We start from the raw sequence: 55,482 nt of genomic DNA on the forward strand, positions 1-55,482 counted from the left end.
AGCTCTGTGAGCGGCTGACGCTGCTCGACGAGCAGGTGTTCGAGCAGGTCTGGCGCAGCCTGGGCCTCTCGGTCGACTGGGCGATGACCTACCGGACGATCGGCGATCAGGCCCGGGCCGCCGCGCAGCGTGCCTTCCTGCGCAACCTGGCGCGCGGCGAGGCCTACCTGGCCCAGGCGCCGACCCTGTGGGACACCACCTTCCGCACCGCCGTCGCCCAGGCCGAGCTGACCGACCGCGAACGCCCGGGTGCCTTCCATCAGTTGCGCTTCACCCTGCCGGGCGGTGCCGAGGCCGGCGCGGTCGAGGTCGCCACCACCCGCCCCGAACTGCTGCCCGCCTGCGTCGCGTTGGTCGCCCACCCGGACGATCCGCGCTACCGGGCGCTGATCGGCAGCACCGCCCGCACCCCGCTCTTCGGCGTCGAGGTCCCGGTCCTGGCGCACCGGCTGGCCGACCCGCAGAAGGGCACCGGGATCGCCATGGTCTGCACCTTCGGCGACACCACCGACGTCCTGTGGTGGCGCGAACTCCAGCTGCCCACCCGCTCGGTGCTCGGTCGCGAGGGCCGCTTCGCGGCCGAGCCGCCGAGCTGGCTGGAGTCCGAGGCGGCCCGGGCGGCCTACGCCGCACTGGCCGGCGCCACCGTGCACACCGGGCGCGAGCGGATCGTCGCGATGCTCCGCGAGAGCGGTGAACTGCTCGGCGAGCCACGGCAGATCAGTCACTCGGTGAAGTTCTTCGAGCGGGGTGACAAGCCGCTGGAGATCGTCACCACCCGCCAGTGGTACCTGCGCAACGGTGGCCGGGACACCGCCCTGCGAGATGAACTCCTCGCCAGGGGAGGCGAGTTGACCTGGCATCCGGCCCACATGAAGGTTCGCTACGACGCCTGGGTGAGCGGTCTGAACGGTGACTGGCTGATCAGCCGGCAGCGGTTCTTCGGCGTCCCCTTCCCGGTCTGGTACCCGCTGGACGCCCAGGGGCAGCCGCGCTACGACCGCCCGCTCACCCCGCCCGAGTCGGCGCTGCCGATCGACCCGAGCAGTGAGGTCCCCGACGGCTACCGCGCCGAACAGCGCGACCAGCCCGGCGGGTTCACCGCCGATCCGGACGTGATGGACACCTGGGCGACCTCCTCGCTCACCCCGCAGATCGCCGCGGGCTGGGAGCGCGACCCGGACCTGTTCGCCCGGGTCTTCCCGATGGACCTGCGCCCGCAGGCCCACGAGATCATCCGCACCTGGCTCTTCTCGGCGGTGGTCCGCGCCCACAGCGAGCAGCAGGTGCTGCCCTGGCGGCACGCCGCGATCTCCGGCTGGATCCTGGACCCGGACCGCAAGAAGATGTCCAAGTCGGTGGGCAACGTGGTCACCCCGGCCGGGCTGCTGGCCGAGCACGGCTCGGACGCGGTCCGCTACTGGGCGGCCAGCGGGCGGCCCGGGACCGACACCGCCTTCGACACCGGCCAGATGAAGATCGGGCGCCGGCTGGCCGTCAAGCTGCTCAACGCGGGCCGGTTCGTGCTGGGGCTCGGCGCGCCCGGTCCCGGCGCCGCGGTCAGCGAGCCGCTGGACGCCGCGCTGCTGGCCGAGTTGGCGACGGTGGTCGAGTCCGCCACCGCGGCGCTCGACGCCTTCGACTACACCCAGGCGCTGGAGCTGACCGAGCGCTTCTTCTGGCGGTTCTGCGATGACTACCTGGAGCTGGTGAAGGACCGCGCCTACGGTGAGCGGGCCACCCCGGCGGCCGTCGACTCGGCCCGGGCCGCGCTCACCGGCGCGCTCTCGGTGCTGCTGCGGCTGCTCGCGCCGTTCCTGCCGTTCGCCGCGGAGGAGGTCTGGTCCTGGTGGCAGCCCGGCTCGGTGCACCGGGCCGGTTGGCCGGACGCCGCCGAACTGCGCGCCCGGCTGGGCGGTACCGACGCCGACCCGGCCGTGCTGGCCACCGCGGCTCAGGTGATCGCGGGCGTCCGCAAGGCCAAGTCGCAGGCCCAGCTGTCGATGCGGACCGAGCTGGCGCGGGTGCTGGTCAGCGGGCCACCGCAGGCGCTGGACCGGCTGGCGCTGGTCCGCGACGACGTCTGCGCGGCCGGGCGGATCACGCGGTTGGCGACGGCCGCCGCCGCGGAGCTGACGGTCGCCGTCGAGCGCTGAGCTGCGGCGAAGCGGGGCGCCGACCGTGGTCGGCGCCCCGCTTCGCTGTACTGCCTTGTGCGGTCTACCAGTTGGACCAGGGCACGTTCCAGCCGCCCAGGCCGTTGTCCGGCTGGACCTGCCCGCCGATCGAGTTCTTCACGATCACCACGTCGCCGATGATCGCGTCGGCGTAGAACTTGCCCGCCGGCGAGCTGTCGTCGCCGGCGTCCGTGTCCGGCAGGCCGATGCAGCCGTGGCTGATGTTCTCGTGCCCGGCGGCCTCGACGGCCTTGGGGTTGCCGTGCACGTAGGAGCCGGTGTCGGTGATCTTCAGCGCGTGCGGCTCGGTGACGTCGTAGCCCGGGCCCTTGATGTTGGTGGTGGACGAGACCATGTGCGCCATCCGGTCCTTCTCGAAGACCACCATGGTGCCGTTCCACGACGGGTTGTCGTTCGCGCCGGCGGTGATCGGGATGGTCTGCGGCGCCTGGCCGTCCTCGACCACGTTCATCATGTGGGTCGAGGCGTCCACCGTGCTGATCTTGGAGCGGCCGATGGTGAAGGACTCGTCCCGGTCGGAGTTGCCGTAGACGCCGGGGGAGATCTCCACGTTCGAGGTGCGGTAGTGGACCGTCACCTTGGTGCCGGGCTTCCAGAAGTTCTGCGGGCGCAGGTCCAGCCAGTGGTCCTCGTCCAGCCAGTGGCCCTTGACCTGGCTGCCGTCCGAGGCGTCCACGGTGATCGCCTGCTGGACCGCCGCCTTGTTGACGACCTGCTGCCCGAAGTCGACCCGGATGATCATGCCGACGCCATAGGTCGAGTTGCTGGTGATGTTGTCCATGGTGTGCGCCGTCTTGGCCGGCTTGAGCGTGGTGAAGCCGCTGGTGGTGCTGGTGGCGACCCCGTTCGCGTCCACCGCCTGCGCGTTGACCGTGTAGGCCGTCCCCACGGCCAGTCCGCCGGTCGGCGCCCAGCTCAGCCCGTCGGCCGCCAGCGTGCCGGCCACCGGCTTGCCGTCCGCCCCGGTGACGGCGACCTGGGTCAGCTTGCCGCTGGTCACCGAGACCTTCAACGCCCCGTTCGGCGCCACGTCCTGGCTGCCGTTCTTCGGCTCCACGTCGACCACGGCCGCCGAGGTCTTGGGCGCGGCCGAGGTGTTCCCGGCGGCCACCACGGGCGCCTTCCCCTGCGCGTTCCCCTGCGCGTGCGTGGCGCCGCCGCCACCCGTGCCGCCGTTCCCGCCACCGCAGGCGGTCGCCAGCAGCAGTACACCGCCCAGCAGCAGCGCGGTCCCGGCCCGCCGACCCGTGGCACGTATTCGAATCGACTGCATGGCGCGTCTCCCCCTGGTTGCTCAGCGCGTTGCCCGGTCCGGCCGATCGCCCGCTGGCCGGCGATCGTCTCAATTCCACCTCATCTGACGGCCGGAAACGCATAAGAGTCGCATCAGGACCGGGACTGTCACAGAATCAGGACGTTCCAGGGCCCGCCCGGGACCGGGTGTCCGCGCCGGCCCTGCTGATCCGGCGGTCCGTCACAGACGCTGGAGCCGCGCCACCGCTTCGGCGAGGACATCGTCCCGCTTGCAGAAGGTGAAGCGGACGAGCGAGCGGCCGGCGTCGGTGTCGTCGTAGAAGACGACGTTGGGGATCGCGACCACGCCGCAGCGCTCGGGCAGCGAGCGGCAGAACTCCAGGCCGTCCTTCTCGCCGAGCGGGGTGATGTCGGTGGTGATGAAGTACGTGCCCTCGGGGTTGAAGACCTGGAAGCCCGCGGCTGACAGGCCGTCGGCGAGCAGGTCGCGCTTGCGGCGCAGGTCGGTGCGGAGGTCCTCGAAGTAGCTGTCCGGCAGGCGCAGGGCCTCGGCGACGGCGTACTGGAAGGGGCCGGCGCTGACGTAGGTGAGGTACTGCTTGGCGGTGCGGACGGCGGCGACCAACTCCGGTGCGGCGGTGATCCAGCCGACCTTCCAACCGGTGAAGGAGAAGGTCTTGCCGGCCGAGGAGGTCGAGACGGTGCGCTCGCGCATCCCGGGCAGGGCGGCGATGGGGTGGTGGGTGCCGGTGAAGACGAGGTGCTCGTAGACCTCGTCGGTGATCACCAGCAGGTCGTGCTCGACGGCGAGTTCGGCGATGGCGCGCAGTTCGTCGGCATGCAGGACGGTGCCGGTGGGGTTGTGCGGGGTGTTGAGCAGCAGCAGGCGGGTGCGCGGGGTGATCAGCGCGCGCAGCTCGTCCAGGTCGGGCCGGAAGGTGGGCCGGCGCAGGGTCAGCGGGACGCGGGTGGCGCCGGCCATGGCGATGCAGGCGGCGTAGGAGTCGTAGAACGGCTCGAAGGCGATCACCTCGTCGCCGGGCTCCAGCAGCGCCAGCAGGGCGGCGGCGAGGGCCTCGGTGGCGCCGGCGGTGACCAGGACCTCGGTGTCGGGGTCGTAGCCGAGCCCGTAGCAGCGCTGCTGGTGTTCGGCGATCGCGGTGCGCAGTTCGGGGATGCCGGGCCCTGGCGGGTACTGGTTGCCCTTGCCGTTCAGCACCGCGTCGGCGGCGGCTCGCGCGATCGAGGCGGGCCCGTCGGTGTCCGGGAACCCCTGCCCCAGGTTGATCGAACCCGTCGCCGTGGCCAGGGCGGACATCTCGGCGAAGATCGTCGTACCCATCCCCGCCAGGCGGCGGTTCAACAGCGGCCTCGCACCCATGATGTGGCTCCTCACGCTCGGTGGTCGGGCTCATCCTCCGGGTTGCGGCGAGTGGGGACAAGTGGCCGAGCGGGGCGGGTACCGGTGGCCGGTCAGTAGTCCTCGTGCTCGAAGACGGTCAGGCCGGGACCCTCCAGGGCCAGGGCGGTGAGGTGGGTGTCGGTGCCCGAGGTGTGCTCCTCGCCGATGGACCACAGGACGGCGGTGCCCGCGCTGACCGGGACCCGTACGCCGTCCGGTCCGCTGATCCAGCCCTCGCCGCCGATCACCAGGAAGAGCTGCTCGACCGGGGCCGGGTGGGTGCCGATGGTGCCGCCGGCGCCGATGCTCAGGCAGGTCAGGTGGTAGGAGCCGACACCGGCGGCGAGTCGGGTGGCGTGGGCGCCGGTGCTGGCGTGGCGGGCGATCAGGTGCTCGGCGCGGTCGATGGGGAGCAGGCGCATGGGCGGGTCCTAGGGCGGAGACGGGGCCGGCCCGGCCTGCTGGGAGGGCGGGCCGGGCCGGAGACGGTGCTTGGTGCGGGGGGCGCGGGACTCAGTCCTCGTCACCCTCGGGGGTGTCGCCTTCGCCTTCGCCCTCGATCTCCTGCTGCAGGCCGAGCCGCTCGACGATCCACTGCTCGAAGCCCACGGCCGCCTGGGTCCAGTTGGCGGTGGTGGTGACGAAGTAGTCCAGGTTGACGCCGTTGGCGATGACCATCTGCGACTCGCCGATCAGCCGCACGATGCCGTCTTCGTGGGTGTGCGTGTAGACCTTGGGCCACAGGGTCTCGCGGTTCCACTCGTCGATCAGGTCGAGGATCTCGGCCTTCTGCTCCAGGGTGTAGGAGCGGTCGTAGAACGAGCGGACCGCGAAGAGCTCCTTGTTGTCGCCGCGGAACATGTAGTAGACGCGGAAGCCCTCCCAGGGAGCGGTGAGGTCACCCTCCTCGTCCACCACGTGCTTGAGCTGCATCTGGTCGAGCAGCTGCGTGACCAGCTCCTGGTTCGGGACCACGATCGGCGGCGGCCCGGCCGGCCGGTCGCCAGGCTCGCCGCCCGGCTGAGACGGCTGGGGCGTGCCGAAGAACGGGATCGACGACGGGTCAACACTCACGGGAGGTCCCTTTCACAAGTGCACGAGGGTGGCTGGTGATCCGGGGGCCGCCCTTCCATGTCTCCATCCTGCCTCATCCTGGGCCTCGGGCACAGGCCGTCCTCGGCGTGCGCCCGGGGCCCGGCTCCGGCCGCTCAGCCGGCGGCTGTCACGGTGAGCCGGTCGTTCGCCTCGTCGCGGTCCACCAGCACCTTCTCCCCGTCCCGCACCCGGCCGGCCAGGATCGCCTTGGCGAGCTGGTCGCCGATCGCCGACTGCACCAGACGGCGCAGCGGCCGGGCCCCGTACGCCGGGTCGTAGCCGGTCAGCGACAGCCAGTCCCGGGCCGCCGGGGTGACCTCCAGGGTGAGCTGCCGGTCGCGCAGCCGGGCGGCCAGCCGGGCCACCTGGAGGTCGACGATCCGGCTCAGCTCCGCGGAGCCCAGCGGGTCGAAGACCACGATGTCGTCCAGCCGGTTGAGGAACTCCGGTTTGAAGGCGGAGCGGACGGCGTCCAGCACCAGCTCCTTCTTGGCGGCCTCCGGCACGGTCGGGTCGACCAGGTACTGCGAGCCCAGGTTGGAGGTGAGGATCAGGATCGCGTTGCGGAAGTCGACCGTGCGGCCCTGCCCGTCGGTCAGCCGGCCGTCGTCCAGCACCTGGAGCAGCACGTCGAAGACCTCCGGGTGGGCCTTCTCCACCTCGTCGAGCAGCACCACGCTGTAGGGGCGCCGCCGCACCGCCTCGGTGAGCTGGCCGCCCTCCTCGTAGCCGACGTACCCGGGCGGGGCGCCGACCAGGCGGGAGACCGAGTGCTTCTCGCCGTACTCGCTCATGTCGATCCGGACCATGGCGTGCTCGTCGTCGAAGAGGAAGTCGGCCAGCGCCTTGGCGAGCTCGGTCTTGCCGACGCCGGTGGGGCCGAGGAAGAGGAAGGAGCCGGTGGGGCGGTCCGGGTCGGCGATGCCGGCGCGGGTGCGCCGCACCGCGTCCGAGACGGCCTGCACGGCGGTGTGCTGGCCGATCAGGCGCCGGCCCAGCTCATCCTCCATCCGCAGCAGCTTGGCGCTCTCGCCCTCCAGCAGGCGCCCGGCCGGGATGCCGGTCCAGGAGGCGACCACGTCGGCGACGTCGTCCGGGCCGACCTCCTCCTTGACCATCGAGGTGCTGGCGTCCTGGTCGGCGGCCTTCTCCTGGGCCTCGGCCAGCTCCTGCTCGGCGGCCGGGATCTCGGCGTACATCAGCTTGGAGGCCCGCTCGAACTCGCCGTCCCGCTGGGCCCGCTCCAGGGTGCTCTGCAGGCCGTCGAGGCGCTCCTTGAGCTCGCCGACCCGGTTCAGGCTCTTCTTCTCCTGCTCCCAGCGCGCGGTCAGGCCGCTGAGCTGCTCCTGCCGGTCGGCCAGGTCGCGGCGCAGCCGGGCCAGCCGCTCCACCGAGGCGGCGCCGGCGCCCTTGGCGGCGCCCGGTGCGTCGCCGGATCCGCGCTCCTTGCCGCGCCGCTCGACCTCGTTGTCGAGCGCCATCTCCTCCATCCGCAGCCGGTCCACCGAGCGCTGCAGCTCGTCGATCTCGACCGGCGAGGAGTCGATCTCCATCCGCAGCCGGGAGGCCGCCTCGTCGACCAGGTCGATCGCCTTGTCGGGCAGGAAGCGGGCGGTGATGTAGCGGTCGGACAGGGCGGCGGCGGCCACCAGCGCGGCGTCCGCGATCTGCACCTTGTGGTGCGCCTCGTAACGGCCCTTGAGACCGCGCAGGATCGCGATGGTGTCCTCCACGGTGGGCTCGCCGACCAGCACCTGCTGGAAGCGGCGCTCCAGCGCCGGGTCCTTCTCGATCCGCTCGCGGTACTCGTCCAGCGTGGTGGCGCCGACCATCCGCAGCTCGCCGCGGGCCAGCATCGGCTTGAGCATGTTGCCCGCGTCCATCGCCGAGTCGCCGCCGGCGCCCGCGCCGACCATGGTGTGCAGCTCGTCGATGAAGGTGATCACCTGGCCGTCGCTCTGCTTGATGTCGTTCAGCACGGCCTTCAGCCGCTCCTCGAACTCACCGCGGAACTTGGCGCCGGCCACCATCGCGCTCAGGTCCAGCGAGACCAGCCGCTTGCCGCGCAGCGACTCGGGGACGTCGCCGGCCACGATCCGCTGGGCCAGGCCCTCGACCACGGCCGTCTTGCCGACGCCGGGCTCGCCGATCAGCACCGGGTTGTTCTTGGTGCGCCGGGAGAGCACCTGGACCACCCGGCGGATCTCCTGGTCACGGCCGATCACCGGGTCGAGCTTGCCGTCCCGGGCCGCCTGGGTCAGGTCGGTGCCGTACTTCTCCAGCGCCTTGTAGGTGCTCTCGGGGTCCGGTGAGGTGACCTTGCCGGAGCCGCGCACCTCGGTGAAGGCGTCGAGCAGCGCCTTGGGAGTGGCGCCCTGGCGGGCCAGCAGCTCGGCGATCGCGCCGCCCTCGGCGGCCAGGCCGACCAGCAGGTGCTCGGTGGAGACGTAGGCGTCGTCCAGCTGCTCGGCCCGGCGGCCGGAGTCCTCCAGCACGGCCAGGGTGTCGCGGCCCAGCTGCGGGGCGGCCACCGTGGAGCCCTGGGCGCTGGGCAGCGCGCGCAGCTGCTGGCGGGCGCCGGCCAGCAGCTGGGCGGTGTCCGCGCCGACGGCCTCAAGCAGCGGGCGGGCGATGCCCTCGGGCTGCTCCAGCAGCGCGAGCAGGATGTGCACCGGCCTGACGTCCGGGTTTCCCGCGCCGCCGGCCTGCCGGATCGCGGCGGACAGGGCGTCCTGGGTCTTGGTGGTGAACTTGCTCGCGTCCATGGCCACTGGCCGTACTCCTCCTGCGCAGTTGCATCTGTTAAGTAAGCCGAGTCAGTTAAGTTGAGTCTAACGCGCTCAGCTTTTCCGCGTAAAGGTCAGCAGGTCCCGGGCCGGGCCGGTCGGGCGGGTGCCGGTCGGCCAGACGGCGCGCAGCGGGCGGTGTAGGTCGAGGTCGGCCATCGGGACCTCGACCAGCCGGTGGCTGGCCAGCTCGTCGGCCACCGCCAGCTCGCTCAGGCAGACCAGCCCCGCGCCGCTCATCGCGGCGGCCTTCAGCGCGGTGCTGGAGGCCAGTTCGAGCAGCGGGGTGGCGCTGACCCCGGCCGCGCCGAGCGCGCGGTCCAGCACCTCGCGGGTGCCGGAGCCCACCTCGCGCAGCACCAGGGGGGTGCCGGCCAGCTCGGCGGCGGTGACCGGGGTGCGGCGCCGGGCCCAGGGGTGGCTGGGGGCCACCACGAAGACCAGCCGGTCGGCGCCGACCACCGCTCCGGTCAGGCCGGCCGGGGTGTGGCTGCCCTCGACGAAGCCCAGATCGGCCTCGCCCGCCAGCAACTGCTCGGCCACCGCGGTGGAGTTGGCGGTGCGCAGGGTGACCGCGGTCGCCGGGCGGGCCGCGGCCAGCGCCAGCAGCCAGCCGGGCATCAGGTACTCGGCGACGGTCAGGCTGGCCACCACCCGCAGGCGGGCGTCGCGGCGTTCGCGCAGCGCGTCGATCCCCGCGTCCAGCGCCTCGGCGGCCTCCACCACCCGGCGGGCCCAGCCGACCACCAGCAGCCCGGCCGGGGTGGGCCGGGAGCCGCGCGGGGAGCGGTCGAGCAGGGCGACGCCGAGGTGCCGCTCCATGCCCTTGATCCGGGCACTGGCGGCCGGCTGGCTGATGCCCAGCTCGGCGGCGGCCCGCCCGACGCTGCCGTGCCGGTCCACCGCGAGCAGCAGTTCCAGCGCGCTCAGCTCGGGGACGCGGGGGGAGAGAGCCATAGGTCCAGGTTATGTCCTCATAGAGCGTGGACGGCTACCGGCGCACCCCGGCACGGTTCAGGGTTGAGGCATGGCCACTCTCACCGTCCCCCGCCCCCTCGGCTCAGCCGCCGCCGGCCCCCGCTGGGACCTCGGGCAGCTCGGCCCGAACTGGTACGCCGCCGTGATGGGCACCGCGATCGTGGCCAACGGCGCGGCCGCGCTGCCCTACCGGGTGCCGGGACAGCTGCTCTTCGCCGAGGCCGTCTGGGCGCTGGCGCTGGCGGCGCTGCTGGTCCTGGTGGCGGCCCGGCTGGTGCACCTGACCCGGCACCGGGCGGCGGCCCGCGAGCAGCTGCTGGAGAACCCGGCCACCGCCGTCTTCTACGGCTGCCCCCCGATGGCGCTGCTCGCGGTGGGCTTCGGAACGCTGGCGGTCGGCTCGCGCCTGATCGGCACCGGGCCCGCGGCGGCACTGGACCTGGTGCTCTGGACGGTCGGCACCCTCTACGCGGTGCTGGTGGCCGCCGGCATCCCCTACCTGATGGTCACCCGGCACGAGCTGTCCGCGCTGCGGGCCAACCCGACCTGGCTGCTGCCGGTGGTCGCCCCGATGGTGTCGGCCGCGCTCGGCCCGGCGCTGCTGCCGCACCTGCCGGCCGCGCTGCGCCCGGGGCTGTTCTACGGCTGCTACGCGCTCTTCGGCGCCAGCCTGCTGGCCACCCTGGTGCTGCTGCCGGTGGTCTTCGCCGGCCTGGTGCACAGCAAGCTGCCGATGGTGGTGCTGACCCCCTCGCTCTTCCTGGTGCTCGGCCCGCTCGGCCAGTCCACCACCGCGGTCGGCAACCTGGCCGACGCCGCGCACGGGGTGGCGCCGAAGCTGGCCGCCGCGGCGCTCGGCTTCGCGGTGCTCTACGGGGTCGCGATGATCGGCTTCGCGGTGCTCTGGCTGCTGATCGCCGGCGCCGCCAACCTGCGGGCGCTGCGCCGGGACCGGATGCCGTTCGCGATGACCTGGTGGGCCCTCACCTTCCCGGTGGGCACCTGTGTGACCGGCGCGGCCGGGCTGGCCCGGCACACCGGCTTCGCGGGCTTCGGCTGGCTGGCGGTGGGGCTGTACGCGCTGCTGCTGCTGACCTGGGCGGTGGCCGGGGTGCGGACGGCGGCGGCGCTGGCCGGCGGCCGGCTGCTGCGGGCGGCCTGACCGCGCGGCAGCTGCCCGGCGTTCGCGCCGGGCAGCTGCCGCTGCCCGTCCTCGGCCGTCCTCGCTTCCCCCGGTACCCGACTGGCACTATGGCAGCGGACAGTCAACCCGAGGTGACGCACGGACGCGTCAGGGGTGGCACGAGGGGGAGTGGTGCCATGTCATGGGCCGAGCCCGGCTGCCGGCCGGCCGACCTGGAGCTCGACCCCGCCGCCCGCGCCCTGTACCTCGCGGTGGTCGCGGAGGGCGGCTGGGTGAAGTCCGCCGAGGTGCGGCCCGCCGACGCCGCCGCGCTGGCCCGCCTGCTGGACCTGGGCCTGGTCCGCGGCCTGCCCGGCGGCGCGTTCTACTCCGCGGTGAGCCCGCGGGCCTTCCTCGGCCGGGCCGCCGGCCGGCTGCGCGACCGGGCGGTCGGCCTGCTGCGGCAGGCCGACGAACTGCCCACCCTGCTGGACGAGCTGGCCCACGCCTACGACAGCGCGCCGCGCCGGGTCGACCGCGGCGGCGCGGTGGAGACCGTCCAGGACCGGGACAGCATCCGGCACCGGATCGCCCAGCTGGTCGCCGACACCGAGAGCGAGATCCTCACCGCGCAGCCCGGCGGCGCCCGCCCGCCGGACCACCTGGCCTGGGCGATGGCGCAGGACGTGCCGTTCCTGCGCGGCGGCGGGGCGATGCGCACGCTCTACCAGCCGGTGGCCGGTGCCGATCCGGCGACCAGCGCCTACGCCGCCGCCGTCACGCCGTACGGGGCGCGGATCCGGCTGCTGGACGAGGACTTCCAGCGGCTGATGATCTTCGATCGCACGGTGGCGGTGATCCCGGCCTCGGCCGACATGGGCAGTGCCGCCTTCATCACCGACGCCACCACGGTCGAGCTGCTGGTGGAGCTCTTCGACCGGGACTGGCAGCGGGCCCAGCGGGTGCCCTGGGGTTCGGCGCACGCCGTCGCGGACAGCGGCGCGGTCGCCGACCGGATCGCCCGGCTGCTGGCCGGCGGCCTGAGCCGACGCGCCATCGCGGCCCGGCTGGGGCTGAGCGAGCGCACCGTCGCCGCGCACGTCGCCCGGCTCCGTGAGGAGTACGAGGCGCAGACGCTGTTCCAACTCGGCTGGCTGATGCGGGGTGTGGGCGAGGGATAGGGGGACCGCAGGCCGATCAGGACGGGGTGACGGGCGCAGCCGGGAGGCGGGGGAGGCGCGCGGGTCCGGATGGGCCGGTCGAGCCGCACGGGTGGGCTGCACGATCACGCAGCTGCGGAAATGCGCACCGGTCGGCGTCTTGTCGCCTGCCCGCACCCTGCGCCAGCCTGATGGTCGGACCAGTGGCTTGAATGCGGTGAAGTCATGGCCCGAAAAGCGGATCTGATGATCAATCAGGTACCTGCCGGGGTGGCACAGGGGGGACCCGTGCGGTGTGGCGCACGGGGCCGGCCTCCCCGCCGGGGCATGACGGGGGAGGGGTACGCGATGTCCGGACGCTCGCACGTACTGGTGGAGAGTCAGGCGGTCTGGGGTAAGCCCGGAGCCGGCTGCTTCCTGCGCGAGGCCGTCTCGCTGGCCGAGGCCGGCGACCGGGTGATCCTCTATCTGGTCGACGACGGCGTCTTCGCCGCTGTCTCGGACGGCATCCCGGAACTCGCCCGGCTGGTCGAGCTGGGCTCCGAGGTCTGGGCCGACGACTACTCCCTCACCCACCGCGCGCTGGTGGCCACCCGGCTGTCGCCGTACGTCAGAGTGAAGGGCGCCGACGCCCTGGACGGTGCGGTCCGCGGCTCCAACGGGCGGGTCAGGCTGCACTGAGCCCGGCCGGCCGATGCGCACGAGAGACCGAACGTTCTCTCATCGTCGCAGCTCAGCTGGTGTGTGGACGGACCTTTCCGGGTGCGATTCTGCACGTTCTTGCAGTTGCGGGAACTTGAAGGAGAAACAACCTTGTCCGCAGGAGCGCGCGCTGTGAGGCTATGAGTACGCCAAGCCGCCCGGGCAACCGCAGCCCGTCGGTGGTGACTCGTCCGTCCTCCTCGCGCAGGGGCAGAGGTATCTGTGTGGGGAACCGGCGGGCGCCGGGGGGTCAGCCATTTGTGGTGATGGCTACCAGACCCGGTACCAGCGAGGCGTTGCTGCTCCGCCTCGCTGGAAGCACCTCGGATTTGGCGTCATGGAAGTGGATCCGCCCGGAGCGCAGGAGACTGCGTGTCCCTGGCTCCGGGCCGGATCCGCTGCCCGAGACCACCCGAGGCCGCCCGGACTCCCCTGAACGGGCCGGGCAGCCCGGGATCACGGTCCTCGGGCGATTTCGGCTACCCGGGACCCTGCCGACCCGCTCCTGATGAGATGATGCGAACCGTGCGGTCGTTCGACCGCTGCCGGTCCAGCGTTCAGGGGGACGGGGTGGCCGACGCCACGGCGGAGCTGCGGGGCGCCGTGCCGGTGCCGAGCGCCGATGCCGCCTGCCTGGTCGACACCCTGCCCGCGCCCGTCGCCACGGCTGTCGAACCGGGAGAGCGGGCGGGATGACCGAGGCGGACGGATCGGCGGAAGGCATCAGCGGCGCGCTCGGTGGCCCGCCGCTGCCCAGCGAGGCGGCCCGCGCGCTCTATCTCGGGATTCTCGGCGAGGGCGGCCGGCTGGCGATGGCCGAGGCCGACTCCGCCGACCGGGCGGCGGTCCGGGAACTGCTCGACCTCGGCCTGCTCAACGCCGAGCCGGAGCAGGCCGGCTTCACCGCCGTCAACCCGCGCGCGGTCGGCGGCCGGCTCAGCGAGGAGCTGCGTTCGGCCGGTACCCGGCTGCTGGTCCAGGCCCAGGAGATGCCCGCGCTGCTGGAGGACCTCACCCGGGCCTACGACCTGACGCCCCGCAAGGTCGACCGCTCGGGCGAGGTGCGGCACGTGCACGGCGTCGAGGAGGTCCGGCTGCTGCTCGACCGGCTGGCCGCCGAGGGACGCGAGGAGGTGCTCTCCGCCCAGCCCGGCGGCCCGCTCCCGGCCAGGCTGGTGCGCGAGGCGATCAGGCGCTGCGATGTCTTCCTGGGCAATGGCGGCGGGATCCGCGCGCTCTACGAGCCCGCCGCCCGCACCGACGGCCCGACCACGGACTACGTGCTGGGCGCCACCGCGCGGGGCGTGCGGTTCCGGGTGCTCGGCGAGTCGTTCAAGCGGATGCTGATCTTCGATCGCAGCACCGCGGTGATCCCGGGCGGCCCGGACTACACCAGCGCCGCGGTGGTCGAGGACCCGGCGGTGGTCGCCTTCCTGGCCGGCATGTTCGAGCGCGACTGGCAGCGCGGCGAGCCGGTCCAGTGGAGCACCGCCGCCCCCGAGAGCGTGGGCCTGTCGGTCCACGCCCAGGTCGGCCGGCTGCTCTCGCAGGGCCTGACCCAGCGCATGATCGCCACCCGGCTGGGCCTGAGCGAGCGCACCGTGGCCGGCCACATCTCGCGGCTGCGCGAGCTGTACGACGCCGAGACGCTGTTCCAGCTCGGCTGGCTGATGCGTGCGGCGGCCGGGGAAGGACGGCAGGGGTGAGGCCGGTGGTCACCACCGGGGTGGTGACGGCGCGGAGCCCGGGGCCGCGGGAGCCGTGCGGCGTGCGGCCGCTGCTCCGGATGAGGGGCAGCCGCGGTGAGCGTTGAGTGGCGGGTGCCGGACGCCGAGGCGCGGGCGTTGTACCTGGTGCTGCTGCGGATGGGCGGCATGTTTCGCAGCGAGGAGCTGCGCCCGGATGAGCTGCCGCTGCTGGAGCAGTTGCGGGAGGCCGGGCTGGTGTCGGTGATCACCGGAATGCTCTGGACGGTGGTGAATCCGCGGGTGGCGGCCGAGCGGCTCCGGGACAACCTGCGGACCATCGGGCTGGACCTGTTCGAGCAGGCCCGGGTGCTGCCGGCGGCGCTGTCCGACCTGGCCGAGTCCTACGACCGCTCGCCCCCGCAGTCGGCCGACGGCAGCACCATCCAGCAGCTGGACGCGATCGTGCAGACCCAGGCGCGGGTGGAGCAGCTGCTGCAGGAGGCCCGCCAGGAGACCCTCACCATGCAGCCGGGCGGGGCGCGGCCGGCGGATGCCCTGCCGCTCATGCGCGAACACGCGCGGAAGGTCGCCGAGCGCGGTATCCAGCAGCGCACCATCTACCAGCCCGGAGCTCTGACGGACCCCGGTACGGCGGCCTACGCGGCGTACGCGACCCGGCTGGGGCACCGGATCCGGGTGCTGGACGAGGACTTCCGGCGGGTGATGGTCTTCGACCGCAGGGCGGCGGTGGTCGCCGGCTACCAGGACGCCAGGAGCGCGTCGTTCATCGAGGACCCGGTGCTCATCGACGTCGTGGTGGAGACCTTCGAGCGGGACTGGGCGCGGGCGGAGCGGGTGCGCTGGGCGGAGCCGGAGCCGGAGACCGACGCTCCGCTGGTGGAGCTGCTGGCGCGTGGTCTGACGCAGCGGGCGATCGCGACGAGGCTGGGGCTGAGCGAGCGGACGGTGGCGGCGCAGATCTCCCGGCTGCGGGAGCACCACGACGCGCGGACGCTGTTCCAGCTGGGGTGGCAGATGCGGGGTGCGGCGGATGAATGACCGGCCGCTGGAGCCGCTGGTGCCGGACCCCGAGGCCAGGGCCCTCTATGTCGCGCTCGCCGCCCAGGGCGGCCAGTTCCAGCCGGCGCTGCTGGCCGAGCGCGAGCGGCCCGCCCTGGAGCGTCTTCGGATCGCCGGGCTGGTCGTCCGTCACCAGCGCAGCCGGTACTGGACCGTGGTCAACCCGCGCACCGCCGCCGCCCGGCTCAGCGCGCGACTGCGCGCGGCCAGCGCCGAGCTGCTGGCCAAGGCGGATGCCCTGGAGCCCACGCTGGCCCAGCTGACCGACGCTTACGATCTGGCACCCCCGGCGGTGACAGGTCGTACCACGATCCAGCGGGTCGACCGGCTGGAGCAGGTCGAGCAGCGGCTGCTGCAGCTGGCGAACGACTGCGAGCGGGAGATCCTGGCGGCCCAGCCCGGCGGTGCGCGGGAGAACCTCTCCGAGGACCCCGCGCAGCCCAGGGAGCTCGCCCGTGACCTGGCCGAACGCGGGGTCGCGATGCGTGTCATCTACCAGCCAGGGGCCCGTATCGACCCGGCGACCAGGGCGTACGCGGCCTACGCGACGGGTCGGGGGACGCGGATCCGGATCCTCGACGAGCCCTATCTCCGGGCGCTGGTGTTCGACCGGGAAGTGGCCGTGATCGCGGGGGCGCACGACAACGACATCGCGTCGTTCATCGAGGATCCGGTGCTGGTGGGCCTGGTGGTGGACCAGTTCGAGCGGGACTGGGCGCGGGCGGAGTGGGTCCGCTGGGAGGAGCCGGTGCGGGACACCGACGGGCCGCTGGTGGAGCTGCTGGCGCGTGGTCTGACGCAGCGGGCGATCGCGACGAGGCTGGGCTTGAGCGAGCGGACGGTGGCGACGCAGATCGCCCGGCTGCGGCAGGTCCACGACGCCGAGACCCTCTTCCAGCTCGGCTGGCAGCTGCGTGCCGCCGAACCGCCCGGCCCCCGCTGATCGCTCAGCCGGTGGCCGCGCCGCTGCTCGGCCAGCTGCCGTAGGCGTTCCGCGAGGCGGGGACGGGCTTGAACTGCTCACCGGGCGCGGTCCAGAAGCCTTCGCGCAGCGAGAGTGCCATGCCGGCCCAGTCGAGGGCGGTCTCCACGATGTGCCGCAGGCTCTCCGGCGACCAGCTGTCGTCGAAGACCAGCGGCAGCACCGGGGCGACCTGCTCGATGGTGGCGATCAGCGGGTTGTGGGTGATCGCCTCGTCCACCAGCAGCACGATCGGCTTGCGCAGCGCCGAGCCCCAGCCGAGCTCCAGCGAGACGCCGGCCGACAGCGGCGAGCCGACGTAGGCGAAGACCAGGTCGGCGGTCTGCATCGCGCGGAAGTCGGACGGAACCCGCGGCTCCGGCGTCCGCCCCTCCACCGTCCAGGCATCACTGTGGTGCGCGCTGAAGACGGCCGCGCCGCTGTGCAGCAGCGAGCTGCGCAGGGCGGTCAGGCGGGTCCGGCTGGCGAGCGTGACGACACTGTCGGCCGGCCCGGTCAGCCGCATCAGCGGGGCGGCGAGGAAGACACGGGCCCGGCGGCCTTCGGGGGCCTGGGCTGCGTGCTGGCGCATGTACGGCTCACTCATGGCGGTGGCTCCGGGGAGTTGACGATCCTGCTGAGTGTGGTCTCAGCGGGTTAGCAGGGCACGGACGGAGCGGTTGCTGAAACCGCTTCGGAGTCGGGGGATGCTCCCAATCCGTCCGCTCACTGATCGTCACTGGTGGCGGCCCATGGCGTCCACAGAAGCGGTGTGTCATCTCCCTGACTGGCATTTGGATGACACCTGGACGGGAGGATGGCCACTGACGCATCGTCAAACAGGTGTCATTTTTATGCCAGGCAGCACGATGCCAGGCATCTACCGAGGCCTGGCCTTGCCTTGGAGTCGGAGTATGGCTTTGATAAATGCTTGTTTGCGTCTACACGCGAGGAGCGATGCGGACGCCGACACTGTCCGTTATATCAGGCACATGACAAGGAGGCACACATGCGTCGTGCACCTCGATCAATGATTCGTGCGCTCGTTGCTGGTGCCATTGCAGGTGCGGGCCTGGCGGCGGCCGTCGGTGCGCCGGCTCTGGCGACAGAGGTCTTCGCTTCCAGTGTCAGCCCGCTGGACATCCACTGGGGCGGGAACAATGCCGAGGTGTCGGCTGACGCCCAGTCGGTCGTTCCGGCAGGTGCCAGCTCGCAGCTTGCCGTCTCGAAGTCGGACGATATCTGGTGGGGCATCTAGGCCCCGCCGCTTTTTGGATGGCCGCCGCGGCTAGTTGTCGCCGGACGATTCAGCCCCGGGGTGAAGGGGCGAGAACATTGCTTCACCCCGGCCGTCCTCCTCGTCCGAGCCGTCGTAGCGGTGTCCTGGCGGGTTGAGCGCCATGCGCCAGCCGAGCTGGAAGAGCGTCTCCGAGCCGTACTCCTCGCGGAAATCCGCTATGTGCCTGGCCAGGGTGCGTTCGCTGATGCCGAGGTTTCGAGCGATCACCCGGTGGCCGATGCCTTGGGCCATCATGCGCAGGATGTTGCCCCGCATCCGGGAGATGACCTCCTGCGGCACTTCGGTGGCCCCCACGAACGGGCTGGCCCGCTCCCAGAGCCGCTCGAACGAGTCCAGCATGTAGGCGACGACGCCTGGGTCGCTGACGAACGCGGCCGTCTCGTGATCCCCCTGGACAGGGATCACCGCGACCGCGCGGTCGATGATGAAGAGGCGGGTGAACGGTTCCGCCAGAGTTCTGACAGCACCGCCGGCTTCGGTCACGGCCTCGACGTACTGCCTGGTCGGCGCCGAATAGCGAGCGCTCGGTTGGTAGATGATCCGACGCGCGATCCCACGTCGGATCCGCGTGACCTCGGCGTCGACGGTGCCCTTGAGCAGTATCAGGGACTCACGACGGCTTCCGCCGGGTTGTGCGGTCAGGACCTCGAACTCGGCGCCGTCGACCAGCAGGCTGACCCGTTGGTTGATCTCGGCCAGGCCGTGAACATGCTCGATCGGACCGCCCGGCTTGATCTGCTGATCCAGCGACTGGTAAGCGTGGTTCAGGTCCTGCATAGCCGTGGGTATGGACACCGCCTGCGACAACAGTGAAAGGGCCTGCTTCTGCCAGGCCGAACCAAGCCGGGTCGCCAGCCGGTTTGGATCTGTGGCCGTCACGATCGACGGTTTTCCTTGGTCGAGAACCAATAGACCGAGTTCCGCGAGTTCCTGGTACGGGCCGGTGAGATCGGCCTCGTCGACCTCCATGCTTCCGCCGGTGGCGATGACCTGGAGATACAGGGACTTGGCCGCGGCAGACACGAGGCCGACCTTTTCCTTCTCCCCTTCGGCCCCGCCCGTCGAACTCACTCCTGGTTCCCCCTCCCGGGAAACTCGCCACAATCCAACGGCAGCACTCTACGCAAGAGCGGGAGCGGTTGGCACCCCACCCAATAGGGGGGTTCAACCACTCCCGTTCTGAGCTGCTTCCGTTACCGCCGCGGCCGCCACACCACCAGCGCGCTCGACTGCTGGGCCGGCTGGTACGGCACCAGGTCCCGCCGGTACGAGGCGTGCACCGCCGCCTCCCTGGCCTGCAGCGCGGCCCCGGCGCCCTCCACCGCGGTGGCGAGTTCGGCCACTCGCGACTGCAGGGCGGCCACCTGGTTCTCCAGTTCGATGATCCGCTTGATCCCGGCCAGGTTGATGCCCTCGTCCTGGGAGAGCCGCTGGACCTCGCGCAACTGCTGGATGTCCCGGGCCGAGTAGCGCCGGCCGCCGCCGCCGGTGCGGTCGGGGCAGACCAGGCCGAGGCGGTCGTACTGGCGCAGGGTCTGCGGGTGCAGCCCGGAGAGTTCGGCGGCCACCGAGATCACGTAGACCGGGGTCTCCTCGGTGAGCACGTAGCTCGGGCCCGGGTGGGCCGCCCGCCGGGAGCGGGGGGCGGGGCCGCCGGGCAGGCCCTCGCCCAGGCCGACGCCGATCGAGTCAGGGCTCATGTCAGGTCACGCTCCCTCCGCCGCCTTGAAGAGGGCGGCTCGCGGGTCCTCGGATGCGGTCGCGTCGCGGTACTGCTCCAGTGCGCTCAGGGCCTCGCCGCTGGTCTGCTGGGGAACCGTCACCTCGACGGTGACCAGCAGGTCGCCCCGGGTGCCGTCCTTGCGGGTGGCGCCCTTGCCGCGGGCCCGCAGGGTCAGGCCGTTGGCACTGCCGGCCGGGAGCCGCAGTTTCACGGCGGGGCCGTTCAGGGTCGGTACCTCGATGGTGCCGCCCAGCGCGGCTTCGGGGAAGGAGACCGGGACGGTCACTGTGAGGTTGTCGCCCTTGCGGCCGAAGACCGGGTGGGAGCTGACGTGCACGGAGACGTAGAGGTCGCCGGGCTGGCCGCCCCGCTCACCCTGGGCGCCCTTGCCCTTGAGCCGGATCCGCTGGGCGTCCTGCACCCCGGCCGGGATCCGCACCTGCATGGTGCGGGCCGAACTGGCCCGCCCGCTGCCGTGGCAGTCCGGGCACGGGTCGTCGACGATCATGCCGCGGCCCTTGCAGTCGCGGCACGGGTCGGAGAGCGCGAACGCTCCCTGGCCCCGGCTGACCGTCCCGGCGCCGACGCAGGTCGGACAGACCCGGGGCGTGCTGCCGGCCTTCGCACCGGTGCCGGAGCAGGCCCGGCAGGCGGCCTGACTGGTCATCCGCAGCGGGACGGTGGCGCCGTCCACCGCCTCCTCGAAGCTGAGCGTGACCTCGGTCTCCACGTCCGCGCCGCGTCGCGGCTGGGCCTGCCGGCCGCCGCGGTTGAACAGGCCGCCGAAGACGTCGCCGATGCCGCCGCTCGACTGCGAACCGTTGAACAGGTCGCCGAAGTCGAAGCCGTAGCCGTTGGTGCCCGGCCCGCCCGAGCGCATCCCGCCGGCGCCGAAGAGGCTGCGGGCCTCGTCGTACTCCTTGCGGCGCTTCTCGTCCGACAGGACGTCATAGGCCTCGGAGATGTCCTTGAAACGGTCCTCCGCCTTGGTGTCGCCCTTGTTCGCGTCCGGGTGGAACTCGCGGGCGAGCTTGCGGTAGGTCTTCTTGATCTCCGCGGTGGTGGCGTCCTTGGGCACACCGAGGACCTTGTAGTAGTCCTTCTCCACGTAGTCCTTCGTGCTCATGGCTGCTGCCACCTCCCGGGATGGGTCGATACGGCGCTGCGGAGCCGCGCGTCACCGAAGGCGACGTGCGACCCCGCAGCGCACAGCGTGTCAGTTCTCGGCCGCACCGTCAGCCTCGGGGGCCGCATCCGAGCCTCCGGCGGACGGACCGCCGGCCTGGCCACCGGTGGACGGGGTCCCCGGCTGCGGCTCCGCGACGGCCACCATCGCCGGGCGGATGATCCGCTCGCCGATCCGGTAACCGGGCTGCAGGACCTGCACACAGGTGTCCTCGGTGACGTCCGAGGAGTAGCTGTGCATCAGCGCCTCGTGCAGGTTCGGGTCGAAGGGCTCGCCCTCCTTGCCGAACTGCTGGAGGCCCAGCTTGGCGACGACCGTCTCCAGGTTGTCGGAGACCGACTTGAAGCCGCCGGTCACCTCGCCGTGCTCGCGGGCCCGGCCGATGTCGTCCAGCACCGGAATCAGCGACTCCAGGATGTTGGAGACCGCGATCTCACGGACCGTCAGCCGGTCGCGCTCGACCCGCTTGCGGTAGTTCTGGTACTCGGCCTGCAGCCGCTGGAGGTCGCCGGTGCGCTCGGTCAGCTCACGCTTGGCGGCCGCCAGCTCGTCGCCCTCCGCCGCGGCGGAGGCGCCGTTGAGCGCCTCCTCCGCGGCCTGCACGACAGCCTCGTCGGCGTTGGAGTCGTCGCCGGGCTCCACGCCCCGCGCCTTCTCCGTCATGCCGCACCACCCTTGGGCTTCTCGTCGTCGATGATCTCGGCGTCGACCACGTCGTCCTCGGGCTTGGCACCGGACTCGGCGCCGTCCGCGGCACCCGCCGCACCGGAGGCGTCGGCGTTGGCGTAGAGCGCCTGGCCGAGCTTCTGGGCGGTGGTGGAGACCTTCTCGGTGGCCTCGCGGATGGCCGCGATGTCCTCGCCCTTCAGGGTCTCCTTGAGCTCGCCGATCGCGGTCTCGACCTCGCTCTTGACGTCGCCCGGGAGCTTGTCGGCGTTGTCCGCGATGAACTTCTCGGTCGAGTAGACGAGCTGCTCGGCCTGGTTGCGGGTGTCCACGGCCTCGCGGCGCTTGTGGTCCTCCTCCGCGTACTGCTCGGCCTCGCGCATCATGCGCTCGATGTCGTCCTTCGGCAGCGCCGAGCCGCCGGTGACGGTCATCCGCTGCTCCTTGCCGGTGCCGAGGTCCTTGGCGCCGACGTGCATGATGCCGTTCGCGTCGATGTCGAAGGTGACCTCGATCTGCGGCAGGCCGCGCGGGGCCGGCGGCAGGCCGGTCAGCTCGAACATGCCGAGCTTCTTGTTGTACGCCGCGATCTCGCGCTCGCCCTGGTAGACCTGGATCTGGACGGAGGGCTGGTTGTCCTCGGCGGTGGTGAAGATCTCCGAGCGCTTGGTCGGGATCGTGGTGTTGCGCTCGATCAGCTTGGTCATGATGCCGCCCTTGGTCTCGATACCCAGGGACAGCGGGGTGACGTCCAGCAGCAGGACGTCCTTGACCTCGCCCTTCAGCACACCGGCCTGGAGCGCGGCGCCGATCGCGACGACCTCGTCCGGGTTGACGCCCTTGTTGGCGTCCTTGCCGCCGGTCAGCTCCTTGACCAGCTCGGCGACGGCCGGCATACGGGTCGAGCCACCGACCAGGACGACGTGGTCGATCTCGGAGAGCGAGATGCCGGCGTCCTTGATCACGTTGTGGAACGGGTGCTTGCAGCGCTCCAGCAGGTCCGCGGTCAGCTGCTGGAACTGGGCCCGGGTGAGCTTCTCGTCCAGGTGCAGCGGGCCCTCGGCGGAGGCCGTGATGTAGGGCAGGTTGATCGAGGTCTCGGAGGACGAGGAGAGCTCGATCTTGGCCTTCTCGGCCGCCTCGCGCAGGCGCTGCAGCGCCATCTTGTCCTTGGAGAGGTCCACGCCGTGACCGGCCTGGAAGACCTTCACCAGGTGGTCGACGACCTTCTGGTCCCAGTCGTCACCACCGAGGTGGTTGTCACCGTTGGTGGCCTTCACCTCGACGACGCCGTCGCCGATCTCCAGCAGCGACACGTCGAAGGTGCCACCACCGAGGTCGAAGACCAGGATGGTCTGGTCGTCCTTGTCCAGGCCGTAGGCCAGCGCGGCGGCGGTCGGCTCGTTGACGATGCGCAGGACGTTGAGGCCCGCGATCTCACCGGCCTCCTTGGTGGCCTGGCGCTCGGAGTCGGAGAAGTAGGCCGGGACGGTGATGACGGCGTCGGTGACCGTCTCGCCCAGGTAGGCCTCCGCGTCGCGCTTCAGCTTCTGCAGGATGAAGGCGCTGATCTGCTGCGGGTTGAAGTCCTTGCCGTCCAGGTTGATCTTCCACCCGGTGCCCATGTGGCGCTTGACCGAGCGGATGGTCCGGTCCACGTTGGTGACCGCCTGGCGCTTGGCGACCTCGCCGACCAGCACCTCGCCGTTCTTGGCGAAGGCGACGACGGACGGCGTGGTCCGGGCGCCCTCGGCGTTGGTGATGACGGTGGGCTCACCGCCTTCGAGAACACTGACGACCGAGTTCGTCGTGCCGAGGTCGATACCGACCGCGCGTGCCATCGTAAATACCTCCACGGAAGAGTTGAGCTTTACGCACTCAAGCGTGCCGTACCGGAGCGCCGACGTCAACAGACGTGAGTCGTCCGGGCTCAACTTTCCAGCGCGGGGTCGGCGCGGGAGGTGCCGGTCGGCCGTGCGGGTCCTGGCCTCCGCCGATCCACGTGACCTCTGCCATACGCTTCTTCTCTGTAACCGGCCCGGCGATCCCGATAGCCTCCGGCGAGCCGGGGCCAGGGCGTGCCCGGGGCGCGATTATCGGGTGGTAGGCCGGAGAGAGACTGGTCACAGTCGGGCGCCAAGACTAAGTTACTCGCGGGTACACTCCCGGGTGGGAGCGTGCGTGCCCCATGGCCGCAACCAGGCGGCCGACCGGACGCGGCCCCGTGGGACCCTCACCCGAGAATTCGGAGCAGCCGATGCAACTCTTGGCGATCATCGTGTCGCTGGTCACCGCCTTGGTCGGCGTGGCGCTGTTCGCTCGTGCCATCGCGCAGATCTACGGTTTCGTCCGGCTCGGGCAGAAGGTCCCGGCCGGGGCACGTACCGACAACCCGGTGGCAAGAACGCTGACCGTGGCCAGGGAGTTCCTCGGCCACACCCGGATGAACAAGTGGGGCATCGTCGGTGTCGCCCACTGGTTCGTCGCCATCGGCTTCTACACGCTGATCCTGACCCTGGTCACCGCCTTCGGTCAGGTCTTCGACGCCGACTTCGTGCTCCCGATCATCGGCAAGTGGACGCCGTACCTGGTCTTCGAGGAACTGGTCGGCGTGCTGACCACGCTCGGCATCGCGACGCTGATCGTGATCCGCCAGCTGAGCCTGCCGAGCCGGGCGGGCCGCAAGTCCCGCTTCGCCGGCTCCAACATGGGCCAGGCGTACTTCGTCGAGTACGTCATCCTGATCATCGGCCTGGCGATCCTGACGCTGCGCGGCCTGGAGGGCGTGCTGCAGGGCGTGACCCACTACGAGGCCGGGTACCTGGTCTCCTACCCCCTGGTCAAGGCCTTCTCCGGGCTGAGCCTGAGCACCCTGCACAACCTGGTCTACCTGGTCGCGATGATCAAGATCGCCACCTCGTTCATCTGGATGATCACGGTCTCGCTGAAGACCGACATGGGTGTCGCCTGGCACCGCTTCCTGGGCTTCCCGAACATCTGGTTCAAGCGCAACGCGGACGGTGCCGTCACCCTGGGCGCGCTGCAGCCGATGACCAGTGCGGGCCAGCCGATCGACTTCGAGGACCCGGCCGAGGACGCGGTCTTCGGTGTCTCGCAGGTCGAGCACTTCTCCTGGAAGGGCATCCTCGACTTCTCCACCTGCACCGAGTGCGGGCGTTGCCAGTCGCAGTGCCCGGCCTGGAACACCGGCAAGCCGCTCTCGCCGAAGCTGCTGATCATGAGCCTGCGCGAGCACGCCTACGCCAAGGCGCCCTACCTGCTGGCCGGTGGCGGCAAGTCGATGGAGGGCGAGGAGCAGGCCAGTGCCGAGCAGCTGGCCGGGGTCCCGGCCGCCGCGCTGGCCGAGGCCGAGCGCCCGCTGATCGGCACCGCCGAGGAGAACGGCGTCATCGACCCGGACGTGCTGTGGTCCTGCACCACCTGCGGTGCCTGCGTCGAGCAGTGCCCGGTGGACATCGAGCACATCGACCACATCGTCGACATGCGCCGCTACCAGGTGATGATCGAGTCCTCGTTCCCCACCGAGGCCGGCACCATGCTCAAGAACCTGGAGAACAAGGGCAACCCGTGGGGCATGGCCACCAAGGCCCGCCTGGACTGGGTCAAGGAGCTGAAGAAGGAGACCGGCATCGAGGTCCCGGTGATCGGCCAGGACATCGAGCCCGCCGACGTCGAGTACCTCTACTGGGTCGGCTGCGCCGGAGCGCTGGAGGACCGGGCGAAGAAGACCACCAAGGCCTTCGCCGAACTCCTGCACACCGCCGGCGTCCAGTTCGCGATCCTCGGCAAGGAGGAGTCCTGCACCGGTGACTCCGCCCGCCGCCTGGGCAACGAGTTCCTCTTCCAGATGCTCGGCGCGCAGAACGTCGAGACGCTCAACGCCGCACTGGAGGACGCTCCGAAGAAGCGGATCGTGGCCACCTGCCCGCACTGCTTCAACACCATCGCCAACGAGTACCCGCAGCTCGGCGGCCACTTCGAGGTCATCCACCACACCCAGCTGCTCCAGCACCTGATCGACGAGGGCAAGCTCGTCCCCGTCAACCCGGTCGAGGGCCTGATCACCTACCACGACCCGTGCTACCTGGGCCGCCACAACAAGGTCTACAGCCCGCCGCGCGAGATCATGGACAAGGTCCCCGGCCTGCGCCAGCAGGAGATGCACCGCCACAAGGAGCGCGGCTTCTGCTGCGGCGCCGGTGGCGCGCGGATGTGGATGGAGGAGCGGATCGGCAAGCGGATCAACACCGAGCGGGTCGACGAGGCGCTGTCGCTCAACCCCGACATCATCTCCACCGCCTGCCCGTTCTGCCTCGTCATGCTCTCCGACTCGGTCAACGGCAAGAAGAACGACGGCGCGGCCAAGGAGCACCTCAAGGTCGTCGACGTCGCGCAGCTGCTGCTCGAGTCCGTCAAGGCGGTGCCGGCTCAGGCCCCCGAGCCCGCCGAGGTGTAGCTGAGCAGGTAGAAGGCCGAAACCGGCCTTTCTCGCACCGGAGTTCGGGCAAGGTGCGAAATGTGCTTGCGGCCCGATGCCTCCCATATAATGCCTGCCCCGGGTGCTAATCGCCCGGGGCAGGCTTCTTAGTTAATAAAGAACGCATATTCTCGACGAACTCGGGAGCGCGGCACGGGGGCTGCGCCCAATCGGTGCGGCGGTCCGACACGTATGTGCTCGGCAGGCCGGTCGGCGCCCCGACAAGCACCCAAGCACCCAAGCGACGGCGCTGGTAGTACTCCACGCCAGGTCGCTGACCGGAACCAAGGGGAGAAACGCACAGATGATCCAGGCGATCATGCTGGTCGGCGGTCAGGGCACGAGGTTGCGCCCGCTCACCACGCACACCCCGAAGCCCATGCTCCCCGTCGCCGGTGTGCCGTTCATCGCGCACCAGCTCGCCCGGGCCGCGGCCGCCGGTGTGACCCGTGTCGTGCTGGCCACCTCCTACCTGGCCGAGGTCTTCGAGGAGCACTTCGCCGACGGCTCGCCGTACGGCCTGGAGCTGGTCTACCTGACCGAGGTCGAGCCGCTCGGCACCGGCGGTGCGATCCGCAACGCCGCCGAGGGCCTGACCTGCGGCCCCGACGATCCGGTGCTCATCTTCAACGGGGACATCCTGTCGGGCCTGGACATCGCCGCGCTGCGCGACGGCCACGTCGCCGCCGGCGCCGACGTCACCCTGCACCTGACCCGGGTCGAGGACCCGCGCGCGTTCGGCCTGGTGCCGACCGACGAGAACGGCCGGGTGCTGGAGTTCCTGGAGAAGCCGGAGACGCCCGAGCAGATCGTCACCGACCAGATCAACGCCGGCTGCTACGTCTTCACCCGTTCGGTGATCGACCGCATCCCGGCCGGCCGGGTGGTCTCGGTCGAGCGCGAGACCTTCCCCGAGCTGCTGGCGACCGGCGCCCTGGTGCGCGGTGTGGTCGACAGCTCGTACTGGCTGGACCTGGGCACCCCCGCCGCCTTCGTGCGCGGCTCGGCCGACCTGGTGCTCGGCCGGGTCGACTCGCCGGCCGTCCCCGGTCCGACCGGCGACGCGCTGCTGCTCGACGGTGCCACCGTGGACCCGGCGGCCGTGCTCAGCTCGGGCACTGTGGTGGCGGCCGGTGCCGTGGTCGCGGCCGGCGCGATCGTGGAGGGCAGTGTCGTGCTGCCGGGCGCCGTGATCTGCGCTGACGCCTTCGTGAAGGACTCCATCGTGGGCGCGTACGCCACCATCGGTGAGCGCACCTCGCTGGACGGTGCGGTGATCGGCGACGGCGCGGTGGTCAAGTCCGACAACGAGCTGCCGAACGGCATCCGGGTCGCCTGCGGCACGCTGCTGCCGGTCGGCGCGGTGCGGACCAGCGCCGGCCCCGGCGGCTGCCCCGCCGGTGAGACCTCGGCGGCAGCGGTGCACGGCTCGGTGCTGCAGAAGTAGTCGCTGGTTGCCGGTCGGTGGGGCGGGGCAGGCGGGGCGGCGTGCGTCACAGCCCTGCTGCAATCCCCTTGGGCCCGCTGGAGGGTGACCCCGCCGAGCGCCTTTCCGGGTACCTTCGGAGGGTGGCTGGCAAAGGAAGTCTGAGCGGGAACGGTCGGGGCGGCGGCGAGCGCGAGCGCGCCGCCGGCGCTGCGGCGTACGAGCCGACCGAGCCCTACGGCGTGGACCCGTACCGGGCGGATCAGCCCGGGAACACCCGGGCGTTCACGGTGGACCCCGCGGGTTACGCCGGTGGATACCCCGGGGGTTCCGGCGCGGGTTCCGGCGCGGGGGACACCGGGGAGCCGTACTACTACGGCGGGGAGCCCGGTTACGGACCGGGCGCCGGGTACGACGACGGCTACGGGGCCGGCGCCACCCAGCCCGACGCGCCGTCCTATGCCCGCTCCCGGGACCAGGCCCGCTCCCAGGACCGGGTCGGTGGCCAGGACCGGGTCCGGGCCCAGGACCACGTCGCCACCTACCGGGCCGGCGGCCGTACCGCCCCGCGCGCCGGCGGGCCCCGGCTGCACTGGCGTGAGCTGCTGTTCGGCATCTACCGGGCGCCGGCCCGCACCTTCGACCAGATGCGCGACCACCAGGTCTGGCTGCCCGCGATCACGATCTCGCTGCTCTACGCGGTGCTCGCCGTGCTCGGCTTCGGTGACACGCATGACGAGGTGGTCAACTCCACCTTGGACATCGCCGCCTGGTCACTGCTCGGCGCCGCCATCGCGTTCACGGTGGCCGGCCTGATGCTGGGCTCGGTGACCTATGCGCTGGCCCGGCAGTTGGGCGGCGACGGCCCGTGGGCCTCCACGGTGGGCCTGTCCGTCCTGATCGGCTGGACCAGCGACGTGCCGCGACTGCTGCTCGCGCTCTTCCTGCCCTCCGACAACGTGGTGGTGCAGGCGGTCGGCTGGCTGACCTGGGTGTTCTGCGCCGTCCTGCTGACCACCCTGATCCGCCGGGTGCACGACCTGCCCTGGGGCAAGGCGGCCGGCGCCGCCTCGCTGCAACTGCTGGCGCTACTGGTGCTGATCAAGCTGCCGACGCTGGGCTGACCCGGCCCCTGACCGTTCTTACCCTCGCCCCTCGCCCCACTCCCCAACTGCACGGAGCAACCGAATGACCCTCCCCACCACCCGCGTCAGCTTTCCCGGCGGCGCGGTGACCGGTGAGTCCACCGTCCTGGCTGTCCACCCGCTCGGCGACGGCCGGTGGGGCGTCGTCACCGCCGATACGCCGTTCCACCCGCTCGACCACACCTGGCCCGACCAGCCTGCCGACACCGGCACGCTGACCGTGGCCGAGGGCGGTGTCGAGCTGGCGGTGGTGGACTGCCTGACCGGCGCGGTGGACCCGTCGAACGGTGAGCTGCTGGTGGGCGCCGACATCCCGGTGCGCCGTGGTGACGAGGCCTGGTCCTGGCTGGTGCTGCACGTGTTGGCCGAGCAGGCGGCGGGTTCGGCCGACTCGGCGCAGTCGCTGGTGGGTCGGCAGGTGACGCTGTCGGTGGATGCCGAGCGCCGCGCCGCGCTGTCCGCCGCGCACACCGGCTGCCACCTGCTCGCCCTGGCGCTGAACGCCGCGCTGGCCGCCCGTTGGCGCAAGGACCCGGGCCGTGCCGACGCTTTCGGCAACCCGGACTTCGACAGCCTGGCGATGGCCTCCTCGGTGATGGACACCGAGGCCAGCACCGACGTCTACCGGCTCGGCAAGTCGCTGCGGAAGAAGGGCTTCACGGCGGAGGCGGCCGACGACCTGCCCGCCCTGGCCGAGGCGCTGCCCGCGATCACCACCGACGTCAACGAGCGGCTCGCCGCCTGGGTCGCGGCCGACGCACCGGTGCGGATCGAGGTCCCCGGCCCCGAGCTGACCGCCCGGCGCCGCTGGCACTGCGAACTCCCGGCCGGCCCCGCAGACATCGCCTGCGGCGGCACCCACCTCCACCGGCTCGGCCAACTCGCGGCACTGGAAACCGAGTTGACCCTGTCGGCAGACGGTACCGAGCTGACCGCGGTGACCCGCCCCAAGCGGAGCTGACCGGATCCCGCCAGCGTCGGCCGGGTCTCGCTAGATCTTGCTGCGGTGGAAGTTCAGGTAGGAACGTGACGGCGTCGGCCCGCGCTGCCCCTGGTAGCGCGAGCCGTAGCGCTCGGAGCCGTACGGGTGCTCGGAGGGCGAGGAGAGCCGGAACAGGCAGAGCTGCCCGATCTTCATCCCCGGGTAGAGCTTGATCGGCAGCGTGGCGACGTTCGACAGCTCCAGCGTGACGTGCCCGCTGAACCCCGGGTCGATGAAGCCGGCCGTCGAGTGCGTCAGCAGCCCGAGCCGCCCCAGGCTCGACTTGCCCTCCAGCCGGGAGGCCACGTCGTCCGGCAGCGTGATCACCTCGTACGTCGAGGCGAGCACGAACTCCCCCGGGTGCAGGATGAACGCGTCATCGCCCTCCGGTTCGACCAGCCGGGTCAGGTCCGGCTGCTCCTCGGAGGGGTCGATGTGCGGGTATCGGTGGTTCTCGAACACCCGGAAGAACCGGTCCAGTCGGACGTCGATACTGGACGGCTGGACCATGGCCGGATCGAACGGGGCGACCACGACCCGGCCGTTGTCGATCTCGCTTCGGATGTCTTTGTCGGAGAGCAGCACGTCACGAGGTTACGTGCTCGTGCAGCGTCCTCCCAATCCATTCACCATCCGGCGGCCCTCCCGCACACCTGCCCGCTGCCCGGGAGGGCCCACATCCCTCGGGCCCCTCAGGCCAGGAACGCCCCGGCCTCCAGCCGCAGAGCCCGTGCCAACTCCGGCGGCGTCAGCGCGCTCACGTCCGCCGGCACCGAACTGCGCATCCGCCCGCACTGCGGACACCGGATCAACCGCCCCGGCCCCAGCCGCGCGGCTCCGAGCTGCTGCATCGGGAATGTGCTGGTACTGAACAGGTGCCCCTCGGCACAACGAACAACGGTCCGCCGCTCCATCGATCCCCTTCCCATGCTTCCCCAACACGGCCGAGCCCCCAGCAAGCCGAGGTCCTCCGCCGCACCACGACAGCGTCACATTAGGGGATTTTCCGGACACCCCCACCATGGCTCGCCGTCGCCTCCGCGGCACCACCGTATCCGCGGCAGGCGTTTCGGCGCAGGGCGTGGGATGGGGTAGCATGATGCATGATCGAGCCGTCGCTGACGGGTCATCAGGCGGGCGTAGTTTAATGGTAGAACATGAGCTTCCCAAGCTTATAGCGCGAGTTCGATTCTCGTCGCCCGCTCCAATGCTCAAGGCCCAGGTCAGGGACATGATCCCCGAGCTGGGCCTTTGCTGTTGGTGCGCTGCTGTCGGCTCATCTTCCCCTGGGGAAAGGTGACTTGTCGGCGGGCGACCCCCCCGGGGCGGCCGTCGCGCGGGTGTCGCCGTCGGCTCAGTGGGTGGGCGGGGTCCAGTCGGTGGGCAGGCCGGACTGGGTGAGGACGGAGTTGAGGCTGTAGTAGTCCTGGTCGGAGGCGATCCGGTGGTGCTCGCCGAGGTCGAGGAGGGTGGCCATCGGCACGGCGAACGGCTTGGGTGCGCCCTTGAGGTGGCCGGAGTAGACGGCTTCGACGGTGATGTGGGAACCGTCCTGGTGGGTGGCGTTCACCGTGACGTGGACGTCGTCGATGAGGGTGTCGGTGCGGGCCTTCCAGCCGGCGATCTCCTGGCGGCCGTGGAAGGTGACGCCCACGCCCTGGTCGGTGTAGGTGCTGTCCGCGGTGAACAGGTCGCCGAGCGGCTGGGGGTCGGCGCCGTTCCAGGCGGCGGCCCATGCGGTGACGGCCTTCGGCAGGTGCTGTGCGGCGGGCTGCGCGGCGGCGGCGGCGGTTGTGCCTAGTACGGCGCAGACGGCCGTGGCGCTGATCAGGGTGGTCAGAGTGCGGCGCGGGCTGGACTTCATGGTGGGGCTCCGTCGGGTGCTGGTGGGTCGAGAGGCGGGTCAGGGGGTCAGGACGACCTTGCCGGAGACGGTGCCGGACTCGGCCAGGCGCAGGGCCTCGGCGGCCTCGGCGAGCGGCAGTTGGGCGGCGATGCGGGCCGTGACCTCGCCGCGGCGGACGGCGTCGAAGACCTCGGTGAGGTCGGCGCGCAGCCGGGCCCGGAAGCGGTCCTTGTTCAGCGGGCGGCCGGCCCAGATGTTGTAGAAGTGGGCGCGGCGTCCGTTGGGCAGGGTGTTCCAGAGCCAGGTGCGGGCGAGGATCTTCAGGACGGGCCACTGCTTGGAGCCGGTGTCGTCGCGGGTGGAGGCACTGCCGTAGGAGATGAGGGTGCCGCCGGGGGCGAGCAGGTGCCAGGAGTCGACGACGCTCCGGCCGCCGACGTGGTCGAAGACGGCGTCCACCCCGCCGGGTGCCAGTTCGCGGACCTGGGTGGGGACGTCGCCGGCGCGGTAGTCGACCGGGAGGACGCCCAGTGCCCGCAGGGCGTCGTGGTGCCGGGCGGAGGCCGTGCCGATCACCTTCACGCCCGCCGCGCGGGCGAGTTGGACCAGGACCGAGCCGACGCCGCCGCCGGCGCCGTGCACCAGGACGGTCTGTCCGGTGCGCACCCGGGCCTTGCGGTGCAGCATCTGCCAGGCCGTGATGCCGTTGACCACGACGGTCTCGGCCTCCGCCGCCGTGAGGCCCTCCGGGACTCGGACCGCGTCGTCGGCGTCGACCACGACGTGGCTGGCCCACCCGCCGACCTTCACCAGTGCGGCCACCCGCTGCCCGGCCAGCGCCGGGTCGACACCCGCGCCGGTGGCCAGCACCCGGCCGACCAGGTCGTAGCCGGGCACGAACGGGAAGGCCGGCTGGTCGTAGTACCGCCCGCGGCGCATCTGCTGCTCGGCGAACGAGACGCCGGTCGCCTCCATGGCGACCACGATCTGCCCGCGGCCCGCCTCCGGAACGGCGCTCTCGCGGATCTGCAGGCCCTCCGGCGCCACGATGCCCGGCAGGACGACCTCGATGCGACGTTCGGTGCTCATGACCGCCTCTTTCTCGTAGATGCTTTCGCGTTCGTTAGAAGTTATAGCGCTCTCTGGATGTGAGAGTCAAGAGCGATGGTGATAGCCTCTAACTAACAGCGGCTGGGGAGAGGACGGCGGGTCATGGGCGAATCGGGTACGAGGACACCGAGGGAGCGCTACCGGGCGCAGGTGCAGGAGGAGATCAAGCGGCACGCCTGGGGGCAGATCGCCACCGCCGGGGCCTCCGCGCTGTCCCTCAACGCCATCGCCAAGCAGATGGGCATGAGCGGGCCGGCCCTCTACCGGTACTTCGCCAACCGCGACGAGCTGATCACCGAGCTGGTCAGGGACGCCTACCGCAGCCTGGCCGACACCTTCGCCGCCCGCGCCGAGGCCGGCACCGACCTCGGCGGCCTGGCGGACGCGCTGCGCCGGTGGGCGCTGGACGATCCCCAGCGGTACTTCCTCGTCTACGGCACCCCCGTACCCGGGTACCGAGCACCTGAGGACACCGCGCGGATCGCCGCCGAGATCATGGCGCACCTGCTCGACGCCTGCGCCGCCGAACACCCGGCCCCGTCATCGGCGCTCGGCCGGGCCCTCGCCTTCTGGACCCGCCTGCACGGCGTCCTCTCGCTCGAACTCGCCGGACACTTCACCGGCATGGGATTCGACCCCGCCGTGCTCTACGCCGACGAGGTGCGAGCACTCGGGGGCCAGTGGGGCTGACGCCGCGCCACCGGCTGTGCCGGAGGCCCCTTGCCGCAGCCGTACCCGGCAGCTGCGGTAGGCCCGGCGGGTGGTAGGTATGAGGGGTGCGCTTCGACCTCGTGCCCATGCCGCTGACCGTCCAGGACCGACAGCGGGACGACCGCGGGTATCCGGTGCCTGCCATCACTCCGTGGCAGGACGGACAGCCGCAGTTCGCGCTGACCGACTACGGACGCAGCGCCGAGTGCGCGCGGGAGCGGTTGTGTTCGGTGTGCAACGTGCTGATGCCGCGCGGGCCGGTGTGGCGGGTGGTCGGGGGCAGCGAGAGTGCGGCGATCGGTGCGGCGCTGGCGGCGGGGCGGCCGTACCGCAACCTGGCGCCGACGCTGGAGGGGCCGGGGCACCGCGCGTGCATGCTGTACGCGTCGATGGTCTGCCCTTATCTGGCCAGGCCCAACGCGCGTCGGGGCCTGGCGGCCGAGCAGCCGGACGAGTTGACTGGGCACGTTGTCCGGGGCGCGGTCCGGGGTGCGCTCGGCGCGGTGGTGGGGTTCGGCGACTACGAGTTCGCGGTGACCGGGACGAAGGTGATGTTCCGCTTCTTCGACGTGGTCGAGTACCTGCCGCACGACAACGCGGACGCGCACCTGGCCGAGCTGCGGGCCGAGTTGGCCGGGAACCGCCACCGGCCCGTCCAGCCGGGTGGCTGAACGGGCCGGTGGGTGAGGGGGGTTGGGCCTCAGCTGTGACGGTAGGCGGGCAGGCCCTGGTAGCCGGAGACCAGGGTCGGCGCGGCGGAGCCGTTCGCGGGGAGGGTGACGATGCCGCTCGCGGTCCGGGCGGCGATGGTGGTGCCGCTGGGGGACCAGGCCGGCTCGGTGTAGTCGGTGGTGGCGTGCGGGGTGAGGTCCTTGGCGTCGGCGCCGCGGTCGGCGCTCTCGAAGAGGTGGTCGTGCCCGTCCACCGAGCGGACGAAGACGATCTCGTCGCCGTCCGGCGACAGCGCTGGCTCCGAACCCGTGGTCACCGAGCCGCCCTGCTGGCGCAGGGACTCGTCTCGGATGAAGACCTCCCCGGTGCCGCTGTTCGCGTAGACCGAGCTGCCGTAGGTGCCGCCGCCGGCCGGCCACAGGTTGCCGGTCTGCGGGTTCGGCTGGGTGTTCTCGCCCGCGTAGCCGGCGAGGGACAGCTGCTGCGGCGTGCCGTCGACCGCGGTGGCGGGCACCGTCTCCAGCCGGGAGACCCCGTTCGTGACCGCGGCGAAGAACAGGTTGTCCTTGGCCGGGTAGTAGCCCTGCGGCGAGGCCGCCGAGACCTGCCAGGCGGGGTGCGACCAGGTCTGGCCGGCCGGGCGCTTGGCGACGGTCACCCGCCCGCTGCCGTCCGGGTTGGCGACGGCCAGGTCGCCCGCGCCGTCGACGAACGCGGCCTTGCGGCCGTCCGGGGACCAGACCAGGTCGCGGACCGCGGTGCCGAAGTCGACCGTGGTGCCGTTCATCACGACGTACCGGGTGCCGTTGCTGATGGTCAGGCCGTTGTGGAAGGTGCCGTTCAGCGGCTTCGGCGCGCTCGACGGCGCGGCGGGCGCCGGACGGCTCGGCAGCGGGGCGGCCGACCGGGTCGGCGAGCCGGTGGCGGCCGCGCTGGGTGCGGTGGGCGCGGCGCTCGGTGCACCGGAGGCAGCGGCCGAGGCGGCGGTGGAGGCCGGGGCGGACGGGGACGGCGTCGCGGTGGGAGACGAAATCGCCTTCGGAGAAGTCGAGTTGGAGGCGGCCGTCGGGGTGGTCGACGGGCCGCAGGAGGTCAGCAGCAGGGCCGTACCCGTGGTGACTGCGATGGTGAGGCTGACGGCGGCGGCGCGGCGGCGGGCGCGAGCGGACATGACGGTTCCCCCGGAACAGTGCGATGAGGTCTGTGGGTTTCGCCGGAGCACTGCTCCCCCCGTGGCGTCTGCGCCTGTTCGGTAGCTCGCTGCTCTGTGCGACGTGAGAAGTCTGTCGTATGAGGGGTTCGGGAACCGTCCGTCTCCTGTCACAGGCGTGCAACATGGTTGGTGGCCGACCGAATTGCTCGTGATCCGCGAACGACACCGGCCCCGGCCCGCACGCGAGGGTGCGGACCGGGGCCGACGACGGGCTGGGACTGTCAGTAGGACTGGTAGCCGAAGAAGTCCACCACCAGCTGAATGCCGGCGCCGGAGGCGTTGTAGAACGAGATCTTGCCGTCCTTGACCGGGACGACGACCTGGTTCGGAATCGTCTCGCCGGCGGTCCAGTTGAGGTTGGACGCGTCCGGTGCGGCGGTCCCGTGCGGGTAGACCGTCAGGTGGCCGTTGTTGCCCGGTTCGGTCACGGTGACGTTCAGGGTGACCGACGTCGTGGTGGGCGGCAGATCCCCCATCGAGATGTCGAGCGTGCCCCAGGCCGGTACGGCGCCGGCCGGCCGGCTCGTTCCGTCCTCGAAGTACGTGGTCTGCCGGGTGTCCATCACACGCGACGGCCCGGTGGCCCGGTAGGTGTTGGTACCCGTCGTGCTGTAGTAGCCGGCGAGGTCGGCGATCAGGTCCACGCTGCCGCCGGAGGCGTTGTAGAACGAGACCTTGCCGTCCTTGACCGGGACGGTCACCAGGTTCGGGATCGTCTCGCCGGCGGTCCAGTTGAGGTTGGACGCGTCCGGTGCGGCGTTCCCGTGGGGGTAGACCGTCAGGTGGCCGGCGTTGGCCGGTGCGGTCACGGTGACGTTCATGGTCACCGCGGTGACCCCGCTCGCCGGGACGCCGGCGATGCCGGTGACCGGGAGGTCGATGGTGCCCCAGGCGGGGACGGCGGTGGCGGTCGGGGTGCCGATCGGGACCCGGGTGTCCAGCAGCCGGGTCGGGCCGGCCGAAGTGAACATGCTGCCCGTCGTGCTGTAGTAGCCGGCGAGGTCGGCGATCAGCTGCACGCTGCCGCCGGAGGCGTTGTAGAACGAGACCTTGCCGTCCTGCACCGGGACGGTCACCAGGTTGGCGATCGTCTCGCCGGCGGTCCAGTTGAGGCTCGACGCCTGCGGAAGGGTGCCACCGTGGGGGTAGACCGTCAGATGGCCGTCGTTGGCCGGTGCGGTCACGGTGACGTTCATGGTCACCGCGGTGACCCCGCTCGCCGGGACGCCGGCGATGCCGGTGACCGGGAGGTCGATGGTGCCCCAGGCGGGGACGGCGGTGGCGGTCGGGGTGCCGATCGGGACCCGGGTGTCCAGCAGCCGGGTCGGGCCGGCCGGGGTGAACGCGCTGCCGAAGTCCTGGAACTCCTGCGCGCCACGGTCACGGTAGCCGCTACCGGTGCCCGTGTTGGGCACCGCCGGGTCGTCCACCGGCGGCCACTCCCAGGCGTCGGTGCTCATCATGCCGGGGGCGTTCTCGTCGGCGGAGTCGACGATCGGCGAGAGCGAGTCGTTCGGACCGCGCTGCCACACCTTGTTCGGGTCGGACACGTAGTCGTGCGCACCCTGGCCGGTCGCCGCGGTGAAGTCCTGCTGGGTGGTGTACGCCGTGCCGCCCCAGTTGTAGGCCGGGCCGCCGCTCATCGGCGAGACGGTGTTGTAGTCCTCCTTGCTGCCCGTGACGGAGTCCGCGGCGACCGAGATCCCGGTGTCCGAGGAACCGGCCGGGCAGGGCTTCCCGCTGCTGGCCGAGGTGTCGACCACGTTGTTCTCGATGACCGCGCCCGTTGAGCCGCTGTTCAGGACGATGCCCGCCGAGCAGCCGGTGAGGAGGGTGTTGCTGACGACCACGGTGCCCGGTGCGTCGGACACCAGGATGCCGGTCTGGTCGGTGGTGCTGTTCGGCTGCACCATGTTCGTGGAGACGACCGTCCCGGTCGAGCCGCCGTCGACCTGGATCAGCGGACCGCCGGCATAGGCGAACTGCCCCTGGCCGAAGAGGACACCGCTGGAGTTGTCGGTGATGTGGACGCCGCCGCCCCACGCCTGTACGCCGGTGATCGAGACGTCCTGCGCGTTGTCCACCACCACGGACTGCTTCTGGTTGGAGTGGACGGCGAGGTTCTGGATCCGCAGGTGCTGGGCACCCTTGATGACCAGGCCGAAGTCCGGGGAGTTCGGCGCGCCACCGGTGAACGAGGCACGCGCCGCCTGCAGGCCGGGGCCAGGGTCCGGGCCCCGGAAGGTGATCGGAGCCGTCGCCGTGCCGGAACGGGTGAGGGTCAGCGCGGTGTCGTTGTAGTCGCCCGCGGCGATCTGGACCGTCTGACCCGGCATCACCACCGCGGCGGCAGCGGCGATCCGGCAGAAGGGCACCGCCTGGGTACCGGTGCCCGAGTCCGAGCAGTTGGACCCGGTCGCGTTGTTGACGTAGAGCGTGGTCGCGTCGGCGAGGGCGCCGGTCGACGTGACGGCCGGGAGAACGGCCATCCCGAGCAGTGCGGTACCGAACAGCGCCGCTATGCGGTTCTTGATGATGCCCCCATGGAGAACGAAGTTGGAGCCGCTCGGAGCGGCTGGCCCGCGCCGGTTGGAGTCCGGGATCGGCGAGGAGCGAACGGATTCTCGCACAGTCGTTCGTACGCCGCGAGGCACATTCGGCGGCGTACCCGGCCCGGCAGCGTGGCGTCAGGTGGATCCCCGTTGCCCGCCCCCGCCGCCCGCTTCGGCGCGGAGCCATCGGCCGATGGTCCGTGTGCCTTCCGACCGCCGGTGCTGGGAGACTCGGGGCATGCCGATTGTCGAAGTCTCACCTGGAATGTCCATCGCGTACGAGGCGTTCGGCGATCCCGCCGACGCACCGGTGCTGCTCGTGATGGGTCTCGGCGGTCAGCTGATCGCCTGGCACGAGGATTTCTGCCGTGCGCTCGCCGATCGCGGCCGCTACGTGATCCGGTACGACAACCGCGACTGCGGGCTGTCCACCAAGTTCGACGATCACCCGGTCGACATGGGCCGGCTCATCGGCGCTCTGGGCTCGGGGGACTTTCCGTCCGCCCGTGCGCTGGTGCCCTACACGCTCCAGGACCTGGCCGACGACGGCCTCGACCTGCTCACCGCGCTCGGCATCGAACGGGCTCACGTGGTCGGATCCTCGATGGGCGGGATGATCGCCCAGACGATGGCCATCACCCGGCCGGCGCGGGTGCTGACCCTGACGTCGATGATGTCCTCGACCGGCGAACCCGAATACGGTCGGTCCACGCCCGAGGCCCAGGCGGTCGTCTCCGCTCCGAAGCCGGCCGACCGCGAGGGATACGTCGCGGCGGCGGAGCGGGAGTTGGTGTGGGCGTCCAAGCGCTACGGCGACCCGGCGGTCCTTCGTGAGCTGGCCGCCCACAGCTACGACCGCGCGTACTACCCGGCCGGGGCCGCACGGCAGCTCGGAGCGGTGGTCCTCGGCGGCTCACGGGCGGACGCGCTAAGGGAGCTTCAGGTGCCGACGCTGGTGATCCACGGTCTGGATGACACGCTGATCAACCCCGACGGTGGGCAACGCACGGCAGAGCTGGTGCCCGGCGCGAAGCTCCTGCTGATCCCCGACATGGGGCACGACCGGCCGCGCGAGCTCTGGCCCGAGATCGTCGACGCCATCGGGGCGCACACCGGCCTCGTCGCCTGATTCGCAAACGCCGAGGAGTGGGGCAACGGTTCGACACCTCGCTGGGCTCTGTCCGGGTGAGGAGGTTGCTCAATGGGAGAACCGAAGTCGGGCCGCGACAGCGAGTTCCAGGCGTTCATCGCCGTCGCCTGGCCGCGTCTGCTGCGGACGGCGTTTCTGCTGGCCGGTGAGCAGCACGCGGGCGAGGACCTGGTGCAGCAGACGCTGGAGCGGGCCTATGCGGCCTGGGGGCGGGTGAAGCGGGCCGACGACCCGTACGCGTATGTGCGTCGGATCCTGTTCAACGAGCACGCCCGCCGGTTCCGCCGCCGCGCGCCCGAGCAGTCGGTCACCGCGGTGCCCGAGCGGGCCGGGCAGGACGGCTACGCGCAGTTGGACGCGCGCAGTGCGCTGCTGGGTGCGCTCGGAGCGCTGCCGCCCAGGCAACGGCAGGCGGTGGTGCTGCGGTACTGGGAGGACCTGAGTGAGAGTCAGGTCGCAGCCTGCATGGGCTGCTCCGTGGGCACGGTGAAGAGCCAGGCGGCGAAGGGGATCGCCAAACTGCGCGCCTCCTCGGCACTGGTCGGTATGGAGAGCGTGGGAGGAACGGTATGAGCGAGAGCGATATCGAGCAGGATCTGGCCGAGTTGGCGGCCACGGTCGAGGTTGGAACGGCACCGATGGCCCAGGTGCTGGTGGGCGGGCGCAGGCGGCTGCGCCGGCGTCGGGCCGCGCAGGGGGGCGCCACACTGCTCACGCTGGGGGTGCTGACGGGCGGGGTGCTGATCGGGGCGGGTCACCTGCCCACCGGGACGGGTGCCGGCGGCTCGGTCGGCCAGGTCGTCCAGGCTGCTCACAGTGGCTCCGGCGGTGGCGCACAGCTGCCGAGCCCGGGCGCCGCCGCGAGTACGGCAGCCGCCGGTCCCACCTCCGACCCGTTCACTCCGGTGCGGACGATGGTGGCCCAGGGCACGACCGGCGGCAAGCAGTGGCAGGCGTGGGCCGCGCTGTGGCCGGCCGGGTCCAAGGACCAGGCGTGGCAGCAGGATCGGCTGATCTGGCAGGAGCAGCACGCGGCGGGCGGCAACCTGCCCGAGCCGACCGAGGCGTTCGCCCGTGAGTACTGGAACGCCGACCTCGACCAGGTGGATGTCTACGTCGTCGTCGACGGTCGGCGACAGCCGATGGATCAGGTCCTCACCACCGCGGACAGCACCCAGCCGCCGCCCTCGGCCGACCCGAGCGGCGTGCGGCAGGGTGCCGCACTCGGTCAGCAGTCCAAGAACGGAACCGGCTCCGCCGGCATCGGCCTGGGCTCGGTCTCCGTGGTCTTCCTCCAGATCGACCCGGGGGTCGCCAAGGTGGTCGTCGCCCGTCCGGACGGCAGCAGCACCGAGACCCCGGTGGCCACGGTCGGCGCCTCCCCGGGTGGCTGGATCGCCCTGGCGCGGTCGGACGCCTCGAAGGGCGGCGCGATCAAGCTCTACGACGCGCGGGGCCGGCTGCTGGCGACCAACACCGACTGGCTCCGGTAGCGGTGGTCGACCGGTGAGGTGCGGGTGACTCCGCGCGCGTGCATGGGTTCTGTCAAAGGACGGGCGGACGGCTCGGCACCGTTCACACCCTGGGCTAGCGTTCGACCGCGGCCGGATGTTTCGTGCAGGTGAACTGAGCGTCCATACCTAGTCGTTGACAGGGGACCCATCGTGACAAGCGCAGGCGCGTTCGCACCACTGTCCTCTCCTTCCGCTTCGGCCCAGCGCGGTGACGCGCTGGGCGATCCGCCCGACCTGGGCCCGGTGGCCACCGAGGCCGAGGCGTTGCTGCGCCAACTGGCCTCCGAGGGGCACCTGTTGTCCGAGGCCGCCGAGCAGCGGGTGCGGGGGGTGCGGGCGGAGGTGGCTGGGACGGGGCGGTACCGGCAGACGGCGGAGGAACTGCTGCAGGGGAGCCGGATCGCCTGGCGGAACAATCCCCAGTGCGTCGGGAAGTTCTACTGGAAGGCGCTGGAGGTCCGGGACTGCCGCGAGGCCGGGGGTGCTGCCGGTGACGAGGGGGACCTGTTCGAGGCGCTGGTGGAGCATCTGCGGCTGAGCTGGAACGGCGGGCGGATCCGGCTGCTGCTGAGCGTCTTCGCGCCCGATGAGCCGGGGCGGCGCGGCCCCCGGGTCTGGAACGGGCAGCTCATCCGCTACGCCGGCTACCGGCGGCAGGACGGGTCGGTGCTGGGCGACCCGGAGACCGTGCGGCTGACCGAGGCCGTGCAACAGCTCGGCTGGCGTGGCCGGGGGACGGAGTGGGACGTGCTGCCGCTGGTGATCCAGTGGCCGGGGCGGGAGCCCAGGTTCTTCGAGCTGCCGCCGGACGCGGTGCCCGAGGTGCGGATCACTCACCCGGACCACCCCTGGCTGGAGCAACTCGGGCTGCGCTGGCACGCGTTCCCCACGATCTCCAACCAGGTGCTGGAACTGGGCGGCCTGCGCTACCCGTTGGCGCCGTTCAGCGCCTGGTACACCTGCACCGAGATCGGCGCGCGCAATCTGTCCGACACCAACCGCTACGACAAACTGCCCGCGGTGGCACGGGGAATGGGCCTGGACACCAGCCGGGACCGCACTCTGTGGCGGGACCGGGCGCTGCTGGAGCTCATCGCGGCGGTGCTGCACTCGTACGACCTGGCCGGGATCTCGATCATCGACCACCATTTCGCCACCAAGCAGTTCGTCCGCCACGAGGAACGCGAGCAGAAGAACGGGCGCGGCTGCCCGGCCGACTGGTCCGCCATCGTGCCGGCCACCAGCGGGTCCACCACCCCGGTGTGGCAGCGCCGTTACGAACCCACCAGGCAGCGCCCCAACTTCTCGCCGCACCCGGAGCTCTGCTGGCAGCCGGCCTCCTGCCCGTCCGGCGGCGCGACAGGCTGAGAGTACGTCAGCAGAGGCTGAACGGGCCCTCGGAATACGTCAGTTGCCAGCTGCGCGGCCGGGGACGGCCCTGCGGATCGGTGTCGTGGATCAGCAGTGTCTCCCCGGCGCGGGACGGCTCGGGGCGCAGCCGGGCCCCGACGCGGTGCGGGAGGGTGGAGCGGAGGATCTCCCAGCGCCCCTCGCGCACCCGGCCGATCGAGACCTCGCAGTCCAGCAGTGCGACCGCCGCGGCCCGCTCCGCGCAGCCCAGGACCTGCTCGCGGAGCGGGGCCAGGGGATCGGGCAGCGGCTCGCGGCGGTCCCTGGCGTAGCCGAACCAGGAGCCCGCCCGGACCAGCAGGCCCGCGCGGCCGTCCGCCGGATCCTGGAGCAGGACGGCCGCCGCCGGGCTGCCGCCCGGCGCTTCGACGAGCTCCCAGTGCTCGAGGTAGTCCTCGTGCAGGCCCTCCTCGACCAGCACGCGGGCTGCCGTGCCGTCCGCCACGCCGACTGCCGCGCCGTCCGCCCACCGCAGGGTGCCGGCGTCGGGCAGCGGGGCCGGCGGGTGCAGGTCGATCAGGCGCGTCCAGCCGAACGCGTCGCCCTGCTCGTCCAGGGTGCCGGCGAACGCCTTCTGCTCGCACAGCGCCAGCAGTTGCGGGCGGTCCAGGTCGTTCAGGCGGCTGCCGCCGCCGACGAGCTCGGCGAGGCCGGGCGGCCGGCGCAGATCGGCGAAGAGCGAGGGCCCCTGGATCCAGGTGGTGTCGGTGACCCGGTCCGTCGAGCCGTCCGCTTCGCGGGCGAACGTACGTCGCCAGACGCCGGGCAGTTCGGCTGATACGGGGCGGGAGCGGGGCATTCGTCCTCCGTGGGCTGCTGGAGACGGGAGAGAGGGGATTGACACTGGCGGGTAACAAGCAGCAAGGTGATCAGGCCCGCAGGGTGGAGCGGTGGGCGAGTACGGCAGCACAGGTAAGCAACTGGTCGCGTGGTTAAGCGAGTTGTGGTGCACTTCGGCCTGCTCGACACGCATTCGCCTACCCAGGACAAGGATGCACCCATGGCCGAGACGCCGGTCGCCGCTGACCAGCTCCGGGACCTTGCCGCGGCCGGGGAAGAGCCCGCCACCAGGCCGCCGATCGCGCTCGTGCTGCTCTGCTGCCTCGGTGCCTTCATGGCGTTCCTGGACAGCACCATCGTGAACGTCGCCTTCCCGGACATCGCCAAGGCCTTCCCGCGCTCGAACCTGTCCACTCTCTCCTGGGTGCTGAACGGCTACAACGTGGTGATCGCCGCGTTCCTGATGCCGGCCGGGCGCCTGGCCGACCGGCTCGGCTGCCGGCGGTCCTTCGCGGCGGGGCTGGCCACCTTCACCCTCGCCTCGGTGGTCTGCGGGTTCGCCGGCTCGGTGCCGGTGCTGATCGGCGCCCGGCTGGTGCAGGCGGCCGGTGCCGCGGTCCTGGTGCCGACCTCGCTCGCGCTGCTGATGCCGATGTTCCCGGCGGCCCGGCGGCTGGTCGCGATCACCATCTGGGGCGCGGCGGCGGCGCTGGCGGCGGGGACCGGACCCGGGCTCGGCGGGGTGCTCGCCGAGGACTGGAGCTGGCGGGCGGTGTTCCTGGTGAACCTGCCGATCGGGATCCTCGCGGTGCTGGCCAGCCGCTACCTCACGGAGCAGCGCGAGCGCCGCGGACCGGCGCCCGACGCGCTGGGCACGGTGCTGCTCGCCGCCGCGCTGGGACTGCTGGCGCTCGGGCTGGTGAAGGGGCCGGACTGGACCTGGAGCAGCGCGGCCACCATCGGCTGCCTGGCCGCCGGGGCCCTGCTGGCGGTCGCGGTGGTGCTCCGCAGCGCCCGGCACCCGGCGCCGGTGCTCGCCCTGGACCTGCTGCGTTCGCGCAACGCCCTTGGCGGCAACCTCGGTTCGATGCTCTTCGCGGTGACCTTCTACGCCGTGATCCTGAACAACGTGCTCTTCCTGACCGGCCACTGGCACTGGTCGCTGATCACGGCGGGCCTGGCCACCACCCCGCCGCCGATCGCCACCGCGCTGATCGCGAAGACCTCGGTCCGGCTGGCCGAACGGCTCGGTGACCGGCTGGTGGTGGTCACCGGCTGCCTGGTCTACATCGGTGGCACGCTGCTGCTCTTCTGGGGCGGTGGCCGGCACCCGGACTTCGTCACCCACTGGCTGCCCGGCGCGGCGGTGATGGGGCTGGGTGCGGGCCTGGTCTGGCCGGTGCTGGGCGGGGTGGCGCTGGCGAACGTCGAGCCGGCCCGACTGGCCACCGCGAGCGCGGCCAACGCCGCTTTCCGCCAGCTCGGCGCCGTCCTCGGCACCGCCCTCACGGTGTCCATCCTGACCTCGGCCGGTGCCGACGCGCTGGGCGGGGCCCGCGACACCTGGTACCTGGCGATGGGCTTCGCGGCCGCCGTCGCGGTGCTCGTCGTCGCGACGGTCCGCCGGCCGGAAAGTTAGCACACGGATTTGAATGCAATCAGCGCACTGCCATGCCGAACTGACGGCAAATCAGCGGCTGTCTCCGCGGCGATCGAAGTGCCCTTAATTCACCTGGAGTTAACGCAGTGCCGTTGACATGAGCCGTGGTGGATGCCTGACGTAACGTCAACTGCTCATGTGAGAAAGGCCACTTGGCGGGGGGTGTCGGCGAAGGTACGATTTCGCACCATGGTGACCCAGGGGGTGGAGACCTACATTCGGCTGAAGTTCGCCGAACACGCGGGCCTCACAGACGAACAGCTTTTCTCCGATGACGTGACGCTGGCCGCGGTGATCAGCCGCAGCCCGAAAATGACGAACAGCATCGACCTCATGGAGGCGTTCGCCCGCACGGCCAACGCGCTCCGCAAGGACTACGGGGTGCGGGTCCGGCTGCCCGCCCTGCCGCTGGACACGTCCACCGCGGCGGTGCTGAAGGTCTTCCTGGAGGAGTTCGAGCGGGCGCAGGAGGCGGCCGCATGAGCATCACCGAGGCGAGCACCGGCACCGAGCCGAGCAGCACCGAGCCGAGCAGCACCCGCCCGCGCGGCGCCGCCCGCGCCACCGAGGCGCCGGCCATCATCACCGACCTCTACGACGCGGTGACCAAGCGCGGCATGTCCCTGGTCGACGTGACCTGGGAGCAGCAGCGGCTGCACGAGTCCCGCCGCTGGAGCGTCGTGGAGATGCTGGCGGACGTCGACCTGGACGCCCTGACGCCCGTCGACCGCAACCTGGTGTGGAACGCCGGCCGGGCCGAGCTGACCACCAAGCCGGGCGCCGACCGGCTGGAGCGCCAGGCCGAGGCGGAGTGCCGCCGCTGGCAGGAGAAGAACCCGGCGGTCGCGTCGATCATGGAGGCGTGCGGCACCTGGAGCCGCTACTGGAACGAGGAAGAGGCTCACCACGAGACCGTCTTCAACCGCCTGGCCGACCTGAGCGGGATGGAGCCGATCTCCGACGAGACCTTCATCGCGTTCCGCCAGGTCTTCCCGGACGACGACATGCTGCGCACCCTGATGCTGCTGGCGATCTCCGAGATCACCGCCGCGGTCAACTACGGCCAGTGCCAGCAGGTCGTCCAGGACCCGGGCCTGCGCCGGATCTTCAAGCAGGTCGCGGCCGACGAGATCCAGCACCGCAACTACTTCATCGCCTTCGCCAAGGCGCTGGTGGACAGCGGCGAGTACCACGCCAAGGACGCCTTCGCGGTCGCGCACCTCTTCCTGCGCGAGGACGGCGAACTCCAGGGCAGCGCCCGGGAGCAGAAGGAGGACCGCGGCACCCACGTCAACTGGTGGGACCACCTGGACACCGCGGAGACCGACTACCGCCCCGAGGCGCTGGAGAAGAAGGAGCAGCTCATCTGCGGCGCCCTGAAGAAGATCACCGGGATCGAGGTCCACTCCCGCGACGAGGTCGAGGACACTTGGCTGGATCTCATCGGGAGTTGATCGGCCTGGGGCACGACCTCCAGTTGATCAGTGAACTGGAGGCGGCTTCGGCGCTGCGCGAGCCCGATGTCTTCTTCACCGCCGCGGAGTTGCGGCACTTCGCCGCGGCGGTGGTGCCGCTGCAGAGCCTGGCGGGCGGGTTCGCGGCGAAGGAGGCACTCTTCAAGGCGCTCCCGCCGTCCGGCGAGCCCTGGTTCTGGACCGATGCCGAGCTGGTCCACGACCACCGGGGCGCGCCGCGCTTCCGCGCCCACGGTGCGCTGGCGGACCAACTGGCCCGCCGGCGACTGCGGCTGAGCGTCTCCATCTCGCACAGCGGTGGCTTCGTCTCCGCGGTGGTCATCGCCACCGGCGGGACCTCGGCAGTGAATCGTTTCCTCGGCACGATCGATCGGGCGGTGCGACATGTTCTTCGGCGAAACACGGCTGACGCTGCCGGTGCGCCCCAATGACCTCGACGCGCTGGGCCACGTGAACAACGCGGTCGCGCTCGAATACCTGGAGGCCGGGCGCTGGGACTGGCTCGGCCGGCAGGGTCTGGTGTCCGGCGCCGGGACCGCCAACACCGGGATGATCGCGGTGGTGGCCCGCACCGAGATCGACTACCGGGCGGAGATCCCGCGCGGCGAGGTCGAGGTCCGCACCGTGCTGGAGTCGCCCGGCGAGGAGGAGTTCGACACGGAGGGCCTCACCTTCCGGGCCCGGTTCCGGCAGCGGGTCCACCTGGCGCCGGACGACCGCCTCGCGGTGGACGCGCTGGTCACCGTGGCCTTCCTGGACGCGGAGCAGCGCTGCCTGGTCACCATGCAGGACTTCCTCGCGGCGGCCGTCGCGGGCTGACCGGCGCTCCCGGAGCGTGGCTGGCAGATCGTCGAAAACTGGGCTCATCACGAACGAGGAGAGACACCCGCGGTGCTCGAGTACATCCAGCGCAACCAGCAGTGCCCGCCCGAGCGGGGCCTGTACCTGTACGAGAAGTTCACCGACGCGCCCGAGTTCACCGCCTACCGGGACCTCCCCGAACAGGTCGCCGGCTACGCGGACTTCTTCCGCGAGCAGGGGATCGAACCGGGCGCCCGGGTGCTCTTCCCGTTCGAGAGCACCGTGCCGGTGATCCTCGCCTTCCTGGGCCTGATGGAACTCGGCGCGGTGCCGCTCTCCGTCAAGCCGTACGGGCTGAACCAGCCGAAGGACGCCTACCAGGAGTTCCTGGCCCGGATCGCGCGGGACTTCGCGGCGGCCCGGATCCTGCTGGCCCCGACGCTGGAGTCGCTCGAGCTGCCGGTGGCCGGCCTGCCGCTGCCGCCGGCCGGCATCCGCAGGCCCGGCGCGGTGCTGCGCACGCCGGCGGCCGAGGAGTTGGCGTTCGTCCAGTTCTCCTCCGGCTCCACCTCGTTCCCCAAGGGGATACCGGTGCGCCAGGACCGGCTCCGGTCCAACCTGGCGATGATCACCCGCACCGACGGCCGGGCGGCCGAGGAGCGGGTCAGCAGCTGGCTGCCGCTCTACCACGACATGGGCCTGGTCGGCGGGATGCTCTCCTGCTTCGCGGTGGGCTGCGACCTGCTGCTCGCCGAGCCGGTGACCTTCCTCTTCGACCCGCGCGGCTGGTGGGAGCAGATGGCCCGGGAGCGGGCGATCGGCACGGTGATCCCGAACTTCGCGGTCGACTACTCGCTCAAGCTGATGCAGGACCTCGACCCCGAGGAACTCGCCGAGTTCGACCTCTCCGGGTTGCGCTCGATCTACCTCGGCAGCGAGCCGATCAACCTGCCGAACCTGCGGGCCTTCCTGGACCTGATGGCCCCGGCCGGGCTGCGGCGGGACGTCTTCATGCCCTGCTACGGGATGGCCGAGGCGGTGCTGCTGGTCTCCAGCCGCCCGGTGAGCAGCGAGCTCCGGGTGGTGGACGCGCCCTCGGGTCTGCCGGCCATCTCGGTGGGCCGGGTGATGGCGGAGTTCGCCGTGCGGCTGCGCGACGAGGCCGGCGGGCCCTGCGGGGCGAACGAACTGGGCGAGATCGAGCTGGCCGGTGGCAGCCTGGCCACGGGCTACCTCGACCGGCCGGGCCCGCTCGCCGATCAGGACGGCTGGTACGCCACCGGCGACATCGGCTTCCTGGACGACGGCGAGCTCTTCATCACCGGCCGGATCAGCGACCGGATCAAGGTCAACGGCCAGAGCCTCTTCGCCGCCGACTTCGAACAGGCCCTGGAGCAACTGTCGTTCGTCCGGGAGGGCCGCACGGCCGTCGCGCAGATCGACGGGCCGATCGTGGTGCTGGCCGAGGTGGACCGCGAGGCGCGCGAGGACATCCCGGGCAGCCGGGCACGGATCGTCGAGCACCTGATGGCCACGATCGGCGTGACGGTGCGCGCCGAGGACGTGCACTACCTGCGGCCCGGCCAGCTCTCCCGTACCAGCAGCGGCAAGCTGCAGCGGCGCGCGATCGTGGCGGCGTACCGCGCGGGTCGGCTCGACGGGCTGACCCTGCGGGCCCGGCCGAGCCAGGGCCTGTAGCACCACCAGCCACAGCCATCCGCAACCACGAGCCGACAGGAGCAACGCGTGCCGAAGCTGGAGCGTGACGGTGAGGTCTTCGTCCTGCACCTCGACCCGGACGACGAGAACCGGTTCCACCCCGACCGGCTGACCGCGCTGGAGGCGGCGCTCGACGAGGTGGAGGCCGCCACCGGTCCCCGGGCGCTGGTCACGGTGGGCAGCGGCAAGTTCTGGTCCAACGGTCTGGACCTGGACTGGCTGTTCGCCAACGCCGACCAGTACGCGGCCTACCTGGACCGGGTGCACACCCTGCTGGCCCGCACGCTGGCCTCGCCGGTGGTGACGGTCGCCGCGCTCAACGGGCACACCTTCGCCGCGGGCGCGATGTGGGCGCTGGCCCACGACTTCCGGGTGATGCGGGCGGACCGGGGCTACTTCTGCCTGCCCGAGGTCGACCTCGACCTGCCCTTCCAGCGCGGCATGTCGGACCTGATCCGGGCCCGGCTGGCGCCGCAGACCGCGCACGAGCTGATGACCACGGCCCGCCGCTACGGCGGCGAACAGGCCCTGGCCGCCGGCATCGTGCAGGCCGTGGCGAGCGCCGAGCAGCTGACCGCCGCGGCGGTGGAACTGGCCCGCCCGCTCGCGGCCAAGAGCCGGCCGGTGCGCGCCGAGATCAAGGAGACCCTCTACGCGGAGACCCTGGCCTCGTTGCGCACCCCGACAGCGGGCTGAGCGAGCCGGAGTTGACGTGGAGTCAGACGCGGCGGGCCAGGTGGACGACATCCGGCACGCCGCGGCTGACCGCGATCTCCAGGGTGTGGACCTCGGTGAACCCGGCCTCGCGCAGCGCGGTTTCGAACGCCGGTGAGGGCTGGGCGCTCCAGACCGCCAGGATGCCACCGGGGTTCAGCCGGGCGCGGGCGTTGGCCAGGCCGACCGGGCCGTAGAGGCCGGAGTTGGCCTCGGTGACCGTCCAGTCCGGGCCGTTGTCGATGTCGAGGCAGAGCGCGTCGTAGCGGTCCTCGGTGCCGGCGAGGTACTCGACCAGGTCGGTGGGCAGGACGGCGACCCGGGGGTCGGCCAGCGCGCCCGCCGTGATGGCGCCGAGCGGTCCCCTCCGGTGCCAGTCGATGATCGCCGTCTCCCGCTCGGCCACCACGATCCGGCCCCAGCGCGGCTCGGCCGCCGCGTGCGCGAGCGAGAACCCCACGCCCAGGCCGCCGATCAGCACGCTGGGGCGGGCGGCGGCGAGCCGCTCCAACGCGGCGTCGATCAGCAGGCGTTCGGAGCGGCCGTCGGCGGTGTCCATCAGGAAGCAGCCGTTGGCGATGATCTCGTGGTCCGCGCCGCGCCGGCGCAGCACCACCTCACCGTGCGGGCCCTCGCGGCGGTCGAGCACGACGGCCTCGGCCGCCTGGTCCCTGGCGGGCGGTTCGGACATCTCTGGTTCCCTCGGTCCTGCCGGTGATTCCGGGGACGATTATGCCGTCGCCGTCGCAAGGGCGCCGTCGAATTTCCGGCCGTCGCGTCGCAGTCGCCATCGCCGTCGCCGTCATCGGCGGGCGAAACCGGCCGAGTTGGCCCGGGCGGTCGCCGGCGCCGGGTAGCGCGCCGGCCCTGCGCTCGGCCGCTCGCGCCGCCCGTCGGCGGCCGGCCAGATCCGGACGGCGCAGACCGTGCCGACCAGCGCGAGCGCGCCCAGGGCCAGATCGGCGGTGAGCAGACCCGCCTGCGCGCCGAGCCAGCCGGCCAGCGGATAGGTGAGCAGCCAGCAGCTGTGCGAGAGCGAGAACTGGGCGGCGAAGGCGTCGGCCCGCCGCTCCGGCGCGATGGAGCGCCGGATCAGCCGCCCGGCCGGCGCGTTGATCACGGCGCCGGCCGCACCGAGTCCGGCCCAGCCGGCCAGCAGCAGCGGCCACTGCCAGGCACCGTGGCCCCGGGCGCTGAGCACGGCGAGCGGCCCGCACAGCAGCCCGGTGATGGCCCACCCGGCGGGCAGCATCACGCCGCGCTCCCGGGTCCGCTCCAGCACCCGGGGCAGCAGCAGCGCCGCCGTCATCGACCCCGCGCCGTAGGCGCCGAGCGCGAACGGCACGTCGGTGGCGGCGCGGTGCAGGTGGTCGCGGACGTAGACGATGGTGTTGACGAAGACCAGCGCGCCGCCGGCCGCCACCGTCAGGTCGAGCGCGAGCAGCGCCCGCAGCCGCGCGGTACCCCAGAGCAGCCGGGCGCCGTGGCCGGCCCTGGCCAGCACGCCGCCCTCCACCGGGGCCCGCAGCGGCTTGGGCAGCGCGACCGAGACCACCAGCGAGGCCGAGGCGAGGAACCCGGCCATGGTGCCGAGGAAGAGCTGGTGGTAGCTGATGACCGTGAGCAGGCCGGCCGCGAGGGCGGGGCTGAACAGGCTCTCCAGGTCGTAGGCGAGGCTGGAGAGCGACAGCGCCCGGGTGTAGTCGCGCTCGGCGGGCAGCACCTCGGGGATCACCGACTGGAAGGCCGGGGTGAAGGCGGCCGAGGCGGCCTGCAGCAGGAAGATCAGCAGGTAGACCTGCCAGACCTGGTCGACGAACGGCAGCGTCACCGCCACCGCGGCCCGGATCAGGTCGGCGCCGACCAGCAGCAGCCGCCGGGGCAGCCGATGCGCGTAGGCGCTGATCAGCGGCGCGAGGCCGACGAACGCGATCATCTTGATCGCCAGCGCGGTTCCCAGCACCGAGCCGGCGTCGGCGCCCGCGATGTCGTAGGCGAGCAGGCTGAGCGCGACCGTCGCGAGGCCGGTGCCGACCAGGGCGATGACCTGCGCGGCGAAGAGGTGGCGGTAGGTGCGGTGGCGGAGCACGGACAGCATGGCGTCCCTCGCAGGGCCGACGACACGGTGGCCCGACCATCGTAGCCAACATGTCAGCACTTGTGCACATGTTGGCTCGTTGCTGCCGCCGGTTCCCGTCTCGGGCTCCCGGCCCGGCTCAGTCGTGCGAGGGCAGCGAGCCGATCTCGTGCTCGGCGACGTTCAGCGCCTCGTCGACCAGGCGGCGCAGATGCCCGTGCCGCAGCGCGTAGACGACCCGGCGGCCGTCCTTGCGGGTGGTCACCAGACCGGCCAGCCGCAGCTTGGCGAGGTGCTGGCTGACCGAGGTACGCGCCGCGTTGCAGGCCTCGGTCAGCGTGGTGACGTCCGCCTCGCCATGGCCCAGGCGGTGCAGCAGCGACAGGCGGGTGCGGTCGGCGAGCAGCGCGAGGATCCCGGCGGCGATCTCCAGCTGCTCCTCGGTGACCGGCTGCTGCGTGTGGTTCGCACCTGAGACCTGCGTGCCGTTGCTCATGGCCTCATCGTAGGTGGGCCGGTACGGCGCCCGGCCCTGCGCGGACGGCCCCACCGGTTGCGTCCTACCGGTACGCCGACTCCCCGGTGATCGCCTCGCCCAGCACCAGCGTGTGGATCTCACTGGTCCCCTCGTACGTCAGCACCGACTCCAGGTTGTTGGCGTGCCGCAGCACCGGGTAGTCCGTGGTGATCCCGTTGGCGCCCAGCACCGTCCGGGCGCTGCGCGCGATCTCCAGCGCGGTGCGCACGTTGTTGAGCTTGCCGAAGCTCACCTGCGCGGCCTTCGCCCGTCCCGCCTCCTTCAACCGCCCGATCCGCCAGGCGACCAGGTAGGCCTTCTCCAGCTCCAGCGCCATCTCCACCAGCTTCTCCTGGGTGAGCTGGAAGGCCGCGATCGGGCGGCCGAACTGCACCCGGCTCTTCGCGTACTCCAGCGCCGCCTGGTAGCAGTCCCGGGCCGCGCCCACGGTGCCCCAGAGGATCCCGTACCGGGCCTCGTTGAGGCAGGAGAGCGGCCCGCGCAGCCCGCTGACCCCGGGCAGCACCGCGTCGCCCGGCAGCAGCACCTCGTCGAAGCTCAGCCCGCTGGTCACCGAGGCCCGCAGCGAGAGCTTGCCGGGCACGTCGGTGGCGGTGAAGCCGGGGGTGTCGGTGGGCACCACGAAGCCGCGCACCCCGTCCTCGGTCTGCGCCCAGACCACGGCGACGTCCGCCACGCTCCCGTTGGTGATCCACATCTTGCTGCCGTTGAGCACCCAGTCCGTGCCCTTGCGCCGCGCGGTGGTCCGCATCCCGGCCGGGTCGGAGCCGAAGTCCGGCTCGGTCAGCGCGAAGCAGCCGATCGCCCGGCCGGCCGCCATGTCCGGCAGCCAGCGCTGCTTCTGCTGCTCGGAGCCGAAGGCGTGGATCGCCCGCATCGCCAGCGAGCCCTGCACCGAGACGAAGCTGCGCAGTCCCGAGTCGGCCGCCTCCACCTCCAGGCACGCCACTCCGTAGGCCACCGCCCCGGCCCCGGCGCAGCCGTAGCCGTCCAGGTGCATACCGAGCAGGCCGAGCTTGCCCAGCTCGGGCGCCAGTTCACGGGCCGGGAAGAAGCCGCGCTCGAACCAGTCGGCGATGTTCGGCCGGACCAGGTCGTCGGTGAACCGGCGGACGGTGTCCTGGATCAGCCGTTCCTCGTCGGTGAGCAGGTCGCCCACTGCGAGCAGGTCGATCGGGTCGGGTCCACCCGGGCGGGCGGTGCTGGCGGACATGCGGCGCTCCTGAGGGTCTGGGGGTCCGGTTGCGCGGTGCCGCACCATCCGTATCAGGCTTTACGCTGGCCGGAAAGCAGTCGCCGGTCGGTCACAGGGAAGACGGTGGTGGGCAGTGACGGATCCCACGACGCGCACGAAGCGTACGACTCGGGTGCCCGGCAAGGGCGTTGACGCTGCCGGCCGGGAGGCCGGCGCCGAGTCGAAGGACGGCCGGGTGCAGAAGGGCAACGAGACCCGGCGCCTGGTGCTCGCCCGCGCGGTCTCGATCGCCTCGGTCGAGGGCCTGGGCGGGCTCTCGCTCGGGCGGTTGGCGACCGAGCTGTCGCTGAGCAAGAGCGGGGTGTTCGCGCTCTTCGGCTCCAAGGAGGAGCTGCAACTGGCGACCGTGCGTGCCGCCCAGCGGATCTACTGGGACATCGTGATCGAGCCGGTGCACCGGCAGCCGCCCGGGGTCGGGCAGCTGTGGGAGCTGGCGCAGCGCTGGCTGGAGTACTCGCGGGGCCGGGTCTTCGCGGGCGGCTGCTTCTTCTACGCGGTGGGTGCCGAGTTCGACGCGCAGCCGGGCCGGGTCCGTGACGTGCTCGCCGAGGGCAGCCGGCGCTGGCACCAGATCGTCCTGGACTTCTTCGAAGCGGCCCGCGACTGCGGGCAGTTGCGCCCGGACGCGGATCTGGAGCAGCTGACCTTCGAGCTGGTCAGCTTCCTGGAGTACGCCAACGCGATGTCCCTGCTGCACGGCGACGAGGTGCCGTACGCGCGGGCCCGGCGCGCGGTGCTGCTGCTGCTCCGCTCCGAGGCGGTGTACGCGTCGCTGCTGCCGTCGGCCTGAGCGGCGCGCGAGTCCGTCGGCTGTTCGGTGTTTCCCCTGAAACTGACCGAACGATCGTGCTAGCTTCGGAAGGCCGGTCCGCACCCGGCCCGCACCCGGCCCGCAGCTGACGGAGGCACCGCGCATGACGACCCCGACCGCCCTCGCCCCGGCCCACGCCCGCGCCCTCGCCCTCGCCGCCCCCGTGGTGGCCGCCATCCGCCCCGAGCACCTGGCCCGGCCCACCCCGTGCGCCGGCTGGACGCTGCGCCGGCTGCTGGCGCACGTGATCGGCCAGCAGTACGGCTTCGCCGCCGCCGCCCGTGGCCGGGGCGGCGATCCGGCCGTCTGGGCCGACCACCCGCTGGCCGCCGGCCCGGATGCTGCGCTGGGCGCCCTGGCGGCCTTCACCGGCTCCGGTCGCGAGCTGACCGAGGCCTTCGCGGCGGCCGAGGCCACCGGGGCGACGGTCGAGCTGCCGGAGATCCTGCCGGGCCACGCCTTCCCGGCCACCCAGGCGATCGGCTTCCACCTGCTGGACACCCTGGTGCACGCCTGGGACCTGGCGGTCACCATCGAGGTGCCGCTGGAGATCCCGCCGGACCTGGCCGGGCTGCTGCTGCGGATCGCCGAGCTGGTCCCGGCCGACCCCGCCGCCCGCGCCCCGGGCCGCGCCTTCGCCGCGGTACTGCCCGGTGCCACCGGGGCGGGCGGCGCCGGGGCGGGTGCCGTCGAGCGGGCACTGCTGCTGCTCGGCCGCGATCCGCACTGGAAGCAGCCGGGCTGACCGCTACCGCGCTGGTCGGGGCACACACCGGTCGGCCCATGCGCGAGGGGCGGCACCCGCACCAGCGGCTGCCGCCCCTCACCGTGTCACCCGTTCAGGACCCGGACCGTCCGGTCAGCCGCCGCTCTTGCGGCGGAAGGTCCGCTTGCCCCCGGCGGCGGCGTGCGCCCCGTGGATCTTGGAGTCACCACCCGGCCCACCGCCCGCCCCGTCGGTCTTCGCGCCGTGCTTGCGCTGCAGGGCGGCCAGGAACTTCGCCTTCACGTCATCCGAACCGGCGTCCTGCCCGCCGTCCTGCCCAGCAGCCTCCCCGGCGTCCGCGGGCACCTCGGGGCTCTGCTCGCTCTCCACGGCTGCTGCGTCGCTGCTGCTCATACGGACCTCCTGGATGGAACCGGTGCCTGGTCGTGCTCCTGCCACTGTCCCATGCCCGAGCGCCGGCCTGCCGTCAGTTCCCCCGAGCCTTCGTTGCCGTCGACCGGCCCGTGGCCGCGTGTCGCGGGCCCTGCTGATCGCGCCAGTTCGGTCCGCCGATGAAGTACAGCAGTGCCAGCGTCGGGAATCCGAAGCTGGCCACCGTCACGACGATCGCTTGCCACCACATCTCGTCTCCACCTCTGTCCAGTTCCGATGTCCAGTTCCGATGTCCAGCTCCGCGCCGGCGCCATCCAGACCGATATGTCCGCTATGTGACGCTAGGTGAAAGTCGAACACGCTGCCACCTCACCCCGTACGGGCGAAGCCCGCGCCGAGGGCTGTCGCTGCGGCCGTCCGGCCGCGCACACTGGCGGCATGCAGGTGCAACTGGCCGGTCAGCCGGCGCAGCCGGGGCGGGAGAACGAGGACTTCGCCGCGGCCACCCCGGAGGCCCTGGTGCTGCTCGACGGGTCGAGCTCACCGGCGGGCATGGAGTCGGGCTGCCGCCACGGCACCGCCTGGTACGCCCGCCGGCTGGGCGTGCACCTGCTGGCCCGGCTGACCGACCGGTCGGACCGGAGCATCGCCGAGTGCCTGGCCGACGCGATCGTCGAGACCGCGGCGCTGCACGGCGCCCGCTGCGACCTCGCCCACCCGGGCACCCCGGCCGCCATGGTGGTCGCGGCCCGGCTGCACGGCTCCTCGCTGGAGTACCTGGTGCTCGGCGACTCGCTCCTGGTGCTGGAGCCGAAGAGCGGCCCGCCCCAGGTGATCGGCGACAACCAGCACTTCCCGGCCGGAGAGAGCCTGCGCCGCTCGCTGGTCGAGGCCGAGTACGGCAGCGCCGAGCGCGCCGCGCTGCACCTGCGCTACGCGCTCGCGGTGCGCGCCGTGCGCAACACCGGGCGCGGCCCGTGGATCGCCGCCGCCAGCCCGAAGGCGGCCGGGCACGCCGAGAC

At 71.9% G+C, this 55,482-nt stretch carries 52 protein-coding genes, 1 tRNA gene and 1 pseudogene (2 of these 54 cut by a window edge); 30 read left to right on the top strand and 24 right to left on the bottom strand.

The features are described 5' to 3' along the window. Positions 1-2,156, top strand: partial view of a valine--tRNA ligase gene (gene valS, locus OG403_RS19650; RefSeq protein ID WP_329566183.1) — the 3' portion only. Its footprint begins 412 nt before the window's first position; 2,156 of the gene's 2,568 nt are visible here — the last part of the coding sequence; its start codon lies off the left edge, out of view; its stop codon occupies positions 2,154-2,156. 64 nt (positions 2,157-2,220) lie between these two features. Here valS and OG403_RS19655 read toward each other — a convergent pair whose 3' ends face one another. The 6 genes from OG403_RS19655 to OG403_RS19680 all read right to left on the bottom strand — a co-directional run bounded on the left by OG403_RS19655 (position 2,221) and on the right by OG403_RS19680 (position 9,692). Continuing rightward, on the bottom strand, positions 2,221-3,471 hold the full coding sequence (locus tag OG403_RS19655) for a L,D-transpeptidase (protein ID WP_329566185.1): 1,251 nt from the start codon (positions 3,469-3,471) through the stop codon (positions 2,221-2,223). A 201-nt stretch (positions 3,472-3,672) separates the two neighbouring features. Next, positions 3,673-4,833 (bottom strand): pyridoxal phosphate-dependent aminotransferase, encoded by a 1,161-nt coding sequence (locus OG403_RS19660; protein WP_329566188.1) that lies wholly within the window; start codon positions 4,831-4,833, stop codon positions 3,673-3,675. Positions 4,834-4,925: 92 nt separating this feature from the next. Next, positions 4,926-5,276 (bottom strand): hypothetical protein, encoded by a 351-nt coding sequence (locus OG403_RS19665; protein WP_329566190.1) that lies wholly within the window; start codon positions 5,274-5,276, stop codon positions 4,926-4,928. 91 nt (positions 5,277-5,367) lie between these two features. Next, positions 5,368-5,928, bottom strand: a complete 561-nt coding sequence (locus tag OG403_RS19670) for a YbjN domain-containing protein (RefSeq protein WP_329566192.1) — start codon at positions 5,926-5,928, stop codon at positions 5,368-5,370. Between the two features lie 134 nt (positions 5,929-6,062). Then, positions 6,063-8,714, bottom strand: a complete 2,652-nt coding sequence (clpB, locus tag OG403_RS19675) for an ATP-dependent chaperone ClpB (RefSeq protein WP_329566194.1) — start codon at positions 8,712-8,714, stop codon at positions 6,063-6,065. A 75-nt stretch (positions 8,715-8,789) separates the two neighbouring features. After that, positions 8,790-9,692: a LysR family transcriptional regulator gene (locus tag OG403_RS19680; protein ID WP_329566196.1), complete on the bottom strand. Its 903-nt coding sequence runs from the start codon at positions 9,690-9,692 to the stop codon at positions 8,790-8,792. 70 nt (positions 9,693-9,762) lie between these two features. Between OG403_RS19680 and OG403_RS19685 the strand changes: the two genes are divergently transcribed. The 7 genes from OG403_RS19685 to OG403_RS19715 all read left to right on the top strand — a co-directional run bounded on the left by OG403_RS19685 (position 9,763) and on the right by OG403_RS19715 (position 16,409). After that, positions 9,763-10,875, top strand: a complete 1,113-nt coding sequence (locus OG403_RS19685; RefSeq protein ID WP_329566198.1) for a TDT family transporter — start codon at positions 9,763-9,765, stop codon at positions 10,873-10,875. A 158-nt stretch (positions 10,876-11,033) separates the two neighbouring features. After that, positions 11,034-12,017, top strand: a complete 984-nt coding sequence (locus OG403_RS19690) for a helix-turn-helix transcriptional regulator (RefSeq protein ID WP_329566200.1) — start codon at positions 11,034-11,036, stop codon at positions 12,015-12,017. Between the two features lie 327 nt (positions 12,018-12,344). After that, positions 12,345-12,677, top strand: a complete 333-nt coding sequence (locus tag OG403_RS19695; RefSeq protein ID WP_329566202.1) for a hypothetical protein — start codon at positions 12,345-12,347, stop codon at positions 12,675-12,677. 546 nt (positions 12,678-13,223) lie between these two features. Beyond that, positions 13,224-13,394 (top strand): hypothetical protein, encoded by a 171-nt coding sequence (locus tag OG403_RS19700; RefSeq protein ID WP_329566204.1) that lies wholly within the window; start codon positions 13,224-13,226, stop codon positions 13,392-13,394. Next, positions 13,391-14,404, top strand: a complete 1,014-nt coding sequence (locus OG403_RS19705) for a LuxR C-terminal-related transcriptional regulator (protein ID WP_329566205.1) — start codon at positions 13,391-13,393, stop codon at positions 14,402-14,404. Before OG403_RS19700 ends, OG403_RS19705 begins: the two co-directional genes overlap by 4 nt. Positions 14,405-14,500: 96 nt before the next feature. Next, positions 14,501-15,445 (top strand): helix-turn-helix domain-containing protein, encoded by a 945-nt coding sequence (locus OG403_RS19710; protein ID WP_329566207.1) that lies wholly within the window; start codon positions 14,501-14,503, stop codon positions 15,443-15,445. After that, a complete protein-coding gene (locus tag OG403_RS19715) occupies positions 15,438-16,409 on the top strand; it encodes a helix-turn-helix domain-containing protein (protein ID WP_329566210.1) in 972 nt (323 codons plus the stop codon). Before OG403_RS19710 ends, OG403_RS19715 begins: the two co-directional genes overlap by 8 nt. 4 nt (positions 16,410-16,413) lie before the next feature. On the opposite strand, the gene OG403_RS19720 is transcribed toward OG403_RS19715, so the two are convergent. Then, positions 16,414-17,034, bottom strand: coding sequence for a hypothetical protein (locus OG403_RS19720; RefSeq protein ID WP_329566212.1), 621 nt, complete (start codon positions 17,032-17,034; stop codon positions 16,414-16,416). A 402-nt stretch (positions 17,035-17,436) separates the two neighbouring features. Here OG403_RS19720 and OG403_RS19725 point away from each other — a divergent pair, with 402 nt between their 5' ends. Next, the gene (locus OG403_RS19725) at positions 17,437-17,685 is read left to right on the top strand and encodes a hypothetical protein (RefSeq protein ID WP_329566213.1); all 249 of its coding nucleotides are present in this window, start codon (positions 17,437-17,439) and stop codon (positions 17,683-17,685) included. A gap of 30 nt (positions 17,686-17,715) precedes the next feature. Here OG403_RS19725 and OG403_RS19730 read toward each other — a convergent pair whose 3' ends face one another. The 5 genes from OG403_RS19730 to dnaK all read right to left on the bottom strand — a co-directional run bounded on the left by OG403_RS19730 (position 17,716) and on the right by dnaK (position 23,143). Further along, entirely contained in the window at positions 17,716-18,798 is a 1,083-nt protein-coding gene (locus OG403_RS19730; RefSeq protein WP_329566215.1) for a helix-turn-helix domain-containing protein, read from the bottom strand. A 122-nt stretch (positions 18,799-18,920) separates the two neighbouring features. Beyond that, the gene (locus tag OG403_RS19735; RefSeq protein WP_329566217.1) at positions 18,921-19,427 is read right to left on the bottom strand and encodes a heat shock protein transcriptional repressor HspR; all 507 of its coding nucleotides are present in this window, start codon (positions 19,425-19,427) and stop codon (positions 18,921-18,923) included. A 6-nt stretch (positions 19,428-19,433) separates the two neighbouring features. Beyond that, positions 19,434-20,576, bottom strand: a complete 1,143-nt coding sequence (gene dnaJ, locus OG403_RS19740; protein WP_329566219.1) for a molecular chaperone DnaJ — start codon at positions 20,574-20,576, stop codon at positions 19,434-19,436. A 90-nt stretch (positions 20,577-20,666) separates the two neighbouring features. After that, positions 20,667-21,299, bottom strand: a complete 633-nt coding sequence (gene grpE / locus OG403_RS19745) for a nucleotide exchange factor GrpE (RefSeq protein ID WP_329566221.1) — start codon at positions 21,297-21,299, stop codon at positions 20,667-20,669. Next, positions 21,296-23,143, bottom strand: coding sequence for a molecular chaperone DnaK (dnaK, locus tag OG403_RS19750; protein ID WP_329566223.1), 1,848 nt, complete (start codon positions 23,141-23,143; stop codon positions 21,296-21,298). The genes grpE and dnaK overlap by 4 nt, the downstream gene beginning before the upstream one ends. A 416-nt stretch (positions 23,144-23,559) precedes the next feature. Between dnaK and OG403_RS19755 the strand changes: the two genes are divergently transcribed. The 4 genes and pseudogenes from OG403_RS19755 to OG403_RS19770 all read left to right on the top strand — a co-directional run bounded on the left by OG403_RS19755 (position 23,560) and on the right by OG403_RS19770 (position 29,332). Continuing rightward, positions 23,560-25,779, top strand: coding sequence for a (Fe-S)-binding protein (locus OG403_RS19755; protein ID WP_329566225.1), 2,220 nt, complete (start codon positions 23,560-23,562; stop codon positions 25,777-25,779). 325 nt (positions 25,780-26,104) lie between these two features. Further along, positions 26,105-27,178 (top strand): annotated as a pseudogene (locus tag OG403_RS19760) (sugar phosphate nucleotidyltransferase); the annotation flags it as partial. 191 nt (positions 27,179-27,369) lie between these two features. After that, entirely contained in the window at positions 27,370-28,350 is a 981-nt protein-coding gene (locus OG403_RS19765; RefSeq protein ID WP_329566228.1) for a Yip1 family protein, read from the top strand. Positions 28,351-28,414: 64 nt separating this feature from the next. Continuing rightward, entirely contained in the window at positions 28,415-29,332 is a 918-nt protein-coding gene (locus OG403_RS19770; protein ID WP_329566230.1) for a metal-dependent hydrolase, read from the top strand. Between the two features lie 30 nt (positions 29,333-29,362). On the opposite strand, the gene dcd is transcribed toward OG403_RS19770, so the two are convergent. Together dcd and OG403_RS19780 are read right to left on the bottom strand one after the other, a co-directional pair. Beyond that, the gene (gene dcd / locus OG403_RS19775) at positions 29,363-29,938 is read right to left on the bottom strand and encodes a dCTP deaminase (RefSeq protein ID WP_329566232.1); all 576 of its coding nucleotides are present in this window, start codon (positions 29,936-29,938) and stop codon (positions 29,363-29,365) included. A 107-nt stretch (positions 29,939-30,045) separates the two neighbouring features. Beyond that, a complete protein-coding gene (locus OG403_RS19780; protein WP_329572730.1) occupies positions 30,046-30,204 on the bottom strand; it encodes a hypothetical protein in 159 nt (52 codons plus the stop codon). A gap of 282 nt (positions 30,205-30,486) precedes the next feature. On the opposite strand from OG403_RS19780, the gene OG403_RS19785 reads away from it, so the two are divergent. Then, positions 30,487-30,560, top strand: a tRNA-Gly gene (locus OG403_RS19785). Between the two features lie 147 nt (positions 30,561-30,707). On the opposite strand, the gene OG403_RS19790 is transcribed toward OG403_RS19785, so the two are convergent. Together OG403_RS19790 and OG403_RS19795 are read right to left on the bottom strand one after the other, a co-directional pair. Next, positions 30,708-31,217, bottom strand: coding sequence for a nuclear transport factor 2 family protein (locus OG403_RS19790; protein WP_329566234.1), 510 nt, complete (start codon positions 31,215-31,217; stop codon positions 30,708-30,710). A 39-nt stretch (positions 31,218-31,256) separates the two neighbouring features. After that, positions 31,257-32,288, bottom strand: a complete 1,032-nt coding sequence (locus tag OG403_RS19795; protein WP_329566236.1) for a medium chain dehydrogenase/reductase family protein — start codon at positions 32,286-32,288, stop codon at positions 31,257-31,259. 123 nt (positions 32,289-32,411) lie between these two features. Between OG403_RS19795 and OG403_RS19800 the strand changes: the two genes are divergently transcribed. Both OG403_RS19800 and OG403_RS19805 read left to right on the top strand, forming a co-directional pair. Then, a complete protein-coding gene (locus OG403_RS19800; protein WP_329566237.1) occupies positions 32,412-32,999 on the top strand; it encodes a TetR/AcrR family transcriptional regulator in 588 nt (195 codons plus the stop codon). Between the two features lie 86 nt (positions 33,000-33,085). Further along, entirely contained in the window at positions 33,086-33,691 is a 606-nt protein-coding gene (locus OG403_RS19805) for a hypothetical protein (protein WP_329566239.1), read from the top strand. Between the two features lie 29 nt (positions 33,692-33,720). On the opposite strand, the gene OG403_RS19810 is transcribed toward OG403_RS19805, so the two are convergent. Both OG403_RS19810 and OG403_RS19815 read right to left on the bottom strand, forming a co-directional pair. Next, positions 33,721-34,863, bottom strand: a complete 1,143-nt coding sequence (locus tag OG403_RS19810) for a hypothetical protein (protein WP_329566240.1) — start codon at positions 34,861-34,863, stop codon at positions 33,721-33,723. Positions 34,864-35,126: 263 nt separating this feature from the next. After that, the gene (locus OG403_RS19815; protein ID WP_329566241.1) at positions 35,127-37,394 is read right to left on the bottom strand and encodes a right-handed parallel beta-helix repeat-containing protein; all 2,268 of its coding nucleotides are present in this window, start codon (positions 37,392-37,394) and stop codon (positions 35,127-35,129) included. 301 nt (positions 37,395-37,695) lie between these two features. Here OG403_RS19815 and OG403_RS19820 point away from each other — a divergent pair, with 301 nt between their 5' ends. The 4 genes from OG403_RS19820 (at position 37,696) to OG403_RS19835 (ending at position 41,489) form a co-directional block, all read left to right on the top strand. Beyond that, positions 37,696-38,586 carry an alpha/beta fold hydrolase gene (locus OG403_RS19820; RefSeq protein ID WP_329572379.1) on the top strand — a complete coding sequence of 297 codons (891 nt, stop codon included), beginning with the start codon at positions 37,696-37,698 and terminating at the stop codon, positions 38,584-38,586. Between the two features lie 72 nt (positions 38,587-38,658). Continuing rightward, positions 38,659-39,180 (top strand): SigE family RNA polymerase sigma factor, encoded by a 522-nt coding sequence (locus OG403_RS19825; protein WP_329566242.1) that lies wholly within the window; start codon positions 38,659-38,661, stop codon positions 39,178-39,180. Continuing rightward, entirely contained in the window at positions 39,177-40,100 is a 924-nt protein-coding gene (locus OG403_RS19830) for a hypothetical protein (protein WP_329566244.1), read from the top strand. The genes OG403_RS19825 and OG403_RS19830 overlap by 4 nt, the downstream gene beginning before the upstream one ends. A 171-nt stretch (positions 40,101-40,271) precedes the next feature. Further along, positions 40,272-41,489: a nitric oxide synthase oxygenase gene (locus OG403_RS19835; RefSeq protein WP_329566246.1), complete on the top strand. Its 1,218-nt coding sequence runs from the start codon at positions 40,272-40,274 to the stop codon at positions 41,487-41,489. A 7-nt stretch (positions 41,490-41,496) separates the two neighbouring features. On the opposite strand, the gene OG403_RS19840 is transcribed toward OG403_RS19835, so the two are convergent. Further along, positions 41,497-42,330 carry a hypothetical protein gene (locus tag OG403_RS19840; protein WP_329566248.1) on the bottom strand — a complete coding sequence of 278 codons (834 nt, stop codon included), beginning with the start codon at positions 42,328-42,330 and terminating at the stop codon, positions 41,497-41,499. A 201-nt stretch (positions 42,331-42,531) separates the two neighbouring features. Here OG403_RS19840 and OG403_RS19845 point away from each other — a divergent pair, with 201 nt between their 5' ends. The 7 genes from OG403_RS19845 (at position 42,532) to OG403_RS19875 (ending at position 48,662) form a co-directional block, all read left to right on the top strand. Then, positions 42,532-43,950, top strand: a complete 1,419-nt coding sequence (locus OG403_RS19845) for an MFS transporter (protein ID WP_329566250.1) — start codon at positions 42,532-42,534, stop codon at positions 43,948-43,950. 210 nt (positions 43,951-44,160) lie between these two features. Next, the gene (locus OG403_RS19850) at positions 44,161-44,454 is read left to right on the top strand and encodes a hypothetical protein (RefSeq protein ID WP_329566252.1); all 294 of its coding nucleotides are present in this window, start codon (positions 44,161-44,163) and stop codon (positions 44,452-44,454) included. Then, positions 44,451-45,425, top strand: coding sequence for a ferritin-like domain-containing protein (locus OG403_RS19855; protein WP_329566254.1), 975 nt, complete (start codon positions 44,451-44,453; stop codon positions 45,423-45,425). The genes OG403_RS19850 and OG403_RS19855 overlap by 4 nt, the downstream gene beginning before the upstream one ends. Beyond that, positions 45,401-45,877, top strand: a complete 477-nt coding sequence (locus tag OG403_RS19860) for a holo-ACP synthase (RefSeq protein WP_329566255.1) — start codon at positions 45,401-45,403, stop codon at positions 45,875-45,877. The genes OG403_RS19855 and OG403_RS19860 overlap by 25 nt, the downstream gene beginning before the upstream one ends. Next, on the top strand, positions 45,864-46,265 hold the full coding sequence (locus OG403_RS19865) for an acyl-CoA thioesterase (protein WP_329566256.1): 402 nt from the start codon (positions 45,864-45,866) through the stop codon (positions 46,263-46,265). Before OG403_RS19860 ends, OG403_RS19865 begins: the two co-directional genes overlap by 14 nt. A gap of 72 nt (positions 46,266-46,337) precedes the next feature. After that, positions 46,338-47,945, top strand: a complete 1,608-nt coding sequence (locus tag OG403_RS19870) for an AMP-binding protein (protein WP_329566258.1) — start codon at positions 46,338-46,340, stop codon at positions 47,943-47,945. A gap of 48 nt (positions 47,946-47,993) precedes the next feature. After that, on the top strand, positions 47,994-48,662 hold the full coding sequence (locus OG403_RS19875) for an enoyl-CoA hydratase-related protein (protein ID WP_329566260.1): 669 nt from the start codon (positions 47,994-47,996) through the stop codon (positions 48,660-48,662). 22 nt (positions 48,663-48,684) lie between these two features. On the opposite strand, the gene OG403_RS19880 is transcribed toward OG403_RS19875, so the two are convergent. From OG403_RS19880 to OG403_RS19895, 4 genes are all read right to left on the bottom strand, one after another. Beyond that, the gene (locus tag OG403_RS19880) at positions 48,685-49,371 is read right to left on the bottom strand and encodes a spermidine synthase (RefSeq protein ID WP_329566262.1); all 687 of its coding nucleotides are present in this window, start codon (positions 49,369-49,371) and stop codon (positions 48,685-48,687) included. A gap of 111 nt (positions 49,372-49,482) precedes the next feature. Next, positions 49,483-50,778 (bottom strand): MFS transporter, encoded by a 1,296-nt coding sequence (locus tag OG403_RS19885; RefSeq protein ID WP_329566264.1) that lies wholly within the window; start codon positions 50,776-50,778, stop codon positions 49,483-49,485. 118 nt (positions 50,779-50,896) lie between these two features. After that, positions 50,897-51,253, bottom strand: a complete 357-nt coding sequence (locus OG403_RS19890; protein ID WP_329566266.1) for an ArsR/SmtB family transcription factor — start codon at positions 51,251-51,253, stop codon at positions 50,897-50,899. A gap of 64 nt (positions 51,254-51,317) precedes the next feature. Then, positions 51,318-52,508 (bottom strand): acyl-CoA dehydrogenase family protein, encoded by a 1,191-nt coding sequence (locus OG403_RS19895; RefSeq protein ID WP_329566269.1) that lies wholly within the window; start codon positions 52,506-52,508, stop codon positions 51,318-51,320. A 217-nt stretch (positions 52,509-52,725) separates the two neighbouring features. Between OG403_RS19895 and OG403_RS19900 the strand changes: the two genes are divergently transcribed. Both OG403_RS19900 and OG403_RS19905 read left to right on the top strand, forming a co-directional pair. Further along, a complete protein-coding gene (locus OG403_RS19900) occupies positions 52,726-53,340 on the top strand; it encodes a TetR/AcrR family transcriptional regulator (RefSeq protein ID WP_329566271.1) in 615 nt (204 codons plus the stop codon). A gap of 124 nt (positions 53,341-53,464) precedes the next feature. Beyond that, entirely contained in the window at positions 53,465-54,106 is a 642-nt protein-coding gene (locus tag OG403_RS19905) for a TIGR03086 family metal-binding protein (RefSeq protein WP_329566273.1), read from the top strand. 114 nt (positions 54,107-54,220) lie between these two features. On the opposite strand, the gene OG403_RS19910 is transcribed toward OG403_RS19905, so the two are convergent. After that, entirely contained in the window at positions 54,221-54,481 is a 261-nt protein-coding gene (locus OG403_RS19910) for a DUF5302 domain-containing protein (RefSeq protein ID WP_329566275.1), read from the bottom strand. A 417-nt stretch (positions 54,482-54,898) separates the two neighbouring features. Here OG403_RS19910 and OG403_RS19915 point away from each other — a divergent pair, with 417 nt between their 5' ends. Further along, positions 54,899-55,482: the 5' portion of an integrase gene (locus OG403_RS19915; protein ID WP_329566277.1), read on the top strand. It continues 238 nt past the right edge of the window; the window shows 584 of its 822 coding nt (coding positions 1-584); its start codon is at positions 54,899-54,901; its stop codon lies off the right edge, out of view.

The sequence above is a fragment of the Kitasatospora sp. NBC_01266 genome (genome assembly GCF_036242395.1).
In the GTDB taxonomy this organism is placed as follows: domain Bacteria; phylum Actinomycetota; class Actinomycetes; order Streptomycetales; family Streptomycetaceae; genus Kitasatospora.

Coding starts and splice junctions, on each gene's coding strand:
- OG403_RS19655 (WP_329566185.1), bottom strand. CDS start 3,471: ATGCAGTCGATTCGAATACGTGCCACGGGTCGGCGGGCCGGGACCGCG.
- OG403_RS19660 (WP_329566188.1), bottom strand. CDS start 4,833: ATGGGTGCGAGGCCGCTGTTGAACCGCCGCCTGGCGGGGATGGGTACG.
- OG403_RS19665 (WP_329566190.1), bottom strand. CDS start 5,276: ATGCGCCTGCTCCCCATCGACCGCGCCGAGCACCTGATCGCCCGCCAC.
- clpB (WP_329566194.1), bottom strand. CDS start 8,714: ATGGACGCGAGCAAGTTCACCACCAAGACCCAGGACGCCCTGTCCGCC.
- OG403_RS19680 (WP_329566196.1), bottom strand. CDS start 9,692: ATGGCTCTCTCCCCCCGCGTCCCCGAGCTGAGCGCGCTGGAACTGCTG.
- OG403_RS19685 (WP_329566198.1), top strand. CDS start 9,763: ATGGCCACTCTCACCGTCCCCCGCCCCCTCGGCTCAGCCGCCGCCGGC.
- OG403_RS19690 (WP_329566200.1), top strand. CDS start 11,034: ATGTCATGGGCCGAGCCCGGCTGCCGGCCGGCCGACCTGGAGCTCGAC.
- OG403_RS19695 (WP_329566202.1), top strand. CDS start 12,345: ATGTCCGGACGCTCGCACGTACTGGTGGAGAGTCAGGCGGTCTGGGGT.
- OG403_RS19705 (WP_329566205.1), top strand. CDS start 13,391: ATGACCGAGGCGGACGGATCGGCGGAAGGCATCAGCGGCGCGCTCGGT.
- OG403_RS19715 (WP_329566210.1), top strand. CDS start 15,438: ATGAATGACCGGCCGCTGGAGCCGCTGGTGCCGGACCCCGAGGCCAGG.
- OG403_RS19720 (WP_329566212.1), bottom strand. CDS start 17,034: ATGAGTGAGCCGTACATGCGCCAGCACGCAGCCCAGGCCCCCGAAGGC.
- OG403_RS19725 (WP_329566213.1), top strand. CDS start 17,437: ATGCGTCGTGCACCTCGATCAATGATTCGTGCGCTCGTTGCTGGTGCC.
- OG403_RS19735 (WP_329566217.1), bottom strand. CDS start 19,427: ATGAGCCCTGACTCGATCGGCGTCGGCCTGGGCGAGGGCCTGCCCGGC.
- dnaJ (WP_329566219.1), bottom strand. CDS start 20,576: ATGAGCACGAAGGACTACGTGGAGAAGGACTACTACAAGGTCCTCGGT.
- grpE (WP_329566221.1), bottom strand. CDS start 21,299: ATGACGGAGAAGGCGCGGGGCGTGGAGCCCGGCGACGACTCCAACGCC.
- dnaK (WP_329566223.1), bottom strand. CDS start 23,143: ATGGCACGCGCGGTCGGTATCGACCTCGGCACGACGAACTCGGTCGTC.
- OG403_RS19755 (WP_329566225.1), top strand. CDS start 23,560: ATGCAACTCTTGGCGATCATCGTGTCGCTGGTCACCGCCTTGGTCGGC.
- OG403_RS19770 (WP_329566230.1), top strand. CDS start 28,415: ATGACCCTCCCCACCACCCGCGTCAGCTTTCCCGGCGGCGCGGTGACC.
- OG403_RS19780 (WP_329572730.1), bottom strand. CDS start 30,204: ATGCAGCAGCTCGGAGCCGCGCGGCTGGGGCCGGGGCGGTTGATCCGG.
- OG403_RS19790 (WP_329566234.1), bottom strand. CDS start 31,217: ATGAAGTCCAGCCCGCGCCGCACTCTGACCACCCTGATCAGCGCCACG.
- OG403_RS19795 (WP_329566236.1), bottom strand. CDS start 32,288: ATGAGCACCGAACGTCGCATCGAGGTCGTCCTGCCGGGCATCGTGGCG.
- OG403_RS19800 (WP_329566237.1), top strand. CDS start 32,412: ATGGGCGAATCGGGTACGAGGACACCGAGGGAGCGCTACCGGGCGCAG.
- OG403_RS19810 (WP_329566240.1), bottom strand. CDS start 34,863: ATGTCCGCTCGCGCCCGCCGCCGCGCCGCCGCCGTCAGCCTCACCATC.
- OG403_RS19815 (WP_329566241.1), bottom strand. CDS start 37,394: ATGGCCGTTCTCCCGGCCGTCACGTCGACCGGCGCCCTCGCCGACGCG.
- OG403_RS19820 (WP_329572379.1), top strand. CDS start 37,696: ATGCCGATTGTCGAAGTCTCACCTGGAATGTCCATCGCGTACGAGGCG.
- OG403_RS19825 (WP_329566242.1), top strand. CDS start 38,659: ATGGGAGAACCGAAGTCGGGCCGCGACAGCGAGTTCCAGGCGTTCATC.
- OG403_RS19830 (WP_329566244.1), top strand. CDS start 39,177: ATGAGCGAGAGCGATATCGAGCAGGATCTGGCCGAGTTGGCGGCCACG.
- OG403_RS19840 (WP_329566248.1), bottom strand. CDS start 42,330: ATGCCCCGCTCCCGCCCCGTATCAGCCGAACTGCCCGGCGTCTGGCGA.
- OG403_RS19845 (WP_329566250.1), top strand. CDS start 42,532: ATGGCCGAGACGCCGGTCGCCGCTGACCAGCTCCGGGACCTTGCCGCG.
- OG403_RS19850 (WP_329566252.1), top strand. CDS start 44,161: ATGGTGACCCAGGGGGTGGAGACCTACATTCGGCTGAAGTTCGCCGAA.
- OG403_RS19855 (WP_329566254.1), top strand. CDS start 44,451: ATGAGCATCACCGAGGCGAGCACCGGCACCGAGCCGAGCAGCACCGAG.
- OG403_RS19880 (WP_329566262.1), bottom strand. CDS start 49,371: ATGTCCGAACCGCCCGCCAGGGACCAGGCGGCCGAGGCCGTCGTGCTC.
- OG403_RS19885 (WP_329566264.1), bottom strand. CDS start 50,778: ATGCTGTCCGTGCTCCGCCACCGCACCTACCGCCACCTCTTCGCCGCG.
- OG403_RS19890 (WP_329566266.1), bottom strand. CDS start 51,253: ATGAGCAACGGCACGCAGGTCTCAGGTGCGAACCACACGCAGCAGCCG.
- OG403_RS19895 (WP_329566269.1), bottom strand. CDS start 52,508: ATGTCCGCCAGCACCGCCCGCCCGGGTGGACCCGACCCGATCGACCTG.
- OG403_RS19905 (WP_329566273.1), top strand. CDS start 53,465: ATGACGACCCCGACCGCCCTCGCCCCGGCCCACGCCCGCGCCCTCGCC.
- OG403_RS19910 (WP_329566275.1), bottom strand. CDS start 54,481: ATGAGCAGCAGCGACGCAGCAGCCGTGGAGAGCGAGCAGAGCCCCGAG.